The organism is Vampirovibrionales bacterium (assembly GCA_016712355.1).
Taxonomy (GTDB): Bacteria; Cyanobacteriota; Vampirovibrionia; order Vampirovibrionales; family Vampirovibrionaceae; genus JADJRF01.
In genome coordinates, this window is the sequence record JADJRF010000008.1 from 1 (window position 1) to 47,326 (window position 47,326).

The 47,326-nt window shown below is 51.8% G+C and carries 70 protein-coding genes, 1 tRNA gene and 2 pseudogenes; 19 read left to right on the forward strand and 54 right to left on the reverse strand.

Annotated features, from left to right (window positions below; translation table 11 throughout):
* Nucleotides 1-34: 34 nt before the first annotated feature.
* From IPK79_14070 to IPK79_14175, 22 genes and pseudogenes are all read right to left on the reverse strand, one after another.
* Nucleotides 35-394 carry a hypothetical protein gene (locus IPK79_14070; GenBank protein MBK8191560.1) on the reverse strand — a complete coding sequence of 120 codons (360 nt, stop codon included), beginning with the start codon at nt 392-394 and terminating at the stop codon, nt 35-37.
* 11 nt (nt 395-405) lie between these two features.
* Nucleotides 406-843, reverse strand: coding sequence for a hypothetical protein (locus IPK79_14075; protein ID MBK8191561.1), 438 nt, complete (start codon nt 841-843; stop codon nt 406-408).
* 1 nt (nt 844) lies between these two features.
* Nucleotides 845-1,363, reverse strand: coding sequence for a hypothetical protein (locus IPK79_14080; GenBank protein ID MBK8191562.1), 519 nt, complete (start codon nt 1,361-1,363; stop codon nt 845-847).
* Nucleotides 1,364-1,373: 10 nt separating this feature from the next.
* Nucleotides 1,374-3,683, reverse strand: a complete 2,310-nt coding sequence (locus IPK79_14085; protein MBK8191563.1) for a hypothetical protein — start codon at nt 3,681-3,683, stop codon at nt 1,374-1,376.
* A gap of 158 nt (nt 3,684-3,841) precedes the next feature.
* Complete coding sequence (locus IPK79_14090) at nt 3,842-4,201, reverse strand: hypothetical protein (GenBank protein ID MBK8191564.1); 360 nt, start codon at nt 4,199-4,201, stop codon at nt 3,842-3,844.
* Nucleotides 4,202-4,214: 13 nt separating this feature from the next.
* Nucleotides 4,215-4,688 (reverse strand): hypothetical protein, encoded by a 474-nt coding sequence (locus IPK79_14095; GenBank protein MBK8191565.1) that lies wholly within the window; start codon nt 4,686-4,688, stop codon nt 4,215-4,217.
* Between the two features lie 151 nt (nt 4,689-4,839).
* Nucleotides 4,840-5,259 (reverse strand): DUF1353 domain-containing protein, encoded by a 420-nt coding sequence (locus IPK79_14100; protein ID MBK8191566.1) that lies wholly within the window; start codon nt 5,257-5,259, stop codon nt 4,840-4,842.
* On the reverse strand, nt 5,256-5,750 hold the full coding sequence (locus IPK79_14105; protein MBK8191567.1) for a hypothetical protein: 495 nt from the start codon (nt 5,748-5,750) through the stop codon (nt 5,256-5,258). Before IPK79_14105 ends, IPK79_14100 begins: the two co-directional genes overlap by 4 nt.
* A 97-nt stretch (nt 5,751-5,847) precedes the next feature.
* Nucleotides 5,848-6,078 carry a hypothetical protein gene (locus IPK79_14110; protein ID MBK8191568.1) on the reverse strand — a complete coding sequence of 77 codons (231 nt, stop codon included), beginning with the start codon at nt 6,076-6,078 and terminating at the stop codon, nt 5,848-5,850.
* Nucleotides 6,079-6,201: 123 nt separating this feature from the next.
* On the reverse strand, nt 6,202-6,681 hold the full coding sequence (locus tag IPK79_14115) for a lysozyme (protein ID MBK8191569.1): 480 nt from the start codon (nt 6,679-6,681) through the stop codon (nt 6,202-6,204).
* 220 nt (nt 6,682-6,901) lie between these two features.
* On the reverse strand, nt 6,902-7,216 hold the full coding sequence (locus tag IPK79_14120) for a DUF1064 domain-containing protein (protein ID MBK8191570.1): 315 nt from the start codon (nt 7,214-7,216) through the stop codon (nt 6,902-6,904).
* Nucleotides 7,217-7,335: 119 nt separating this feature from the next.
* Nucleotides 7,336-7,713 carry a hypothetical protein gene (locus IPK79_14125; GenBank protein MBK8191571.1) on the reverse strand — a complete coding sequence of 126 codons (378 nt, stop codon included), beginning with the start codon at nt 7,711-7,713 and terminating at the stop codon, nt 7,336-7,338.
* Entirely contained in the window at nt 7,700-8,449 is a 750-nt protein-coding gene (locus IPK79_14130; GenBank protein ID MBK8191572.1) for a hypothetical protein, read from the reverse strand. The genes IPK79_14125 and IPK79_14130 overlap by 14 nt, the downstream gene beginning before the upstream one ends.
* A 10-nt stretch (nt 8,450-8,459) precedes the next feature.
* Nucleotides 8,460-8,708 carry a hypothetical protein gene (locus IPK79_14135; GenBank protein ID MBK8191573.1) on the reverse strand — a complete coding sequence of 83 codons (249 nt, stop codon included), beginning with the start codon at nt 8,706-8,708 and terminating at the stop codon, nt 8,460-8,462.
* A gap of 1,077 nt (nt 8,709-9,785) precedes the next feature.
* The gene (gene dnaB / locus IPK79_14140; GenBank protein MBK8191574.1) at nt 9,786-11,144 is read right to left on the reverse strand and encodes a replicative DNA helicase; all 1,359 of its coding nucleotides are present in this window, start codon (nt 11,142-11,144) and stop codon (nt 9,786-9,788) included.
* Nucleotides 11,144-12,067: a hypothetical protein gene (locus IPK79_14145; protein ID MBK8191575.1), complete on the reverse strand. Its 924-nt coding sequence runs from the start codon at nt 12,065-12,067 to the stop codon at nt 11,144-11,146. The genes dnaB and IPK79_14145 overlap by 1 nt, the downstream gene beginning before the upstream one ends.
* Nucleotides 12,052-12,381, reverse strand: coding sequence for a hypothetical protein (locus tag IPK79_14150; GenBank protein ID MBK8191576.1), 330 nt, complete (start codon nt 12,379-12,381; stop codon nt 12,052-12,054). The genes IPK79_14145 and IPK79_14150 overlap by 16 nt, the downstream gene beginning before the upstream one ends.
* Before the next feature lie 133 nt (nt 12,382-12,514).
* Nucleotides 12,515-13,073: pseudogene (locus tag IPK79_14155) on the reverse strand (DNA cytosine methyltransferase).
* A gap of 377 nt (nt 13,074-13,450) precedes the next feature.
* Complete coding sequence (locus IPK79_14160) at nt 13,451-13,783, reverse strand: hypothetical protein (GenBank protein ID MBK8191577.1); 333 nt, start codon at nt 13,781-13,783, stop codon at nt 13,451-13,453.
* A 5-nt stretch (nt 13,784-13,788) separates the two neighbouring features.
* Entirely contained in the window at nt 13,789-14,073 is a 285-nt protein-coding gene (locus IPK79_14165) for a hypothetical protein (protein MBK8191578.1), read from the reverse strand.
* Between the two features lies 1 nt (nt 14,074).
* Nucleotides 14,075-14,770, reverse strand: coding sequence for a hypothetical protein (locus tag IPK79_14170; protein ID MBK8191579.1), 696 nt, complete (start codon nt 14,768-14,770; stop codon nt 14,075-14,077).
* A gap of 388 nt (nt 14,771-15,158) precedes the next feature.
* On the reverse strand, nt 15,159-15,392 hold the full coding sequence (locus IPK79_14175) for a helix-turn-helix domain-containing protein (protein MBK8191580.1): 234 nt from the start codon (nt 15,390-15,392) through the stop codon (nt 15,159-15,161).
* Nucleotides 15,393-15,474: 82 nt separating this feature from the next.
* Here IPK79_14175 and IPK79_14180 point away from each other — a divergent pair, with 82 nt between their 5' ends.
* The 14 genes from IPK79_14180 to IPK79_14245 are packed head-to-tail and all read left to right on the forward strand — an operon-like array spanning nt 15,475 to nt 21,213.
* On the forward strand, nt 15,475-15,816 hold the full coding sequence (locus tag IPK79_14180; protein MBK8191581.1) for a hypothetical protein: 342 nt from the start codon (nt 15,475-15,477) through the stop codon (nt 15,814-15,816).
* Nucleotides 15,813-16,163, forward strand: coding sequence for a hypothetical protein (locus tag IPK79_14185; GenBank protein ID MBK8191582.1), 351 nt, complete (start codon nt 15,813-15,815; stop codon nt 16,161-16,163). The genes IPK79_14180 and IPK79_14185 overlap by 4 nt, the downstream gene beginning before the upstream one ends.
* A 60-nt stretch (nt 16,164-16,223) precedes the next feature.
* The gene (locus IPK79_14190; protein ID MBK8191583.1) at nt 16,224-16,403 is read left to right on the forward strand and encodes a hypothetical protein; all 180 of its coding nucleotides are present in this window, start codon (nt 16,224-16,226) and stop codon (nt 16,401-16,403) included.
* Nucleotides 16,400-17,401 carry an AAA family ATPase gene (locus IPK79_14195; GenBank protein ID MBK8191584.1) on the forward strand — a complete coding sequence of 334 codons (1,002 nt, stop codon included), beginning with the start codon at nt 16,400-16,402 and terminating at the stop codon, nt 17,399-17,401. The genes IPK79_14190 and IPK79_14195 overlap by 4 nt, the downstream gene beginning before the upstream one ends.
* A gap of 5 nt (nt 17,402-17,406) precedes the next feature.
* Nucleotides 17,407-18,840, forward strand: coding sequence for an AAA family ATPase (locus IPK79_14200; protein ID MBK8191585.1), 1,434 nt, complete (start codon nt 17,407-17,409; stop codon nt 18,838-18,840).
* Nucleotides 18,841-18,852: 12 nt separating this feature from the next.
* Nucleotides 18,853-19,215, forward strand: a complete 363-nt coding sequence (locus IPK79_14205) for a hypothetical protein (GenBank protein ID MBK8191586.1) — start codon at nt 18,853-18,855, stop codon at nt 19,213-19,215.
* Nucleotides 19,216-19,225: 10 nt separating this feature from the next.
* Complete coding sequence (locus IPK79_14210) at nt 19,226-19,450, forward strand: hypothetical protein (GenBank protein MBK8191587.1); 225 nt, start codon at nt 19,226-19,228, stop codon at nt 19,448-19,450.
* Complete coding sequence (locus IPK79_14215) at nt 19,447-19,626, forward strand: hypothetical protein (GenBank protein ID MBK8191588.1); 180 nt, start codon at nt 19,447-19,449, stop codon at nt 19,624-19,626. The genes IPK79_14210 and IPK79_14215 overlap by 4 nt, the downstream gene beginning before the upstream one ends.
* Entirely contained in the window at nt 19,619-19,777 is a 159-nt protein-coding gene (locus tag IPK79_14220) for a hypothetical protein (GenBank protein ID MBK8191589.1), read from the forward strand. The genes IPK79_14215 and IPK79_14220 overlap by 8 nt, the downstream gene beginning before the upstream one ends.
* 4 nt (nt 19,778-19,781) lie before the next feature.
* Nucleotides 19,782-20,003 carry a DUF1653 domain-containing protein gene (locus IPK79_14225; GenBank protein MBK8191590.1) on the forward strand — a complete coding sequence of 74 codons (222 nt, stop codon included), beginning with the start codon at nt 19,782-19,784 and terminating at the stop codon, nt 20,001-20,003.
* Complete coding sequence (locus tag IPK79_14230; protein MBK8191591.1) at nt 20,000-20,209, forward strand: hypothetical protein; 210 nt, start codon at nt 20,000-20,002, stop codon at nt 20,207-20,209. Before IPK79_14225 ends, IPK79_14230 begins: the two co-directional genes overlap by 4 nt.
* Nucleotides 20,206-20,664 (forward strand): hypothetical protein, encoded by a 459-nt coding sequence (locus tag IPK79_14235; protein ID MBK8191592.1) that lies wholly within the window; start codon nt 20,206-20,208, stop codon nt 20,662-20,664. The genes IPK79_14230 and IPK79_14235 overlap by 4 nt, the downstream gene beginning before the upstream one ends.
* On the forward strand, nt 20,643-21,017 hold the full coding sequence (locus IPK79_14240) for a hypothetical protein (protein ID MBK8191593.1): 375 nt from the start codon (nt 20,643-20,645) through the stop codon (nt 21,015-21,017). Before IPK79_14235 ends, IPK79_14240 begins: the two co-directional genes overlap by 22 nt.
* Before the next feature lie 19 nt (nt 21,018-21,036).
* Nucleotides 21,037-21,213 (forward strand): hypothetical protein, encoded by a 177-nt coding sequence (locus IPK79_14245; GenBank protein MBK8191594.1) that lies wholly within the window; start codon nt 21,037-21,039, stop codon nt 21,211-21,213.
* 534 nt (nt 21,214-21,747) lie between these two features.
* On the opposite strand, the gene IPK79_14250 is transcribed toward IPK79_14245, so the two are convergent.
* On the reverse strand, nt 21,748-22,260 hold the full coding sequence (locus IPK79_14250; protein MBK8191595.1) for an H-NS histone family protein: 513 nt from the start codon (nt 22,258-22,260) through the stop codon (nt 21,748-21,750).
* 42 nt (nt 22,261-22,302) lie between these two features.
* Nucleotides 22,303-22,578, reverse strand: a complete 276-nt coding sequence (locus IPK79_14255) for an H-NS histone family protein (protein ID MBK8191596.1) — start codon at nt 22,576-22,578, stop codon at nt 22,303-22,305.
* Between the two features lie 547 nt (nt 22,579-23,125).
* Between IPK79_14255 and IPK79_14260 the strand changes: the two genes are divergently transcribed.
* Nucleotides 23,126-23,199: transfer RNA gene (locus tag IPK79_14260), tRNA-Thr, on the forward strand.
* 84 nt (nt 23,200-23,283) lie between these two features.
* Here the strand turns inward: IPK79_14260 and IPK79_14265 are convergent.
* A complete protein-coding gene (locus IPK79_14265; GenBank protein MBK8191597.1) occupies nt 23,284-23,487 on the reverse strand; it encodes a hypothetical protein in 204 nt (67 codons plus the stop codon).
* 6 nt (nt 23,488-23,493) lie between these two features.
* On the opposite strand from IPK79_14265, the pseudogene IPK79_14270 reads away from it, so the two are divergent.
* The 4 genes and pseudogenes from IPK79_14270 (at nt 23,494) to IPK79_14285 (ending at nt 24,910) form a co-directional block, all read left to right on the forward strand.
* Nucleotides 23,494-23,928, forward strand: a pseudogene (locus tag IPK79_14270) (transposase).
* A complete protein-coding gene (gene dut, locus IPK79_14275; protein ID MBK8191598.1) occupies nt 23,916-24,434 on the forward strand; it encodes a dUTP diphosphatase in 519 nt (172 codons plus the stop codon). Before IPK79_14270 ends, dut begins: the two are co-directional and overlap by 13 nt.
* 3 nt (nt 24,435-24,437) lie before the next feature.
* Nucleotides 24,438-24,731, forward strand: coding sequence for a hypothetical protein (locus tag IPK79_14280; protein ID MBK8191599.1), 294 nt, complete (start codon nt 24,438-24,440; stop codon nt 24,729-24,731).
* Entirely contained in the window at nt 24,728-24,910 is a 183-nt protein-coding gene (locus IPK79_14285; GenBank protein MBK8191600.1) for a hypothetical protein, read from the forward strand. Before IPK79_14280 ends, IPK79_14285 begins: the two co-directional genes overlap by 4 nt.
* 55 nt (nt 24,911-24,965) lie before the next feature.
* Here IPK79_14285 and IPK79_14290 read toward each other — a convergent pair whose 3' ends face one another.
* From IPK79_14290 to IPK79_14430, 29 genes are all read right to left on the reverse strand, one after another.
* Nucleotides 24,966-26,534 (reverse strand): CAP domain-containing protein, encoded by a 1,569-nt coding sequence (locus tag IPK79_14290; GenBank protein MBK8191601.1) that lies wholly within the window; start codon nt 26,532-26,534, stop codon nt 24,966-24,968.
* Nucleotides 26,535-26,536: 2 nt separating this feature from the next.
* Nucleotides 26,537-28,129 carry an SBBP repeat-containing protein gene (locus IPK79_14295; protein MBK8191602.1) on the reverse strand — a complete coding sequence of 531 codons (1,593 nt, stop codon included), beginning with the start codon at nt 28,127-28,129 and terminating at the stop codon, nt 26,537-26,539.
* Nucleotides 28,126-29,898, reverse strand: coding sequence for a hypothetical protein (locus IPK79_14300; GenBank protein ID MBK8191603.1), 1,773 nt, complete (start codon nt 29,896-29,898; stop codon nt 28,126-28,128). Before IPK79_14300 ends, IPK79_14295 begins: the two co-directional genes overlap by 4 nt.
* 2 nt (nt 29,899-29,900) lie before the next feature.
* Nucleotides 29,901-30,350: a hypothetical protein gene (locus IPK79_14305; GenBank protein MBK8191604.1), complete on the reverse strand. Its 450-nt coding sequence runs from the start codon at nt 30,348-30,350 to the stop codon at nt 29,901-29,903.
* Nucleotides 30,347-30,589 (reverse strand): hypothetical protein, encoded by a 243-nt coding sequence (locus IPK79_14310; protein ID MBK8191605.1) that lies wholly within the window; start codon nt 30,587-30,589, stop codon nt 30,347-30,349. The genes IPK79_14305 and IPK79_14310 overlap by 4 nt, the downstream gene beginning before the upstream one ends.
* A 108-nt stretch (nt 30,590-30,697) precedes the next feature.
* On the reverse strand, nt 30,698-31,666 hold the full coding sequence (locus IPK79_14315) for a hypothetical protein (GenBank protein ID MBK8191606.1): 969 nt from the start codon (nt 31,664-31,666) through the stop codon (nt 30,698-30,700).
* Complete coding sequence (locus tag IPK79_14320) at nt 31,629-32,012, reverse strand: hypothetical protein (protein ID MBK8191607.1); 384 nt, start codon at nt 32,010-32,012, stop codon at nt 31,629-31,631. Before IPK79_14320 ends, IPK79_14315 begins: the two co-directional genes overlap by 38 nt.
* Entirely contained in the window at nt 32,005-32,223 is a 219-nt protein-coding gene (locus IPK79_14325; protein ID MBK8191608.1) for a hypothetical protein, read from the reverse strand. Before IPK79_14325 ends, IPK79_14320 begins: the two co-directional genes overlap by 8 nt.
* Nucleotides 32,224-32,262: 39 nt before the next feature.
* Entirely contained in the window at nt 32,263-32,478 is a 216-nt protein-coding gene (locus tag IPK79_14330; GenBank protein ID MBK8191609.1) for a hypothetical protein, read from the reverse strand.
* Between the two features lie 170 nt (nt 32,479-32,648).
* Nucleotides 32,649-32,894 (reverse strand): phage tail tape measure protein, encoded by a 246-nt coding sequence (locus tag IPK79_14335; GenBank protein ID MBK8191610.1) that lies wholly within the window; start codon nt 32,892-32,894, stop codon nt 32,649-32,651.
* A gap of 43 nt (nt 32,895-32,937) precedes the next feature.
* Nucleotides 32,938-33,174: a hypothetical protein gene (locus tag IPK79_14340; protein MBK8191611.1), complete on the reverse strand. Its 237-nt coding sequence runs from the start codon at nt 33,172-33,174 to the stop codon at nt 32,938-32,940.
* Nucleotides 33,156-33,404, reverse strand: a complete 249-nt coding sequence (locus tag IPK79_14345) for a hypothetical protein (GenBank protein MBK8191612.1) — start codon at nt 33,402-33,404, stop codon at nt 33,156-33,158. The genes IPK79_14340 and IPK79_14345 overlap by 19 nt, the downstream gene beginning before the upstream one ends.
* Nucleotides 33,405-33,543: 139 nt before the next feature.
* The gene (locus IPK79_14350; GenBank protein MBK8191613.1) at nt 33,544-33,804 is read right to left on the reverse strand and encodes a hypothetical protein; all 261 of its coding nucleotides are present in this window, start codon (nt 33,802-33,804) and stop codon (nt 33,544-33,546) included.
* A 214-nt stretch (nt 33,805-34,018) separates the two neighbouring features.
* Nucleotides 34,019-34,729: a hypothetical protein gene (locus IPK79_14355; protein ID MBK8191614.1), complete on the reverse strand. Its 711-nt coding sequence runs from the start codon at nt 34,727-34,729 to the stop codon at nt 34,019-34,021.
* A gap of 7 nt (nt 34,730-34,736) precedes the next feature.
* Nucleotides 34,737-35,030, reverse strand: coding sequence for a hypothetical protein (locus IPK79_14360; protein MBK8191615.1), 294 nt, complete (start codon nt 35,028-35,030; stop codon nt 34,737-34,739).
* A gap of 12 nt (nt 35,031-35,042) precedes the next feature.
* Entirely contained in the window at nt 35,043-35,450 is a 408-nt protein-coding gene (locus IPK79_14365) for a hypothetical protein (protein ID MBK8191616.1), read from the reverse strand.
* Nucleotides 35,450-36,097: a hypothetical protein gene (locus IPK79_14370; protein MBK8191617.1), complete on the reverse strand. Its 648-nt coding sequence runs from the start codon at nt 36,095-36,097 to the stop codon at nt 35,450-35,452. The genes IPK79_14365 and IPK79_14370 overlap by 1 nt, the downstream gene beginning before the upstream one ends.
* Nucleotides 36,090-36,419 carry a hypothetical protein gene (locus IPK79_14375; protein MBK8191618.1) on the reverse strand — a complete coding sequence of 110 codons (330 nt, stop codon included), beginning with the start codon at nt 36,417-36,419 and terminating at the stop codon, nt 36,090-36,092. The genes IPK79_14370 and IPK79_14375 overlap by 8 nt, the downstream gene beginning before the upstream one ends.
* A 92-nt stretch (nt 36,420-36,511) precedes the next feature.
* Nucleotides 36,512-36,877 carry a DUF2190 family protein gene (locus tag IPK79_14380; protein MBK8191619.1) on the reverse strand — a complete coding sequence of 122 codons (366 nt, stop codon included), beginning with the start codon at nt 36,875-36,877 and terminating at the stop codon, nt 36,512-36,514.
* A gap of 59 nt (nt 36,878-36,936) precedes the next feature.
* A complete protein-coding gene (locus IPK79_14385; protein ID MBK8191620.1) occupies nt 36,937-38,208 on the reverse strand; it encodes a hypothetical protein in 1,272 nt (423 codons plus the stop codon).
* A gap of 38 nt (nt 38,209-38,246) precedes the next feature.
* On the reverse strand, nt 38,247-38,945 hold the full coding sequence (locus IPK79_14390) for an HK97 family phage prohead protease (protein MBK8191621.1): 699 nt from the start codon (nt 38,943-38,945) through the stop codon (nt 38,247-38,249).
* Nucleotides 38,946-38,965: 20 nt separating this feature from the next.
* Entirely contained in the window at nt 38,966-40,462 is a 1,497-nt protein-coding gene (locus IPK79_14395) for a phage portal protein (protein ID MBK8191622.1), read from the reverse strand.
* Nucleotides 40,450-40,698 (reverse strand): hypothetical protein, encoded by a 249-nt coding sequence (locus tag IPK79_14400; GenBank protein MBK8191623.1) that lies wholly within the window; start codon nt 40,696-40,698, stop codon nt 40,450-40,452. The genes IPK79_14395 and IPK79_14400 overlap by 13 nt, the downstream gene beginning before the upstream one ends.
* 119 nt (nt 40,699-40,817) lie before the next feature.
* Nucleotides 40,818-41,594 (reverse strand): hypothetical protein, encoded by a 777-nt coding sequence (locus IPK79_14405; protein MBK8191624.1) that lies wholly within the window; start codon nt 41,592-41,594, stop codon nt 40,818-40,820.
* Nucleotides 41,595-41,651: 57 nt separating this feature from the next.
* A complete protein-coding gene (locus IPK79_14410) occupies nt 41,652-42,371 on the reverse strand; it encodes a ParB N-terminal domain-containing protein (GenBank protein MBK8191625.1) in 720 nt (239 codons plus the stop codon).
* A gap of 397 nt (nt 42,372-42,768) precedes the next feature.
* Nucleotides 42,769-43,140 carry an H-NS histone family protein gene (locus IPK79_14415; GenBank protein MBK8191626.1) on the reverse strand — a complete coding sequence of 124 codons (372 nt, stop codon included), beginning with the start codon at nt 43,138-43,140 and terminating at the stop codon, nt 42,769-42,771.
* 3 nt (nt 43,141-43,143) lie between these two features.
* Nucleotides 43,144-43,440: an H-NS histone family protein gene (locus IPK79_14420; protein ID MBK8191627.1), complete on the reverse strand. Its 297-nt coding sequence runs from the start codon at nt 43,438-43,440 to the stop codon at nt 43,144-43,146.
* A gap of 238 nt (nt 43,441-43,678) precedes the next feature.
* Nucleotides 43,679-45,004 carry a hypothetical protein gene (locus tag IPK79_14425; protein ID MBK8191628.1) on the reverse strand — a complete coding sequence of 442 codons (1,326 nt, stop codon included), beginning with the start codon at nt 45,002-45,004 and terminating at the stop codon, nt 43,679-43,681.
* Entirely contained in the window at nt 44,992-46,842 is a 1,851-nt protein-coding gene (locus tag IPK79_14430) for a phage terminase large subunit family protein (GenBank protein MBK8191629.1), read from the reverse strand. Before IPK79_14430 ends, IPK79_14425 begins: the two co-directional genes overlap by 13 nt.
* Nucleotides 46,843-47,326 lie beyond the last annotated feature (484 nt).

Here is a 47,326-nt window from a genome sequence, read left to right on the forward strand (position 1 = left end):
ATTTCTATATCTGCGGAGTACCTTTCATCATCGCTCAAAGCGTTCTAACGGGAATAATCACGGATCGATCAATATCAGTCCGTCCCAGATCAACCGCGCCCGTGGTGGAAGTGGATACGCGATGCGTCAAGATCACGGATGTTGCCCCTTCCGCAACACTATATTCCACGCCATAGGTCTGATCATAGCTAGTTCCCGTATCGTCAACCATCGTTCCAAGGTAGGTTGAATCGGTCACGATGGTTCCACCCACAATAGACGCGGTATGCGCAATAATGGTTTCCCCGGTACGCAACCAATCGTCATAGTGAAAGAATTGCCAGTCTGTACCGTCTGGGTCAATAGGATCGTTCTTAGAATTGACCGGCTTTTTCCCATCGTGCGTATAAGCCATGGCGTGATTTCCTAGAGATACAGCTCAAAATCTGGTGGAGTAATCAGGCTTGCGCCGTCCGAGTGACGGACATAGAGCCGGCAAGATTCCATGCAGACCACTTGCATGTATTCATCACCTTTCACCGGCTTTTCAGGTTCGGCCTTTTCAGTGGCCAGCACAATACCTTTTTCATCCCGTGCCGATCTTGCCGCGATTCTGCTATCGCTGATTTGTCGCTCGATCTCAGCGAAGTAAGCCTGCTTGTCGAATCCTCCAACCACCGACCGCTTGAACGCCCGCATGAATCGCCGGATAAAGACTTGTCCGAGAATATCATGCCTTGGCAATAGTGGAATTTGCGGAATCAAGGAAACTCTCACCGCACCGGCTATGTCGCCGCCGGATGTCATGAGGGTTCCGTCCGGCATTTCTGCCTCGAAACCATAGCGGTCTTGTAGGAGGATCATCCTACACTTCATCAAACGCCAGAGTGAGCGTCTCAGCAGTCAGCGCGCCGTTGGTAGCGGTAGACGCCACGCTAATCTGCAACTCGATGATGTCCCCTACATACGTGTTATCGTCCGCCGGGACGAATGGCCCCGTATCCGTTCCGTCTCCATCCAGCGGAGAGCCGGATGTATAGCCGAATAGACTGGAGCCACCGCTCATCGCCGTATTGTAGTGCGTTCCAAAGGTGGTTCCCAAGTTCTTAGCCGTACACGCGACGCCGGTCCCGAACCCGCTGCTACCGTCCGAATACCAACGCATATTGCTGATATTCGTATTCGGCGGCGCGTCCATATAAGCGCGTAGCTTTTTTACATAGCTGTAATTCGTTCCAGCGCCGGGCACCACCAGCGGATCATTCGCATCCACCGCCGTCGAACTCGTAGAAGCAACGGCCTTGAATCGCACCGTGCCTGAAGTTTTGTTAACGCCCGTGTCAGCGTCGGTAGTCAATTCGTGAATCTGAATCGTTGCGGCCATCGGTATATCCTCAATTTAAAACGGATCGATCTGAATTCGGTATGACAATGAATCTGTCTGTTTCGCTAATCACAATATATCGATCAGTTGGTGTAATGCTAATGACGCGCCCGGTAGGCATGATAATCGACGAAATCAATCCGATGATCGCATCGAGAAATACGCCGCTAGCCCTGCTTTTCTGTAAAATCCCATCCAGTGAAATAGCCGCGCTTCCAATAATTCCAACTATCGAATCTAGTGAAACCGTGCCAGTTTTCGCCGATTGAACCAATCCATCAATCGACACTGGTGCGGTTTTCGCGGACTGCACTAATCCATCGATGGAAATGATACCCGTTTTCGCGGATTGCAACAAAGCGCCAAGATTGACAGTGCTCACGCCGGTCACAGACAGCAGTGCGTCCAAGCTAGCCGTTGCCCCAGCGACCGGTACCGCTACCAGGGCATCCAGCGATAGCGTGCCGGTCTTGAGCGCCTGCAACAGCCCGTCCAGCGCCGTTGTGGCCAGCGCTTCCCCGGCACTCACGATGATCGCGTCTAGTGACAGTGTGCCGGTTTTAGCGCCCTGTAACAGCCCATCCAGCGCTGCAACGGCGGACGCACTACCCTGGATGAAAGCGTCCATCGAGGCAGTGACGGACGCCGGCTTTTGTATCAAGGCATCGATAGAAGCTGTACTCACCACGCCGGACTGCAAGAGCGCGTCCAGCACTACCGACGCCGAACTGCCACCGCTGATGATCGCGTCTAGGCTAGTGGACGTAATAGCGCCGGACTGCAAGAGCGCATCGAGTGATGCAGTCGCACTAAACGTCTTGGAGATAATCGCGTCAATGCCGGTCTGTGATAGATAACCGGTTTGTAACAGCGCGTCGATTAGCGCCGTTGTCGATTTTCCAGATTGCAGCAATCCATCAAGCGATGCAGTAACCGTTGAACTCCCACTGACAATTGCGTCTAGTCCAGACGTTGCGCTAAACGAACTTTGCAACAGAGCATCAACGCCAGAAGTGGCCGCAACGATAATGGCAATCGCCGCGTCAATAGAAACCGCGCCGGTTCTTACGGCCTGCAACAATCCATCCACTGAAACAGTGGCGGATTTATTAGTTGCATTAAGCAGCGCGTCTATTGAGATGCTGCCTGTTTTAATTGCGGAAATAATTGAGTCAATGCTCACGGTCCCGCTAAACGACTTTTGCAGCAATGCACCCAAGCTAGATGTTGCGGTTATTCCAGTTTTTTGAACAAGCGCATCGATTCCGGTTGTCGCTGTTACGGTTGTTGAGGTACTTCCTTTCACCTCAATCGCGATGATTGTCCACTTTTGCCCAGTTGGCGCGGACATGCCAACCGTTTTTGATCCCACCGCGCCGGCGTCTGGAAAATATGCGATAGCGACGCCGTATTGCGCACCGTCTCCGGGATAGTCTGTAAGCGCGGTTGGGGTGCCGCTAAAATTATTCGTGAACGTCTGAGTTCCTGAAACCGCATTCCAGTCTGAGACGATCACGACAATCGCCGAATTGGCCTGCGTTGTCGTGAGAGAAACAGACGGATTTCCGCTCGCTCCAGTCGCAACGTTGCTCGCGCCAACTCCATCTGATCCAGAAAACCGCACAATGTTTCCGCCGAAATATTCGCCTGATCCGCCTGAAGAAGAGAATGAAATTGTAATGGTCTCAGCGGACGGAGCAACATATGTCCACCCATAAGCGGGAGAGTAGTCGACTACTACGCTAGATCTTTGTAGCGTCGCGGAAGCGGCACCGTTTTCTGTGATCGATAGCGTTTTATAGGAGTTTGCGGATGACGCTACCGCGACTAGCACATCATTAGAATTGATCGCTACAGCACTCATTGCGGTTTTCGGTGTAGTAGTGCTATTGAATGCCGTAGCATATTGAGAGACAAACGTTGGCGCAGCCATTACCCCACCTCCACCGATAGGTTCTTTTGTGGACCATAATCCAGTAGGGTCTGGTGGAACTGTCTGTACAAGCGATTCAGACCACGGCGATGGTGGACATATTTCAAGCGGGTCTCCGCATTGATAACCGGTTGGCGGAATAGCCCTTGCCCGTGCGCTAATGACCTCGCCCGGCTGAACGGGAACATCGAGAACATATTGAGTGCCTGTGATGCCATTTGCGCTGACTCCATTTGCTTCAAGCTCAACCGTCGTTCCGGCTGTCCAGTTCTGGCTTGAATCCCACGCGAACGTGATATTCCGGGCGTCCGCGACACTCGCGCATAAAGTCAGAACGGCGGTCAGCAAGCAAGTCCAAATACGAGCCTTGTCTTTGATTCGCAGCATCACGAAATCCTTTATTAGACTTATACAGCCTTTTTGCCTTTTTCTCGCAAGCATCTAAGGATTTCCCGACCAAGGCGGCAACCTCGATATTCAACCTTGTTTTCCAAAGCCTCATGAGTTGGCGCTCTTGATCGGGAGACCATCTTGGAAAAGGCATCTTACGGGCCGGTGCGGATCAGGTTGATCGTCATGCCTGCCGGCGTCGTGGGAGTAGTCGGCGCGTAACCAGCGGTCGCTGTGACCCATCCAGACCAGGCCGACACTAGCGCGCCATTCACATTCTGAGCCGCCACTTCCACGGGATCGCCGGGATTCGCGGTCAAGGTCGTGGTCCAGCTTGGAGAGGTCAGGCTTGGGGAGAGAGTCTCTGCGCCGCCATTGACTCGGTACTTAGCCGAATAACTCGGCGTGTCAGACGGGTTCCAGGTTGGAGTATTCCAACCTAAGGTGAGCTGATACGTATCAGCGAAAGCGGCCGAAGCCGCTAGCATAAAAACAAGACCAACAATGCTTTTCATTTCATCGCCTCACTTAAAGCCATGAGAATATGGGCCATGGCATCCCAGAATCAACCCATGAACTGACAAGCCACAAAATAACTGCTAGCCCATTAACGAATGCAGCAACAATAATAGTTTTCAATATCCTATTCTGTGCAATCTCATCGTTTTGAATGTGATTCAAAACGGCAATCTGCATTTCATTGACTTTGCTTGTTACGTCGTTTCTTACCGCTGAAACGTCATCACCAATTTGATGTACCATGGATTCCAGCTTTTCGCTTTGTTTTGCGTTGTACTCGACTCTTGCCTTGAGTGCCGCTATATCAGCGTCATGAATACGTATGAGATTCGTCATTTCACGATTTGAAATGATCAGCTCATGGATTGCGCGGTCATCGCCTTCCATCACGGGATTCCCGGCACGTCTGGCAAACTCGACCCGACACACAACGCCCGCCAGCCTTGCACTTTTTCTAGATACGGCCCAACGGATCGCATCCATTCACCAATGCTGATCGCCCGGCACATGATCAGCTCAGCGGTTTGATACTTCGCGTGCTCAACCGCCACGGTTTGATCCGTAACTTGATCTACGAGCGGTTGGAAGCCCATACACCCGGCGAATAAACCGCATGTGGCCAGCAATAGGGTTCTCATTTTGCGCGCTCCTTCCGCTTTTTCGCATCGCGTCGGCGATTCCGCCACCAGGGCCACCAGCCGCCAAGGCGGACTCCGGAATAAAAAGTCCAGGCAAGCGCTTTAGAGAATCCCGCGTACTGCATCGCCCGATAGAAAACCTTGTCACACTGCTGGCGAGTCAGATATTTCCCAGCAACGCGGTTATCCTCATAGAGCTGATCATGTGGAGTTGCCGGCACATCGTAGTCGTGCTGATCGCCGAACAGAACCGAGAATGCTCGACCGAAGCTAGCGCCGTCGATTTCCAGCCATTTTTTGCAGCGGATGATTCCTTCCACTGGGTCAATAAACCGGAAATCCGCAGTCAGCCTTCGGTATCTCGGAGAAACATAAACCGTCATTAATTCATCTGGAAACCGATTTTTGTCGATCATTTCGGCATCTCGTTGCAGAAATCAGGGCGCGCATTATTCCAGCCCATGCACTCTGGCCCAGAATAGCTATATGGCGCGCTATCCACAAGCGGCGGCTGTGAGCACGTCCACTGCGCGGACTCTCGCGACCACTGCCACGATAGCAGCCCAGCGCTAAGGCCACCCAGCGCCAGACCGACAGGGCCAGCGGCTAGACCGCCCAGGGTCGCGCCAGTGCCGATCCAACCTCCCCAGCGGGCACCGCCAGCGACGGCTTGGCACGTCTCTACATCGCCAGCGTCTCTATAGCCCAACGCGATACCTTCTAGCGCGAACTTGGCGACCACGACGCCTGGAAATCCCATGGGATTCATCTCAACAGCACCAGGGACAGACTGCAATATAGCCACGGATACCCCGGTATCCACGACATGCGGGGTAATCCACGTAACGCCGTCATCGGCGAGACAAGGTGCCGCAACAGCGCAAGCAGCGAGAATGAATGCTTTCATGGCGCTCCCAATAGTCTGCCAATGATTGCAAACAGGGACAGTCCGATTGGCACTGAGAATATCAGCGCCATCGAGACGACGAAGAGAATGGCGTCTTTCATTTTGTCAGGTGCTTAACGGCCCACATGACCGCCTCTTCCGTTTTCGTCTTGGCAAGAGAGAGTTCACGGGATTGACCGATGCTCTCAATCAGCTCATGCAATTCAAGCCCCTTATCTTTGATTGCCTGCATCAGGTTCTTTTCGTCATCACTCAGCACCCGGTAGGCATGGCGCATGACGTTGTTGACGGTACGATCATCACTTTTGCTATCGACAAAATCAGACATGTTGTTACCTCTTGATAATTTGATCAACAACCGAAAGCCACCACTCGGAAACCGCCACTTGTTCCCAATAGGCGGATTGGTATCGCGCGTCGGCCATGGCTAAGAGCATGTAGAGATAGTACCTCATGGCTGGAATCCATCGCGCTCGAACAAGCGACGTTCCGCCAGCCGGCGGCGCTTCAGGCCGGCTAGTGATACTTTTTTTCCGGTCTTTTGGTCCGTGGCCTTGTCCCATCGCTCGAACTGCTGTGCGGCGGCGGCGTACCAATGTTGGTTCAGCAGGCGTAGGAGAGTGGAGCCTTTGAGCGCGCCTAGCCCGACATTGAAAGCAAAGCACACCAGGGCATCGAACATCGATTGAGTGATAGGCGCTGTCACCAATGAGTTGACGGCGGCGGCGAACCGTTCCAGGTCGCTACGTAGCAGATCATCGGATTGAGCCACCGTGAGCGGCTTCGAGAATCGCTCTCTAGGCAGGATTCGATGGCCCCAACCAATCGTGGGATGCCCGGCAAAGTCACAGTACGGCACCGAGGCCATGCCGCCTTGCGGTCCCTGCTCGAATTCGTGGAGCAGGTCCAGGGCGGCTTGGGATGGGGTCATCGTGTCAGTCTCTATCAAGAGCGGCCTCCTTATAGCATTTCTCACAAAGCGGTTGTGGGTTTCCAGGATCGCCCTTAACTGTCCACCGCTCACGAGGAACGAATATACCGCAAAAACAGCACCGCTTGATCATCAGAATCTCACTTATTGTTGTCATCATACACCTATTTCGATCATTTTATGTGTATTACACAGGTCAGCAGCCGGTTGGGCGGCGCGCTCATATGTCCTCGAACACCCATCCCGCTCCTTTCTTTCGAGAGGGTCTAGTGATGGCAATAATCCGAAATGGGAACTGTTCAGCGGCGACGCGGGTCTTGGCGCGGGCATCGTCTCGCCAGTAGCCTTTGACTTCATGCAGTTCGATTTCTCCGCTGGCCAGCATCACCACGAAATCCGGCGTGTAGCTCACGCCCTTGGCGATTCTGAGCGTGATTCCCTCGAAGCGATACCAAAGCACCTCGCCCAAGCAACGGCGGGTTTCTAGGAGCTTTTCATATTCCGCTTCCGTGGCGTTGCGGACCCCGGCTTTCATGCGTCCCAGGGCGAGAGTATCGGGTTTCTTGGGTTGCGCTGGCGGATTGGCCGGAGTGAGGCGAAAGGGGATTTAGCCGGCATTGATTCTAATCCTCCTCACTTTAGGCCATGTGTACATCAAGCCGCGCTCCAATCCACAGATGCAACGTGTTCCCCATCATCCTTTGCGTTGAAATGCTTGGATGGATGATCGCCATGAACGAATTCCAGTAAGCAAAGATTGGCTACATCAACCAGTAATTCAAGGTTGCCAATATCTTGATATTCGCGCAATCGCTTGCTTGCTGATTCAATGCGATTGTATTGCGGCCTATTCGGATCGGCCATGCTGGCATACCTGAATCGCCCAACCAGCAGCCGATTACGCATGAGTCGCTCAAATTCTATCGACCATTCCGAACAACGCAAGGATTCTAGCGATTCCCGCTTGGTTCCATGATGATCAGCGTGAATTCCAGCCGTCAAACGTGCCCGCATGTATTCAGTATTCGTCATCGATCCATCCACCATCCCGCGCCAGCCGGATCAATTCTTTCCCAAGCCTTGCGGCTTCATCGGGCGTGATTTCCATATCTCGGCTCCCCTCGATCTTGATGAGATCGCCTTTGGTACTTAGCACGCCCTCCGCGAATACATCCGCGCCGCGCGCTCCGTAGATGCGGGTGACTTGGATTTTGTGGTCATGGCCAGCAACACACCATTCAGCCAGTCGCTTAACGGTATCGGCCGCCGTATGTCCGTCCCACTTTGGACCTTTGTTGACTGTGGCAATGCCTTTTCCATCTAGCAGAGTCCACATGCTTACCGGTAGGTGATATGAAATATCTCCGTTAGGAAGGTGCATTCCCGCGACAAACCAGCCGTCAAACATTGTTCCGTCTTCGTGATTGTTCGCTCTCCATGAGATATCTGGGTTGCTACGCATCAGCGCCGCGAAGAGGTGGCAACGATGATCATACAGTTCATCAAAGGTATGATAGCCGTCAGATACCTTTCCGGCGTCGCATTCAATCGTTATTTTGCCCATTTCATTCTCATGAGTAGCTGCTTGGATTTTGTGGTCATGGCTTGTGGTCGATCCGTCCCGCCACCCTGAAAAAAAGGCATCGATAACTAGGTGCGGGATAATCCCCTTTGGATCGACGATACCTGAATCAACCATCGGGCCTCGGAGAGATTCCCAGCAGTTGATGGCTTTCTTTAACAATTCGGGGATGTTTTCTTTAGTCATCGGTTTCAACCTATTTTCCTAATAGCTTGCGCAATTCATCCCGCGCTTTTTTCATGATTTCGCTTTGTGACTCATTATTGAGCGGCTCTAATTGCTCATGATTGAAGATATGCAGCAATCCAGCGGGCGTATCGAAATCGAATACATACCGCTGTTGACCGTTGCGCGTCTGGAAAGCGGCTCGGATCGTGCCGTTGGCTTGATAGCTCCCGCCCACCTTACGGACCCGATCGCCGAACTTGAACACGTCTGGTTTCATGACTTCCCCTCGATAGTCTCCCGATAAACCATGGCCCATGCTTCAATACCAGATTCGACCTGGAAGAAATGTGGCCTAGGTTCTAGCAAACTGCATATATCGGCTATTTCTGGAAATAGAGCCGCCTGCAAAGGCCATATAGCCCGCCACTCTCTTCGGTCAACCCGATAAAACAATACCGGACGCAATTTCGAGGTGGATGCTTGCTCGACTGTCTGTCTCCACCATGCCGGAATAGCTGGTGTTTTCGCGCGCTTCACTTCGACAGACCAACCGTCCAACCCTTCCAGGTCCGAATCACCATCATGCTGTCGCACACGACGCTTTGCGTTGACGCCAAGTAGGTCTCGAAGAATCCCGGCAATTTCGCACTCGCCAGCCCGGCCTTTGCGTCGGCTTTTGCGCCCGATCTGAACCGGGCTAACGGTTGTCGCGCCCGACTTCATGGTTTCCCCTCGAACGGTAAATTATGCGATTCTAGGCGTTTTACTGACGTACCCTTGGTACCCCTAGCGCCTACTTCCGTAGCGTTGCTTCCTGAGCCGATTTGGCGGCTTAAATCGCCAACCGTGGCCCGTAGGCTAGACAGGTCTCCGCCCAGGACCGCGTAGAGGTTCTTTGGGAGCCGGTTGGAGGGGCGCGGCGGGCGCTTTCGGTGGCTGGGCTTAGTAGGCATTCACCACCTCGCTCCAAATCGCCACCACATCCCCATGCTCTTTGCATCGATACGCATTTTTGGCTGATGCAGAGTCAATGACAGCCCGCTTGCAGCGCGGACAGACCAAGATTGGATCGCGGCGAACTGAATAAACTGGCGGATAGCTATGTGCGAATTGAGTTTCCATCATTGCTTCTCGCAGTATCTCAGGTTTAAAAGACACGGGCCATCCTGGAAAACCACTAATCCGTATTCTTCAGATTGCATTCTCGCAACAAAGCCTTTCTTTCCGACGCAACGTGCTTGCTTGCATTGTTTCGAGTAAGCGGCAGGCGGCGGCATGAAAAGTACCTGGTCGCCATACTTGAATCGCTTGTCAGGTTGTAGGGGTTGGTAGTTATGGAATGCGTGGTTCATGGCTAAAGATCAATTCCTCGATTGTTTCTTTTTGTTGGTGCCGGCATATCCCATGACGGCAATCCTCCAGCCATGGATTCAAAGCGGGCGAATTGGCCAAGGAATCGCAACGGGATAATCCCCAAAACACCACTGCGCTGTTTACGAATCAGCAATTCAGCGCAATTCTTGTCTGGTGAATCGGGGTTGTATATCTCATCCCGGTAAAGCATGGCGACCACATCAGCGGATTGTTCCCACTCTCCAGAGTCCCGCAAATCGGAAAGCATCGGGCGCTTGTCTGTTCGTTCTTCGAGTTTCCGAGAGAGTTGCACAAGCGCAATAACTGGGCAAGCTAGTTCTTTCGCTAATCCCTTGAGCGCTCTTGCCACCGCCGATTGCGCGTTCTGGCGATTCTCTCCGCCGGCTTCCACCAGTCCAGCATGATCGACGACCACCAGATCGATATTCCCCTCGCGCCGTTTCAGTCGACGTGCTTTCGAGAGAATATCGGAAAGCAGCGGGGAGCCGGTTTCGTCGAACCAAAGTTTAGCGGATGATAATTGCGTGACGGCTGATGTCAATCTCGACCAATGATCATCGTCAAGCTTTCCGGTTTGCAATGCGCCAAGATCGATATTCCCGACATTCGCCACTAGCCTTTCAACCTGTTCAGCGTTCGGCATCTCGGCGGTAAAATAAGCGGCTTTCCCGCCATCGCCAACCACGCGCGCCGCAATCTGCAATCCGAGGACGCTTTTACCCATCGCTGGCCTGCCAGCCACTAGATACAGCTTTCCCGGTTTCAATCCGCAAGTCTTTGCGTCGAGATCAGCAAGGCCGGTTGGCGCGCCTTTCGGCGCTATTCCTTCAAATCGCTGATCTATTTCATTGACAACCTCCGGGAGCAAAGTCTTAATCGGAACTAATCCCGATTCAAATCCAGCCGCGTCGGCGACAGCATCAATCGCGGCCTTGAGTTGCGCAATCGCTTTTTCCGCGTCATCACGCATCGCCCACGATTGCAAATCAGTTCCAAGCTGAATCAATTCACGACGACGCGCCCTATCTCGAACAATTCGCGCATAGGCCAGAACATTCGCGGCGCTGGGCGTATCTCTTGCGGCGGTCCCGATATATGCCCAATCGCCTTCCTGCAAAGTCCCTTTCGATTCCATCCACTCGGCAATCGTGAGAACGTCAATCGGCTGTCCTGCCGCATCCATCGCCGTCATTGCCGAGAAAATCCGGCGATGCGCTTCTTTAGAAAAGTCGCCAGCGGAAACGATTGCCGAGACTTCGGAGAACGCAATCGGAGAAACCAAGATTCCGCCAATAACTGAGATTTCGGCTTCAATGCTGGCCAGAAGTTGATTTTCCATTAGCGCCCCTCCATGACTTTCAAGATATTGGCTTGCTCAAGCAGCCAGTCAAATGACGCGGCCCATGGATGAGCATAGCCTTTTTTTGCCGGTGCGCCACCGGTCATGAGCGAATCTTTCAGAACATGATCGATCAGCCGTTCCCATCGATCAAAATCACCGTCGATTTTTTTGAATAGAAAATTCTTGGCTGCTTCGATCCGATTATCTGGCCAATGCCGCAATTCAGCAAGCCGATGCAATCCATGGCCAGGGCATTTCCGATTCCAGATTTCCCGCATTCGTTCGACGGCTTGAATGTCGGAGGGCGAGAACGTCATCGGTTCGTCAACCATGAGAACGGCGGTGGCGGTGGCGGAACCGTCGCGCGCGACAGTTACCACCTCCTCCTCCAATCTTCCAAGATCAGGAGCAGGAGCAGGAGCAGGAGCAGGAGCAGGAGCAGGAGCAGGAGCAGGAGAAGGGGCATTGCTTTTAGCATTGCTCTTAGGAATGCTCGTAGCATTGCTCGTAGCATTGCTCGTAGCATTTCTTGGCGGAGGCTCTATGTCGTTTTTCCTTTCCCATCTTGCACTTGCGGCTTTTCTTGCCTTGTCTGATCGGTCTGGAGCATGAACCACGTATCCGTTGTGCTCTTCCCAGTCATGAAGTTCGTAGACGCCGTTCTGAGAGTCCAAAAATGCCAGCTCGACGAGCTTTGTGGTCAGCGCCCCCGGTGCCCCGGTCCATCTTGCAGCGATTTCTATAGCCCTGGAGTTCATGCCGACGAGCTTCCCGGTTGGCTTGTTGATTGCTGAAAAACACCATAATCGCTGTAATGATTCAACTCCCTGATACCCTAAATCTTCTTTAAGAACTACTGTTTTCCAATGATCCCAAAAACTTACTGAAAGCCTAATATCAGAATTCATTCCATCCACCATTCGCGGTTAGCTTCTCTTTCCGAGAGTTCAAATGCGTGTAAATACGGCGCAAGTTCAGGGACAGCATGATTAGGGACGATTCCACAATCCACGAGATAACCGCAATTGACGAGCCGCTGAATGGATTTTTCAGGCCATCTCCCCGGAAGAGAGCGGATCATGTTTGAGAATTGACGGTTGTTTAGGAGGGTTATCAAGGCGACGAGATCAATCTTTGTAAGCCGCTTATCATGCGCGGCTGATTCCATGATGAGCGCATTGAGCGCCAGCCGCTCGTTGACCTCTTTCCAGAATCGCCGATCTTCGAGTTTCACGACATTGCTAGTCTTAGCATTCATGACTGCCCACCAATTCGCATTGCGCGATTGAAGGCGTCTTGAAATTCTGAGAATGAGGCTTGAGGATTGTTTCTGAACCAGCACCACAACGCGAGCATTGATAGGGGATTCATGATTGGCCTCCCCATTGCGCCGCCATGGCATCTGCAATTCCTTTGTAAGTCCTGCTTCTATTCTTCCATCGTTCGGACGATGGCGGCATTTTCCATATTTTATTTTCTCGCCCATCTACAACATTCGAGGGGTGCAGCTTCGGCAATCCTTTCAGCCACAGGCAGGTTGCCTTTGTTTCTCCGTGGCCATGTTGCCAAGGCTGAATCACCTGATCCGGCTTTCTGATTCGGCTGGATATGATACTGACCGGGTTTTCAAGAGCGATGCGCGGGATGGGCGCGGAAAGCAGCAGGCGCACGAAGTCCAGCGCCTCGGCCTGTTCCTTCAGCTTGTCCTTGAACCATCGGGCGCCGCTGACGGCAAGATGAGTGCATGGCGGATGGGCAATCATCATGTCCCATCCGCCATGGAGGATAGCTAGAACGTCGCCATGAATATGCCCTTTGGGTTCCCCTCGCTATCGAGAATAGGTCACATGACCAAGGCATCATGCCCAACGCAAGAAAGGCATCACGCACGGTCGCAGTGAATTCACAAGCAATCAGGATTTTCATTGATGGCGCTCCCACGTTAAAAAACTGGAAGCAGGAAAATCAGATATGTTATAATATAACATTGGTCAAATTCCTATCTGGTTAGGATATTGGCAAGACGTGCCGGGCTGGCTGCGTCAACAGCCTCCCCGGTGCGCACATGATAGCATCATTGCCGTATTAATCCCAATATTCCGCGCTAGCGGCATGATCAGCAACCAGCGCTACAAGCGCCCTTTCAGTACCAGACAGATTTTTCCATACGTCGATAATTCCAGTTGGTACGTGATTCCTCCAGTCGTTGCACTTTGTTTTGTGCTCAAATGTATCGTCGTCTATATTGTTTAATGCCTGAGTATTGAATTCTCTAACAATATAGAGTGCTGTCCTGGGATTCATTATTGTGTTTCTCCTTTCTTAACCAACTTAATAGATGGAGGATTATAAAAATAGCGATAGCATCCATCATCTTCTATGATAATCCAATAATCGCTACTCTTATTTGGGACATGATCGATAATTCCATCGACGCAATAACCTCCACCCAATTCAATTTCAACGTAATCCCCTGCCTCGATTCTCTTATCTCCAGGCGTATAGCTTTCCTGTATCTTTGCGATAGCTGCATTCAAACAGGCCGCTAATCCGCTACAATTTTCTGGCGTCTCTTGAATTCCAGTGACTTCAAGAAGTAGCGCGGCGGATGATTCATGGGTGTAATGTTCAAGCATTGTTTTCACTCATCTGGAGTTGGGCAAAATACGCTATAAAGAACGTCTTTTTTAGACAAATCTTCTTCAATTATATGTAAGCACAATTGGCTTAAATATAGAACTCTTTTTATTAGCTTTGATTGGTATCTTTTCAGCTTCTCAATTTCTTTGTCTCTTTCTAGCGCCACATTTTCAACCGCTTTATTCAAACATTTCCGCAATCCTTCACAGTCTTCCGGCTTCTCGACAATCCTTGTCATGGAGAGAAGGAGGTGAGCGGCGCTTTCATTCGTGTAATACTCAGCCATTTTATTTCCTACCTTCTTGTCGTTTAAAGAATTCCGCGTAAGACGGAATGGGCATTGGACGATTCTCGGATTGCAATCTTTCCATTAGTTTTTTCTCTCTTAATGAGAGAATCTCTCGTATAAATTGCTCGTTTTTTTGTACTTTTCTATATAGAGTTTTAGTACATTTTTCTACTTTAATATTCCTAAGAGGTTCTCCACTAACATCAATGTTATCAAGGTCTGTAGGCTCTTGGCCTTTTATCCACCATAAAGTCGCTTTATTACTGATTGGTGCTGGTCTCCATCTCGTATCTGAAAATAACATATCCTTGTTTTTCATGCATCTTAGCCGCCTAACCGTGGATTGCAAATTCTTTCCAAGAGCTTCCGCATAAAATAGCGACGATTTACCAGGATTATTAGAAATAATTGGAGTCACTTCATGAATAAATTGATCAAATTTTTCAGCAGAAAGAATCGCTATTTGTTCATTAACAGTAATTGGATTTTTCTTTTTATACAGCGATTCATCTATAATAAAATAACGCCAATCGTTATTAGCGTATTGATATTTTCCTATAACTCCAATCTTTATTAACTCATAAAGCGCATATCTAACTGGATATGTGCTTATCCCGCATGATTTCTCTATATTTCCTCTGTTGCAATTAGGATTGTCGCGTAGATAGTCTATGATGATTTCAGAAGTAGTCATAACGGCGCGTCCAAGTTTCCGGTTAAATCAAGCATCAACTGGTAATCACGATCATGCACTGAATGCCAGTAGCCGCTGCTGTAATAAGGCTGTTGTTTGTAATTCCGCAGCAAGCCATCTTTATACTTTCGTCGGTCATTCGATTCTTCCTCATCATGCAGTCGGATGGTTCAGCCCGCCCGGTCTTGAACACCGGCGCGGGCTTTTTTGGTGTATGGGATTGCCCGGATTCCCCGCCGGGCACGGGAGGGCCAATGAAACCCCCTGTCCGATTATTCGCCGTCTATGCTCGACATGGACATCGGCATCAGTCCATCGGCCCCAGCCGGTGAGCGTGGGCATCCGGGAAAAGGGACCCGGTGCTTGGACGCGGCTGTTTGGGGTGGGCCTACCGGGATTGCTCCCCGTGATGCAGTATGGCTGCCCATGGCAAATCTGGGCGAAGTTCAGGCGCGGTCATTTCCCGCCCGCTAGCGGCCTCCATCTTGACCGCCAGATCGGCGCTCATGCGACGAGTGCCGTACTTGCATTGACGCAAGTAGGCGAGGTTCGTGCCAGCCGCGCGAGCGACATCCTCAACTCGTGCGGTCCCGTGCTTATCGAAAAATTGTTCTAGGTTCATTTGGCTATGCTAGCAATAGCTGCAAAAACGGTCAACCGAAAAATTACAGCAATTGCTCTTGCATGTGTGCAGCAATAGCTATATGATTCATCCAACCCGCCGCCCTGGACATCAGCAACGACAGGTCGTCTGGCCATTCTTCCTTTGGTGGTTCCCGCCGGTGATGGATTCGACTCCCGCCGGCGGGATTTTTAAGGAGAACGACATGAACACAATTTTTGAGGATCGCACGGCACGCCAGCGGATCGCGGCGGAAATGATTGTCGCCAAGATAGAGAGAAATCTCGCATTGCGCCGTTTGCAGGATCAAGCCATTCAACTCGCGGATCGTCGCCGATTTGCCCGAGCCATGATCAGAAACGGCGTTATATTCATCGCCGCCGCCGTATCGATCTTCGCCCTGATTTGGTGGTTCGGACTATGAGCACGTCGCCGGCGAATATGCACGATTGGGAGTTCGAGCGCGAGAGCGCGCGCGATGCGGAGATTAAGCAGGCTATCGCTGAACGGATTCGCGAACTTGAGCAATCCAGCGGGCACAGCGAAGACGCCCAAGAATTTATGGGCGACGTGCTATCAGCCATCGATGATTCCGGAATCTTGAGCGAGAAATTCCACTGCTATTTATTCAAGTTGTGGCAGACGCGCAACGCACAAGACGAAGAAGAAAAGAAGAAAATGGCGCGGGCAGCACAAGTTCTGGCTAACACCATTGCGCCGATTATGAGGGACATCGTGTCGTCGGACATCCACAAAGAATTCGGCGCATGAAAAAACCGCTAGGAGTTGTAGCTCCTAGCGGCTGAAAACTCAACAATGAGGAAAGACGATATGCAGACGAAGATTATACGCATCCACGCGCCACGGCGCAACCCGCGCCATCCGGTGCGTGGTTACAGCCAGCCAGCACTGGACGCCTTGACGCTTAAGGCGCTGGCGGAACTCGTGGTGGATGTGATGGAAGAACGTGGCGCGATTCCGCCCCGCCAGCCTTTGGAGGTGAAGCCATGAGCAAGTTTGTCAAGGCCGAACGCAAGACCGCCAAACTTCGGGCTGCACTCTGCGGAACCAGCGGCAGCGGTAAGACGTACTCTGCGCTGTTGCTGGCGCGTGGACTTGCCGGAGAACGCGGGAAAATCGCGGTCATCGATACCGAGCGCGGGAGCGCCAGCCTGTATAGCGATGTGACCGATTTCGATGTCGCTGAACTAGCACCCCCGTTCAATCCGCGCCGCTATCGTGAACTGATCGCCGAAGCCTCGCGCAGTTATGACGTGCTTGTGATTGATAGCCTGAGCCATGCCTGGGCTGGCGAGGGTGGTGTGCTGGAAATGCACGACAAGGCAACCCAAGCAGGACGTGGCGGCAACAGCTATACCGCGTGGCGAGACGTGACCCCAGAGCACAACGCGCTCGTGGATGCCATTCTAGCCGCGCCCTGCCATGTCATTCTGACCATGCGAAGCAAGACCGCATACGAACTTCAGGAAAACGAAAAGGGTAAAAAGACCCCGGTCAAGATCGGCCTAGCACCGATTCAGCGGGAAGGGATGGAGTACGAGTTTACCCTGGTGTGGGACTTGTCGGTGGAAAAGCATATCGCCACAACTAGCAAGGATCGCACGAGGATTTGGGACGGACGGCATGATGTCATCGGCGTCAAGCATGGCGCGGAATTAAAGGCATGGCTTGAATCCGGCAAGGTTGCGCCACCAGCACGTCCAGTACCAGAGCAGGTTCCCATCGAACCGCCACCGCCCGTGCAAGCGAAAGACTTCCAGGCCGATATCGATTCGTTCGATGACGAAGGAAAGATGAAGAAATGGCTTGTGGATACTGCGCAAGACTACGGGTGGACAAAAGAAACCCCGGTTTACATCTCCGTCAAAGCCGCATGTTCCGAACGCGCTATCGTCATCGCCAAGAATAGGGCAGTAAAGCAACAGACGGAATCTCAAAATTCCGATGAATTCGAGGCCGCTCTCGGCCCGGTGCAGGACGTGGAGTAGATGCCATGAAAAACATCGAAATCAAGAATATCGGCCCCATTGCATCGGTCACGATCCAGGTCCCGGAAGCGGGCGGCGTGGTGGTGCTCACCGGGCGCAATGGCAGCGGCAAGAGTCACGCCCTGGAGGCCGTCAGCGCCGCGACCACGGGCAAGGGGAAGCCACCGCTTAAAGATATGGCGAAGAGCGGCATGGTCAGCGTCCCCGGCGTCACGATGACCGTAGGCCGGTCGGTGCGGCGCCAAGGGGAGCTCCAGGTCGAGACACTGGAAGGCCGTCTATCCATCGCCGACCTCGTTGACCCCGGATTTGTGGACCCCGAGCGCGCCGACGCCAAGCGCATCAAGGCGCTGGTGGGCTTGTCGAAAGCCGACATCAGCAAGGGCGACCTGCACGGGTTTCCAGAGAATCTGACCAAAGATCTGAGTCTGGATGATCCGGTTTCGGCCATGGCTGAGTTGCGGAAGCGGCTGAACATCGGCGCGAATGAGTACGAGAAGTTCAGCGCGAAGGACGAAGCAGCGGCGACAGCCATCATCGAATCGCTGGCCGGCGACCTGAATACGCCCATCGATCCGGCGGCGACGCAAGAGCGAGTCACGGCGGCGATTCGGGCGCTGGACGCCCTACAAAAACAGGCTGAACTAGCGGAAGCGGCCAAGGTTCGGATTGCAGCGGCGCGGGAGCGGATTGGACACCTCTCCGGGTTGCCGTCTCTTGATCTTGATAAGGCGCTGCAAGAAGCCACGCGGATCGGACAGGAAACCGCACAAAAGAAAGCGCTTGCCGTGGAACTGAAAGCCAAGTACGAAGCGGCGGTCGCTGACTATAAAGAGAGCGTTTTTCATCGCGATGCGGCAATGGATCGTTTTGAAGACGCGCAAGCGCAAGCCAAACTCCGCGACGAACTGGAACGGCAAATCCAGGAAGCGCATGTCGAGCCGCCATCCGTCGCTGCACTCGCAGACGCCTCCGCTGAACTGGAAGCCGCCAAGGCATCGCAAGTTCAGGCCGCTCAACAACAGGTCATGATGCAACAGCGGGAGCGCGCGGATGCTTTGATCTTGACCGCCCAAGAGTATGCCGACGAGGCCAAGGAACTGCGGGAGAAGGCCAAGCAGACCGACGAGGTGCTCTCGGAGATCGTCTCCGAGATTCCGGCTTGTCCGCTGCGAGTCATCGACGGGCGGCTGGTGACAGATACGAAGCGTGGTGCCACCTTCTATTCAGACCTGTCAGCCGGCGAACGGTGGCGGATCGCCTTGGACATCGCCATTCAAGCGGTGGGCACCGGTGGCCTGCTGGTCATCCCCCAAGAAGCTTGGGAGGGTCTGGACCCGCAGAATCGGGACGCGATTGCGAAACAGGCGAAAGCGGCGCGTGTTGTTATTTTGACGGCCGAATGTTCTGACTCAGAATTGTCAGCGGAAATGGCTTGAGTGGAGACTAAAATGCGAAAAGTCATGGTTTCAGAAGAAAAATGGTGCAATGAGCACAAGCGACTCGAACGAATCGATCTATACGAGGCGTGGTTTCATCAGTTTGGAAACGATGGATGCGGCGAGAACAACTCGGTGACTGTTGCGATTGTCGAGCGGATTATCGACGGGAAAGTTGACATGGTGTTTCCGGGCAATATCCGGTTTGTTGATCAGCCACAACAGCAAGAGAAATGGCCAGAAGAAAGAACGGCAGTAGTCGCATTGCTCAGGGAGATATGCCAAGATCACGGCGACAATGATTGGCCTGACAATCTGCATCTTTATGATGTCATTGACAAGCACTTGCTGAGGCATATTGAGCGCAGCGCATAGGAGAACAATCATGTACGAACTCATCAAGCACTTTCCAAACAAGCAACCAGCGATATTGCTGGAAACCACATGTGAATCCATGGCGCGGATGCGATTAAATAAATCCGCAGCGCTATTGAAAAAGAATGAATCGCTTGAACTCAAGCATGACGGCGAACTGATCGAATATCGACAAGCGCCTCGTTATGGGCACATTAACAATTTCGACGATGCATCGGTTGGAGCAATGCCATGAAATTTCGTTACTATATTACCGACTTGACGGAAGGAACTGTTCTTGGAACCAATAGTCGTCAAGTCGCTGATCATTTCTCGGAATGTGATGATTATTTCGTCATCGATGCGCAAGAAGGACTATTGCTGCAAGACGATGAAGAGTTGGAAATTAACGAGGTGAAATACGATGAATAAATCAACAATCTGGCCGGAAGTCATGGCGCGTATGAGCACTGCGGCTATTAAAGCGACGCGGCCACGAATCAGCGTTGATTGGATAAAAGCGATACTGCTAGTAGCTGGTGCTGCGGTGTTGTCTGTAGCGATTATTTTGATGAATTGGTGAAAAAATGATTGATATTCCTGAAATTGGAAGCGAATGGATTCATAAAAATGGAAATCATTATGTTGTACTCGCCATTGCTAATGAGTCAGCAACACGAGAAGATGATTATCCAATTATGGTAATTTACTTCAACATGAAGACAAAAGAGGTATGGTCAAGGCCGCTTTCTAGATGGCATGGCAGTATGACCATATACAAATGCCCATGCTACGAGGCTAAGAAATGAGCTGGTTTAAATTCGTGACAGGAGACCGCGTTCGCAAGATCGGCGGAAGCTATCAAGCGGACGGAGAAATAAAGGCCGCATTTCTCGCTGATGATGGGTCGGCTCGGTATGTATTTCGATTCGACAATCCTCCTGGGTTGCTGCATATTTTCAATGAAAATCAGTTGGAGATAATATTGCCTGATTTCTTGCCTAATTTTAAATGAACATCAAAAGCCTAACACCAAAACAACGCAAAACTCTGGAAGGTCTTGCAAAACTAGGCCGTCCAGCTAAACGACTTGAGATTGCGCAATCTGGAGGAATCGATGGTACTCAGGCCGCTCATGCGCTAAGCCGGCTTGAAGCGTATGGATTTTGTGAAAATGATGACGAATATCAATGGACGATTACCGATGCTGGAAAATCGATATTGCTAAGCCTGGAAATCGAAGATCGGGAAGCTAATCAGCCAACGGTCGTCGATTCAGATAAAGAATCAACTCCAAGTCTAGAAGACGAAATCAAGGCATTGCGAGGAAAAATTCGATATACGCCTGACTTTTCAACGGCTGATGCTGCTTTCGTCTGCAAAGCACTCAGTGAGGAACTAGCTGATATGCCTTCTATATCTATGATTCTTGCCAAGATGGCGAGATATTGGGATGGGATGAAAACATGATTATATACAGAGTTCAAGACAGTTCAGGGCGCGGGCCGTGGAAGCCTGGATTCTCTCACCAATGGGTCATAGATAGACCGGATCATTCTAATTTGATTCCTTATTTTCAGGAATTTCCTGACTTTGATCCGGTAAAGGAAAGGCTTCATGGGGAAAGTTTGGGATGCGGATGTTTGTCTGTTCCTCAATTAAAACGTTGGTTTACAAAGAATGAAATGTTAATTCTTAGCTTTCATGGTTATCGCGCCGTTGGAGTTTGCGCTGATCGCCTAATTAGAAAAAGTGATATTCAGTGCATATTTGCTGTGATGGGAATGATTAAGGATAAATCGTACAGGATTAACCTTTATTGAAGATTAGGACCATTTGACAATGGCAGACACGACACGCGAACACATGCTTGAATCCATCATCGTTGATCTTTGCGAAGCGGAACTGACATGGTATGAAATACAGGAACGTACTGGACTCAGCGAAGAGCGCGCTAAAGAAATGGCTAAAGTGATTGCCGATGTGTTTAAACGGTATTTCGAGCGGAATGGCTACTAATTCCTAAATCATCAGAAATCATCAACAGCCTTATCTTCCCAACTGGCGAATACATCAGGTGATATTGCGAGGTCGAAAAGATATGCCGTAGCAAGATTTGCGGCGAATGGCACAAGCTGTCCAAGTGGTTCGAGGATGGCCTTTCGCCTAGTGAGGCAGTTGAGAAGTATTTGGAGAGGAAATGATAATGATGATAAACCGTTTTAAAATTAAAATAGGATGGCATCAATGCACTGCCATTTCTGGAACAAAGGACAAAGGATATATATGCTGCACAAGGCATAATTGGCATTTTGGTAAACATATTGATTATTCTGGAAGAGAAATAAAGGGGAGAAGGATTGGATTTCATAAGTGGACAAATCATATATTTTATGATTAAGCTCCTCCGCATCGAAGCCCCTCACTTTGTCGCTGGGTGTGAGTGGATCAAGTGCGGCGATACCTGGAAAGTCAACCCAAAGGCTTGCGCGCCAATCCTTAAATGGATTAGGAGGAATAAAAACCCCGCCTAGGCGGGGTTGATATTCGGTCTCAGAACCCTGTATCTTCGGGGACCGGATCAACAACCACCGGCTTGTCGATCAGGAAGTCTTCCAGATTCGCTCCCGATTCGAGCTTTTCAGTCAGCCATGTCGGCTTCTTGCCACGGCCAGCCCAAGTATTTTCCGGCTTAGCAGGATCACGATATTTTGGCGTCGAAGGATTTTCCATCTTGGCCTTGCCTGCCGCTACGGGAACCGGCGACAGCGCAGCCAGTTCGGCCTTATCGCGTTCGATCCGCTCTTTCAGCTCTTGCAGGCGCTCTTCGCGATTCTGTTCGAGCATGGCCATCACTTCGGCCCGATAGGTGTCGAGCTTATCGGCGATGTATTGCAGGTCGCTGAACGACAGCCGGTCCAGGTGCGGAAGGATAAGGCGGGTTGCGATGGGTAGCTCATCGGCCAGCGCATCGATTTTTTCGCACAATTCATCGGTCGCTTCCTGTTCGGCCGACGCTAGCCCTTCGGATTCATCGGAAACCACATTTTCAGCATCATTCAACATTGTCAGTTCTCGCTCTTTGTTGTTTGGAAAGATCAAGCCACGTCAGGAATCGAACTTCGATGTGTGAGCCTGATCCAAAGGCCCCCTCCGGTCAATTTGGGGGTCGGCAGGGTTGCGGTATTTCGGCGTGCCGGGTGCGCGCCGCCTCTTCGCATCGAACGCCAGAACTCCGGAAGCCGTCATGCCCAGCGTCTCCGCTTTGGCCTCGAACTCGTCGCGCAACTTACTGATTTCTCCATCTTTGAGTTGCTTGATGCGCTCTCCACATTGTTCGGATAGCGCTTTCAGTTCGGGAATAGTCAATTCATTAATTTCCATTCGTTGCTCCTAAAGTCTCTTTGATAAAAGCCATTGCTTCATGGCTAATCGCATTATAGTATTGAATTTTGAATCGGCGCAATATAAAATAGAATTGCTCTTTCGGTATTGACGCTTGCTTGATCGGCTATAGACGTGATCGTCGGCATTCCAGGTCCATCGGCCCAATCGGCTAGGCGTATTGGATAGAGCATCGGGAAGACCCACAGCAGGCGCAGTGGTCAGGAACATATCGGATTCAAATGCTACATCGGTTAGCGAGAGCTTGCCTGTGATGGCTCGTGAAAGTGAGATAGTCCAAGGTTCGAGTCCTTGGCTTTTCTGGTTTTATCGTATTAAGCTTGGAACGCATCATGAACACAAACGACGAACGGCTATGCCGTGATGAAGCTATTGAGATGCTTGATAAGCTGATCGAGCACCACTCGCTACGATATAAGAGCAGGTTTTCAGTAAGCGATCATCTAGCGGCCGTCGAAACCCTGAAAGCTATGCGCGACCACCTGGACCGCTGCTACGAGATACGAAGCTGCGATTGATTTCCAACGCCCCATTAGTTCATTCTGGTAGAGCGCCTGTTTTGTACTCAGGATGTCGCGGGTTCGATTCCTGCATGGGGCTTCAATTTTTATAATTAACTAGGATAACATGATGGCTGCTAAAGCATTCGAAGGCAACAATCTTTCTGAAGAAATCAAAGAGCAATTAGTTAAAGCAGCAATGGCTGTCACGCCAATTGACCGTGGCCATCTTCGGCGTGCCTTCGGGTATCCGCGACCAGCGGACCTCGCCGGTCTTGCGATTCACCCGCTCGCCCAGGTCTACCCGACCATGCAGCAAGCGCGCTTGCTGGCGGGCGAACAGGGCCGTATTCCACGCGAACCGCGCATTGCCGAACTCAACCGCCAATTGTTTTCGCTGGTGTGTATCGAGGACTTGCAGGTGCGGAACATGTCCAAGTCGGCGGCAGGCACGGCAGATGCCCCGGGAAGAAACGTTCGGGCCAAGTCGGGCCTGAATAAGTCCATTCTCGATCAGGGCTGGTTCGAGTTCCGCCGCCAACTGGATTACAAGCTGGCATGGAATGGCGGACACCTCATCGTCGTTCCGCCGCGCAACACCAGCCGAACTTGCCCTTGTTGCGGCCATGTCTCGGCGGACAATCGCCGCACCCAATCCCGCTTTGCCTGTGTGGCCTGCGGTTTCGAGGAAAACGCCGATGTGGTCGGCGCGATAAATGTACTAAGGGCTGGACACGCCCGGTTAGCCTGTGAAGTGAGCGGTGCGGTAAGGCCGCCAGCAGCAGGAACCCGCCGAAGCGACTCAGTGGTGGCTCAATGCCGCGCCTGAGCGCCGTAGGAATCTCCGGCCTTCAGGCCGGGGAGGATGTCAATTCACTTTACTACCACGAAATCCAAACTCGAATTCTAGACTCGCGACTTGGCACTGAATTCCCGCTGCCGACCTATGCAACGCCCGGATCGGCTGGACTTGATTTGCGGGCGATGATTGATGAGCCGATAACTATTTGGCCAAATGAAACAAGGCTTATCAAAACCGGCCTGTCAATCTACATCAGCAATCCAGGGCTAGCTGCGTACATTCTGCCGCGTTCCGGACTCGGCCATAAGAACGGCATCGTGCTTGGAAACTTGGTCGGACTGATCGATAGCGATTATCAGGGCGAACTGCTGGTCTCGTGCTGGAATAGAAGCGACGATCAATTCAAGATCAATGTCGGAGATCGTATCGCCCAACTGATTATCGCACCGGTGGTGCGGGCACAATTCAAAATCGTCGATCAGTTCGTGGTCAGCGAGCGCGGTGAGTTGGGGTTTGGGTCGAGTGGAGAATAAGACATGCAATTGATAGAAGAAGTAAAAGCAGAGCTTGAAAGAGCAATAAATAAATTTCCAACATGGCCTACCGATCCGCTCCATGCTCTAGCCGTTCTTGGCGAAGAATACGGAGAACTCAACAAGGCCATGCTTCAACTTGTATACGAGCCGCATAAGACAACTGCGGAGGATGTTCGCATGGAAGCGATTCAAACCGCTGCGATGTCGATCCGGCTAGCGATGAGCTTGGATTCTTACCAATACAAGGGGTGCGATCAACATAAACAATCGCATATCGAGAATGACAAGCGATGAGCAAAAACGCTGGATGGTACGCGGAGTTGCACCGCTGGGAAGAAGGATTATTTCCTGGCGCGGCATTTTGGGATGGTGAAAAATGGAGTAACAGCCTACCCATCTGCGAATGGGCAGGCCCGTTTGATACGATGGAAGACGCCGATAAGTGGGCGTGGGATAACGATCCTGATCTTTAGCGCAACAATTCCTCAATCGCCTTACCGCGCCCGCCCTTGACCGTGGCGAGCGCGTCTACACGAACTGCGCCCAAGAAAAACGCTTTTTGCAATCTCTCGGAAGCCTGCGAAACCCGACTACAGTCGGCTTAGTCCGGTCGAATCCGGTGAACTTGACAAGCACCTCATCGCCGATTTCAAACGCCGCAATGTTGCAAGGCGGGTAGACGATCAAGACGTTGGTCAGCGTGTTCGCAGAATTCAAGTCAAAAGCATCTTTCTCGGATTGCAGCTTGCGGCATTCAGCAGCATTAAGCGTCACTGAGCATGTGCCGGCGTTGGTATTCAGCGCCGTAATCACTCCGTAGCGACAATAGGGCTTCCACTTATATTTACCCGGCTCCAGCGCGAGATGGTAGAACACGGCGGGCGGGCTGATCGAGTCCGTCAGCCGCAGCTTGCCGTGTGGCGCGAAATTGCTTCCAGCGGGCGCGATGTTGAGCGAGCGCTCATCGTAAATGACCACTCGCTCTGATGTGGTTCCGGCGTCAATCGTGGCGGATGTCTGCTGGTACGCATCGATGTAGAAGCCTGGCACCTCCATCGTGGCGACTTCTTTACCGACCGCCAACCCCAGGGTGTAGGTCGCGCACCAGCAATCGATGCTAAGCGCCGCCAAGGCCGCCTTACGCGCCGTGATTTCCGTGATCCTGGCGACCCTGGCAATCTTTTCCGCCATCAGCTTCTCATAGTCTTTCTGCGCGGCCTGTTCCTTCAACTTCGCTTCCGCGAACTTTTTAACCACGTCTTGCAACCCGTTCGGCACGTCCGGGTCGGTATGCGGCGCTTCGATCTTGTCCAGCTTGGCTTGTTCCTCCTCCCCGGCTTTCTTCGCCGGATCGGGCGGAAACGTATAGGTCGTCACCGGCGGCGGGTCCGGGTCAGGCTGGACGATCAGTACGCACCAGAGATGGGTTGCGGGATTTTTCGGCGCGTACTTGTAGGCGACGCCCGCCGCCGTGGCGGTGGATGACAGCAGGGCGTTCACATAGGCCGTTGTGCGCTTCCAGCCGGCCAGTGTGGCACTAGGGCTAGTGGTCCCGTACTTGAGTAGCTCTTCGACGCTAAGGGCGCTGTAGCCCACGTACAGCACCCGCTCAGCAGGTGTCGATTGGTTGTAGCCGATGTGTCCTGTCTCGCCCGTCGCGGCTTGGTTACTTAGGTGGACCCGGCACACGCCGTCTAGGTCGGAATCGCGGGTGAGCGGGTCAAGAGAATGATCTGCGCGGTAGGCATTGATTAGGTCAAAGAGTGGCGATTCTTGCGCACGATCCGGGTCAACCCATGGAAGCCCGGTTTCCGGGTCATTTTCCGGGTCTGGCGTCAAGGATGGAGCGGTGCTGTTTTCTTTCGAAATAAGGTCGTTTTTCCACTGCTCGATCACGGCGTTATAAGCCGCTTCCGCAATCGCCGAATCGTCTTTCAGCAAGTTAAGCGTGTTGATGGTTTTAAGGAGAAGTGCGGCATAAGCGGATTCTTGCTCTTGTAGTTTTGAAAGCTCTTTATCATATTTTGCAGTGTCATACAACGGGCGAATCTTATAGAGTCCTCCGCCGGTTTCAGACAAGATGATCGCTTTCCCCATGACTACGCCTCTTCTACCTTCATCCATGCGCGTCTTGTCGTAATCTCGTAATCAATAGCACCCACAGTCCATGATAGCACTCCGTCAAATACCGTGTCATTCGGATGCAAATTAGGATTAATATCACACTCCGCAAAATGCTTGAGTTCTTTGTCGAATCCAGTTCGATAGACGCCAGTCAGTGTAACAGATTGCGGTGAGAATGAAACAGGAATCAGCCTCCCGCGCACTTTGATTTGTCCCGTTCTCGGCATCCTATCAGAATCAATGTCCCACATGAGCGCTTGCAGGAATTCGCCCATGGTTTCGATGCCGTTTGAATCGCGCAAACCGACGTAAATAGCCAATCGCCCATCATTCGCTTTTCTCTCGTATAGATCAGCGAGTATGGCCGTTGAAGCATTAGGAATAACAACATCAATCCAGGTGGATTGCCCCAAGCGGCGTTGGCATTGAATGATGGAAAAAGGATACTCGATCAGTGTGCCGCCCGTTATATAGAGACGATAGATGATATTGGAGTCTGGAGTTGCGCTTAAAGATGGAGCTAGTGGCTTTGATGTGGTGTTAGGAATCCCTAGAGCAAGCCCTAGAGCGAGGCTTGGCGCTTGCACAGAGACCTGAATCGTGGGGACGCCAAGCCCGTATTCCAGAGCTAGTCCTGGCGGCTCGACAATGACCGCTGGCGGCGGCGCTAATAGCGCCAGCGCATAGCAATTTTCCGTATGATTCGCGGACCACGACAAACTGCCTGACGAATCAAACACCCATAACGTTTTGCTGCTATTGACGGGTCCAGCGACGTAAATATTCCCGGATTGATCGAGCTTTAATGCGCGAACATCAAGAATAGACGTAATCGGGAATCCTCCCGTTGTTATTTCTGTTCCGCTAGAATTGTATTTCTTGACATACCCGAATCCGCAAACGTAGATATATCCATCAGCGCCGACCGTAATAGCCCGGTCTGTTTCAAAATTATCAACCGACCATTGCAAAGTGCCTGAGCTATTGTATTTGCGCATCGTATAACTTCCATTCGATGCGCCGCACGTATAAACATTTCCTGAATCATCAACAGCAATGCCGTTGACGGTGGCCCCGTGATTCGCGGTCCACTGTTGAGTGCCTGAGCTATTATATTTTCGTGTCGTAATGCTGCTGGACACGCTGCCGCCCGTGTACACATTTCCAGCCGAATCCATGGCCACGGCAAACACATAATCGCCGTGATCAGCAGACCAAGACAACGTACCCGATGAGTTATATTTCCGAGTGGTCTTGCTGTCAATTCCAGTTGCGCGCCCGCCACCGATACAAACATCCGTGGAATTCGCGGCGACCGCATAAATAGTGGTTCCGTGGTCCTTGTTCCACTGCAATGTGCCGTTTAAGTATTGTCTAAGTCCTCCATCACCACCAGATGCCGTGCCGACGCCAGCACTGTATAAAAAGCTGTTTATGGAGTCTGTGGAGAGTCCGTATATAGCGGCGCTACGTGAAATAGAATCAATCGACGATCCAGCAAAGCTATAGCGCCGGATATTGATGTTGGTTGCGGTGGCAATGCCGGCGGTATAGACGTAACTCGTCATTCGGATACCTCCATGATCGACGATGATTTGTCGATAAATATGGTAATCTCGTTGACCGTAAACGTTTCTCCGTTCCCTAGGTCGGCAATGTCATTAGGTCGCAAGTAAATATCCACGTCGCAACGAATACGCCGTTCTCCGTTTCTGTCATTCCTATAAGCGGCGTTCTTAATAGCGATGGTATTGTAATTATAAACGGTCGCTGATTCTCCGTAGAGCGTGATACTGGCGTTTTTGCCCCCACGATCCACCGAAGCGCCGCTTAAATCAACTGCAATCCATGGATCGATCTGTTCAATTCCGTCATTAAATCGGACGCCGCGCCAGATCGTGATGGAATGACCGATTTGATCCAGAATCGCGGTGAGCGACTCTGCATCCGGTATCTCGCAAACGTAAGTCGCCGATGTGGTTGTTTCAGAGATACGCAGCTGTATGGACTTCAGTTTAATGGAAATTGACGCATCATCGTCAAAGACTAGACGATGAATGACAGGGACCGGCAATCCAACATAATAGCGAGTAATCGTCGGAATCCCTAGCGACAATCCTAACGCTAGTCCTGGAGGACTCACATAGACCATTCCTGATATAGTCGGAGTGCCTAGATGAATAGGCAGTCTTAATGCCGGAGTCTGGACTTCTCGAACCGATAGACACAACGCGCCAAGCGCATTACCCGCAACGTCTGAAGTATTCGTGCCAAACGTGGTTGCTTGCCAATCAATCGCATAGCCCACAATACCAAACACCGTGCGAGTCGCCGGCCCGGAACTTCCGCCAGACGGGACCACGCGAACGCCATAAATCGTATCATCCGAGTCAATGGAAATTGCCGAAAGCGTGTAATTCCCGAATCCTGAATCCTTGGTAATGAAGTTTAGACTGGAATCGTATTCGTAGAAGACATAATACGTTCCGCTTAAGCTCACGGGCGTCATAGAGACCGCAAAGTGTCCGCTCGATAGTTCGACAATCCCCGTGCCTTGGCTGTTATAGCTACTATCGTTGACCGGTCCTATTGCGCCAGCGACAAAACTACCACTGGCGTTGTATTTACGAACTGCCTGTACTACTCCGGTATTCCAGAAAAATCCAGCGATGAACACATTCCCGGATGAATCCACAGCAATGCCGCGAATCGCCGAATTAAACTCATTGCAGGCACTCCAAACGATACTACCGTCCGATGCGTCTATTTTAACAAGGATGTTTTCAGTATAGGGGAATGCCGTTCCGCCAACATAAATATAACCGCCACGATAGACTATCGGGCGAGGATACGGATTATCGAGGTGAGGCGATGAATACCCGGTATCTGTTGACCATTGCAATGCACCTGATGAATTGTATTTTCTGAGATTGTAATAGCCAGTTGCGCCGGGCGTCGTTCTGACAGCGCCGCTCGAATTCACAGCATCGCCATAGACATAAATATTCTCGGAATCATCAATCGCAATACCGAAACACGCCGCGCCGTGATTCGCATACCATAACAAATCGCCGTCTTGATTGAACTTGCGCGTAGTCATCGCATATTCAGAATATGCGGATAGGCTCTCGGTATCGGTATAATATTTGAGGTCAGATGCGCAATACTGACTGCCATCATCGCCCAGCACAATTCCCCATACGTTTGAGGTATTGCGACCGAAATAGACTCGATTCCCGTGCAAGTAGGGATTGCCGGATGAGTCTATTTTCTGTCCGAGAGGATAATCAAGACTAAAGGCTCCCTCGCAGCCAATTGCTAATAGCGGCTTCGCCATGATTAGGGCTTATAGATGAGCTTATTGATGGCGTTCCAATTAATCGACCAGTCCGTGCTGACTGAGATCACGTCCGTATCATCGGAGTTGGGGAGCATTCTAAAAACAACCGGATTCGTCACGCCTCCGAAAGTCCCAACCGCGACACAAATAACATGTCGGAATGTAGCGGTTAGCGATGTCCAGGTTAAATCATCGTAATCGATATTTGAATTCGTGACCACGGGCGTCGTAAGTTGCTTTCCGCCAACCGTATAACCTCCAGTAGTAGTCAACTCATTATAGCTTGGGTCTGTGCTGTCATTCGCGCCGTTGTCCCATTGCGTGTGCGCTGAATTGAATGTATAGCCAGAAGTGACTAGACGAATACGGAGTTCCGAGGTGTCCAGATCAAGTCCGCCCGTGTTAATGAGTTTCCATGAGTGATCGTACCAGTACATTGCGGCAGTCATGATGTTCCGTCCAGTTTAGCGATGACGCGAGCGCTGATATTGAGCTTATTTTTATTGACGGCGGTCGCAAGAATGACTTTGAAGATACCAGCTTCGCAAGAGAGAGAAACCTGGCTGTAGTGGCTGATGAGGTATTTGAGTTTTTGAAGAATATCCAGCGATGGATTGACGACATCAATCGTGAGTGTTTGATCGGATTCTGAAAAACCGGTATCGTACACAGAGACCGCGCCGTCCAAGGTGTCAACGACGCTGCCCCCGGCGACTCGCTGAATATGGGTTATTCACCTTTACATCATGTAATAGTATGATCCCGTTTGGATCATACGTTATAGCGGCAATTGAAATCATACTGACCCCAACAGGAATTGTTCGGCATCAGAATTAACGCGAACACGAATGTATTTCATAATCTGGAACCAGATTGCTTCTAGGTGAGGTTCCAAGCCGGCGGCTTCGACAGTAATCAGCGCGTCGCCTCGTTCTATTCTCCGAGTCTCTGCTTGAATCTTTTCAATCGTGGCTTTCGTGAGTTGCTTTTGCAGTTCAAGCGCTGCTTCGCGTCGCTTGTTCTCAAGATCGATTTGTTCTGTTATTTGCAGCTTTGTGTATGTATCGGCACTGCCTAATGATCCGAATAGCGAACCTAACAAGTCGCCGGTCCCGCTAATCGTTTCATTAATGCTCGAAAACGCGGCTTCGACTTGCTTAGTTTGCGCTTCCAGGTTAGCTACATTCAGAGTAACAAACGCCTCGATGTTCTTGATTCTTTCGTTACTGGCTATTTCCTCCATTTTAATGCGGAAGCTATCGGCTTCTTTCGTCGCCTTTTCTACTTTCTTCGCATTATCTTCGGCGGCGGTAGAGACGGCGGCAAAAGCGCCAGTGGCTTTTACGGTCTTACCGTCAATACTACTGTACGAAGTGACTAGCGCGCCATTTGCGGCGACGACGCCTTCAATATTCGTGCGATATTGTTCTACCTTGACGTTATCAGGCAGTTTTAATTCCGGCAATCCTTCCAGTGTGCCGATATATTTTTTTGTCGAATCATTGGCGTCTTTTGTTTTATCGTCAATCTTGTTCAGTTGCGCTAGGATGCCATCCCATGAACTAACCGGGACCGGCTTTGCGAGGAAGTTGACAAGATCGGTATATTCTTTATCGGCGTCTCGAATGCTTTGTTCGTATCGCGCGATTTCAGAGATAGCGCCGTCAAATTGATCGACGGGAACTTTGACCGGCTCATTCGTCGGCGGTTCTTTTCTAGCGCAAAAATTAATACCCATCGGTAAGGTCAGAGATTTGAGTTCCAATCGTTGCGCCTTCATATCCGGCAAAAAAATCAATCGCAAGAATATCATTTAGTTTGTCGCCAAGACCGGATTCTTTTGTTGCTACAAACGATAACGTACCGACCGCAGCGGCCAGGCCAGCAGGGCCAGCCAAAGCGGCAGCGGCCAGCAATGCCTCTGCTTTAATTGCGGCCATGCCAGCCGTAACCGTAGGCCATAACCCATTAAATACGGCAAGCCCGCCAGATAATGCAGAAAACCCGATATTAGCAGCGAGCGCATACCCGCCAATTTCGCCAATTAGCGCTATCTTGCCAATATCAATTTCTGAAATAAACTTAATTAACGATCCAAGGCTTTCAAACAAACGGGCCTAAAGATTTAACAGCATCACTAGAGTAAGCGGTAGTGCGAGTCAATAAATCAACAATGGTCTGTATTGCGCCTTGTAACCCTTGTGTTGTTTCAAGACCTTTTAGATTAAATAAATCGCTAATTGAATTAAATAGAATTTGTAGCGAATCGGCAAACTCTCCAAAGTCTACGCCAGATAAAACCTCTGGGAGATTTTTTGGCAACAGAAGAAAATAACTCGGCTATATTGCCTAAGTTATTCTTTAACCAAACAGCGGCGCAAAAGTATCGTTATCAACTGAGGTTATAAACGATTTCGCTAGCTCGCCAAGTGCCTCCTCAATAGCGCCAAATTCATCTAAAAGAGGATCGCCAATCTTAATAAGCGCAACAGTAAATGCCTGAGCAAGATTGGATGTCGCATCTTTCATCTTGTCGAACGCGGCTTGGGTTGCGCCGCTCTCATTCGACATTTCCAACAAATTAGCCTTGAACTTGTCGGCATTGCTCCGGCAAGAATCATGACAGCGTTTACAGCTTCTGTACTTCCGAATAAAGTTTTTAACTTATCCGCTGAGAGTCCAGTTTTTCCTTAACTTGATCCAATACGCCAGCGAATCCAAGCGATTTTAATCCGGCCTCGTTGAAATTAATCCCCAAATCGTCGGCAAGTTTTCTTTGCCTGTTCTCCAGGCGCTAGGATTGCGCTAATTGTTGCCTTGAGTGCGGTAAATCCTTCCGCTGTGTTAATTCCGGCGCTGGTTAGCGTAGCAATCGCCGCGCCTAGCTGTTCAACAGCAACGCCGCCATTAGCAGCAACGCCGGTGACGCCGCCAATGCTTGCGCTAAGTTCTGGAATAGTTGTCTTTCCAAGCCGAACGGTAGTAAAGAATATATCGCTATATTTTCAGCTTGATCGATGCCTTGCCCATACGCATTTAGCGTCCGACCAAGAAATTGCAGTGAATCGTTTTATTAACCGCCACCGCTAGCTTTTCAGCAAGCGCAACGGCTTTTAATGAATCTTGATAGGATATACCTTGAGAAATCGCGTTATACGTTGCTTTTGTTACTTGATCGAGACTTTGCGTGCTATCAGCAGCATAAGCTAAAATTTGAGTTCTAAATTCTTGTAGATTTCCTATTGGCTCTTTGACTAGAGCTGTAATTTCCAATGCCTCATCGAACTTATCTGCTTCATTAATTGCAAAGCCCAATACGCAGTAGCAACGGCAATAACCGAAGCCTCAAAAGCCAAATCGCTTTGCTTGGCGAAGCCGGGGCGCGGTAATCTGTGCCCCGCCCCCTCAAGTGCGGCCAGTTTGTTAGATACGCTTTGCGTAGTATCCGATACTTGATCGACGCCACGAAAAATAAGCTCGACAACGCTTTGCAGGTCAGCCATTATTTTATCGCTCTTGCCTTATCTTCATAATACATTCCCCATAGCTCGCACTCTACCGTTGTCAATTGTCCTTGCGGAAATAAATCAGGGCGACACTCAAAGAGAAATCGCCCTTTCATATCGCAAAGCTGCAAAGCCATCACGACATCGGGGATTCCGTAGAGCGCGGCACTTTTCCCAAATCTGGCCCAAGCCCGGTAAGCTCAAGGATTTTATTGGTAAGCTGATACCCGACAACCGGGTATAGAGCAAATAGCCGAATAGCGTCTTCGCGCGCAATCTTCGGATCGACGCTCCCGAAGACCAAATGATCGAACCGCTTGGAAAGGTCTTCGGGAGGTTCCCCATCGGCCCCGAAGAGCTTTTTCAGCGCGTCGGCTTTGTCTGGAGTGTGCCGCACTAGCCAGCGCCTCGACAGTCGCCGCATAGAGCCTTGCACGGCCCTGTGCGTCGTTTGCCGTGGCAATCTCCACGCCCGTCAATCCGCGCACCGTCCATATCGGCTTGGCGTCTTCAGGGAACCAGTGGGCCAGATCATCGACCGAAACTTCCGCCGTCCGTGGCGATAGTTGCGATGCACAAGACCGGAATCGCTCAAGATCGAAGCTCATATCTTAGAGTCCAGTAAAGTCTACGCTGGCCTGTTCCGGAGATACCGTGAAAGACCCTTGCGGGGAACTCTTCACGCCGAACGTGCGCGCCACGCCAAGTACGCCTTGGGTCAACTGATACGCGGAACCAGAGCGCGACGGCTTAAACCGGAAGATCAGCTTTTGCCCGACCTTGCTCAGAATGCCGTCCGTGACGCCGGATTGCAGCGCGGCGGTAAAGCTGGCTTGGCCCAAACTGGACGATACAGAACCCACGTTCCCATCATAATAAGATTCGGAATTTGTGGTATTGGAAGTCTCCGCCGGCACCCAATCGCGAGAGTTAGCGATTTCCGCAAAAACAGGGGTCGCCACTCGAACGCGTACCGACTTCGCCACGGACCCGGTATGAATCAGCGGGAGCGCGGCGGCGAATGTGAGTCTACCGCGCAAGTAATCCACAGAATACACGGGATAGTCATAACGCTCTTGATGAGTGCCGACGACTTGATAGATTTCATCAGCGGTAATCGGCGCTGCGGTAATCGAGGTTAAGCGCACTTGAGCCACCTCGATTGAGCCGACCGGAATAAATGGAGGACCACCGGAAGCGCCGCGCGTCTCGGAATGCGCAGTCGTTGCCGTTCCGGCGACAACAGCATAAGCGCCGCTGGAGTTCACCGTGATGCTGTTGATGATATGCGTGTTCGTCGAAGACCCGCGTGTGCAAGTCAAATCAGTATCAGCGGCAACGGTAATCTGCCCAGTGGTCGCACCTCGCGCCCGTCATGCCGGGAGCCATCAAAACGACAGCAGCGGCATCAACCATGTCATTAGTAGTACTGACTGCTGGAATAACCGCGCCGCCATTAATGACGCCGTACGGACCAATCACCGGCTCATAGCCGCTCGCTTGACTCCACGGCGTAGACGTTGCGGTGAAAATAGCATGGTCGCCAGAATCTGTTAGCGCGGCGAATGCCTGCTGACTAGCGGCGCTCTCGTATTCAATCGTTTGAGTGGTCAAAATGGCCATGATGTTTCTCCATCAATAAGGGCTACCGGCGATATGCCGATAAGTCAAATCAAACCGAGCAACAGCGCCTATTAGTACACTGCCAGTTTCAGAAAAAAGAGTTGCTCCGCCGGTATACGTCAAATCTTCAGCCAACCCGCCCAGCGTCGGATCGGTGCCAAGTGCCGTTGAAATCAAATAAGCAAGAAGTGAATTAGCAGCCGTGGTTCGGCTGGCGTCTTCGTCGTAACGATTAATCGCCTCGACAGTTAAGCTGGCGACCACTAAAACATCATCATAGTCGCGACTTAAAACCGTTTCCTCTCCCTCGATCAGCGCATAAAAAGGCGTTTCGTCGTAATCCTGTGGATAGGGATTACGGGTTGCTTTCAATCGAGTTGCTAGCGCGGCTATTGCGAGTTCACGTTTGGCGGTTGCCATTAGTCTTCACCCGTGCCATCACCAGCGGGAGGCGGATTTTTTTGAATCAGCCAACTTGTCTCTGCGTCGATCGCTTTCTGCAAATATTCGCTCAACTCTGTCCCTAAGTCGGTAGTGACCGATTCAAACATCTGCCCTGGACCTGGGCCATATAGCACGGTATAAGGTAACCGGCTATTCGGATTAATGGCGTTCTTCATACCTTGAGAGCGCAATACCTCATTCCTAACTGCAATGAGGTATCCGCCGCTATTCTTTGCGGGAACCCAGAATCCGCTTAATATTTTGACGGGTGTCTTTTTGACTTTAACGACAATCGGATCAGACGGCCTACCAGCACGAAATGGAAATAGAGACGTTAAAAAATTCTCCATTCGTGTTCCAGTTTTCTTGCTCGATAAAATAGCCCTAAGCTGATTCGAGTTAGCGCGATTGTTAAATAGTTGTGCCGGCCCATCCAATTTGCTCTTGATCTTGCTAGACGACAAATTAACTTGCTTTGCTATTTCCTGAGAAAATCTCGTTCTTGCGCGTGAAGCCGTTTTATTCAACCCGCGATAGAGCGCCTTGGTTGCGCCGTTCTTGATATAAGCAAGGCGCTCACGTACTTCATTCAGTTGCTGTTCGTTGACTTCAACTTCAATCATCGCCAGCCCTTACGATAATCCGAGAAAAATAGCCATCATCGGAGTCACGTTTCAGCACGATATATCGATCCGATCCTATGGTAATCACGTCATTTCGACGCGGTATGTTTCCAGCAAGATCAGCGATTGCAATCGTAATGATCGTCTGCTTCTCAATAGCTGACGTGGCTTCGGTTAGTGGATTCACTACGTCTTTATCGACGATAGCGACCACGGTTAATTCATCATCCGTGGAATCAACCGTATAAGTCGCCGCATCTCCAAAGAACGACTTGATCAGTGGAACAGCAGTCCCGTTCATCAAGTCGCTAAAATCCGACATGGGTTACTCCCAACCGAAGATCGAATAAAGCTCAGTCGCCAGAGCTTCAGACCCATTGTTGAGATACGCCCATGCCGTGATATTGCCGCGCATCACGCCAGCACTCCCATAGGACCGCCGATCAGCCTGACTTTGCAAGTCGTGGATGCGGCGGTAGCGGTTTCCCAAACCGTGCCGATGGTATGCTTTCCGCCAGTGGCAACACCAGAAGCGAACGCGGCTTTAAGCTGCGAGCCGGTAGTGCGATAGAACACGCGATTTCCATTCGTCTTTGCGCCAGTCGCAACAGCAGCCAGCGGAAATACACCTTCCAGCGCAATCGCGATTTTCTGGCCTGCACCGGTGGCTGAATTCAGCGCAACCCCAACCATGCGATTGATAACTAGCAACTGGCCATTAGCGACAGCGCCGCTCGTCGTGTAGTTGAAAACTTCGCCTTCAGAAAGACTTTGAGCCATGACTGTATCCTCAAACTGATTAATCAGCCGCCCAATCATGGGCGGCGTGACTGAATGGATTAGTTGCCGCGATACTTGTGAACAGCGCGGAAATCGAGCGCGGACACGCCGAAGTCAACGCCCACCAAATAGCTAGTGCCTTGACCATCCCACTCTTCGTTTTCCCGCATGTACGGTTCGGCCATGCCATTCAGGAAAGCGACCTCAAACGTGTCGAAGATGTTCGGATCAGCCAGCAGATACCACGCTGCGGTGCCGTAAGTCTGTCCATCGAGCCGGGCATCCGTGATGACCTCGTAGCGACCGCTGAACGGATTTGGCGGCAAGGTTGCCCCAGTGCCAGCCGGGTCGTAAGTCGCGGCCATGAGCACGCGCGCGGTGTGCTCAAGCGCCTTCGGGACCATCAGGAACCGTGGCTGGATATTCAGCACCGCGCTAGTGTTCGGGTCGGTCTGCTTAGCCATGGCCACGGCAGCGGTATTCAGCGTCGCGACAGTGGGAGCGGTGGATGCAGCCACATAGTTCTTATGGCTTGACGTGTCGAAAAGCGCCGTAGAGTCCTGATTCAGAGTCGGACCGGTGCCATTCAGCAGCGCATAAGTGATGTCGCCAACCTTCCGATTGCCGGCGCGGCCCATGGCGCGGGGAATAGCCGACAGGGCACGCAGATCGTCGTTGATGATCAGCTTGCGAGTGATGCGGTATTTCTTCGCATAGCTCACCAGCTTGATCGTTTCCTTACGATCCGTGAACTTGCCGTAAGTGATGTCTCCATCTTCCGGGACTTCATCCAAGCCGGTGAAGCCGGAAAGGCCGCTAATCTCTGCGGTCTTGAAATCCGGCAAGGTGCCGCGCCGCGTCCAGGTCTGCCACGTTTCGGGAGCCTCTTCCCACCCTTTCAGCAGCGACTTGTTAGCGACATTAGCAAGGATATTGGTGAAGTCGGACGTGGTTTGCCCAGCAGCGCGATACGTCAACGCGCGAAAGGCTACGGCGTCATCGTCCATCGCTTGTGTGTTGATGCCGTGCATCCGGCAATAATCGCCAGCGAGCACGATCAACCGCTTGCCCACGAATCCACCAGCCCGCGCGCCGTCAATCGACTTGCGGTCGGTCAGGACGCCGGCTTTCACAAGCATCGCTTCGGTAAATCCGTTGCGGAATTTCTCAGTCTGATCTTCGCCCATGCGGACACCAGCACCCAACGGTCGCGGCTGATAAGCAGGGGAGGCGGCGGGTTGAGCGCGACTGGCAACGCCAAAAACTTGCACGCCATCAGGCACGGTTCCTTGGTTGGAAGCCGGTTCCGCTTCGCCGCCCAGCGTCTCCATCACAATCTTGCGAGTTTGATCGGCGCTCCATCCTTCATTCAGCGCTTGCGCTCGAATGCCGTCATACACCGAATCACGGGGACAATTGGATTAGCAAAGATGCCATCGATTTCTTTCAGTCGATTGCGCTCATCCAGAACTGCTTTAGCGCGTATGGCATCGATTTGACGAATCGGCACAACCGGATCAGTGCCAGCGCCATGATTATCAGTAGTCCCGACTTCGACAGCCGGCGTTTGAGTTTCATCAGCCATTGCATTAACTCCACTTAAAGACCGATTAATTCCAACGGATGCGTCCGCCGGCACCGTTACGACACTTGATTCAAGTAGCGTCCATCCAGTCACGCGGATGTCGTTACTATTTGCTTGTTCTTCAAATTTGTTGACTTGATAGCCAATAGAGATATTCTTTAAAAACCCGTCACGCACATCATTAAATACTTCAATGGCTTTCTTGTTATTTGAAAACCGCAAGACGCCACGCAATTTTCCATCCTTGATTTTAATTCGCTCCACCACGCCGATTGGCTCATCGGTATTGTGATTCCATAGCAGCGGCAATCCATCGCCGGCCCGACTCAAATCAACGGCGTCTGAATCGTGAACAAGAATCTCTCGGCCAAAGAATCGATCAACTGGCGATTCGCTGGATAGCGACGCGGGAACGGTTCGGCTTTCGAGATTGGCTTCCCGCAAATCTAGCGTTGCAAACCGCTCAAAGCGGCCATCTTGCAACGCGCTTAGGTCTCTTGTACTCATGCCGCTTGATCCTGTACTGGAGCCTCTTGTGGCGTTTGCTGTTTCGGCTGCGAATCCAGCGGCGGGCGCACGTCCAGCGGGTCGGCCATAAGCTGCGCGTCAACCGTTGCTGGGTCTCCGCCCAAGTCTCTAATAACCTGCTGTCTGCTTCTAAAGCCGGCCTCGACCATGGCTTGAAATGCTTCGATTTCTTTCTTTGGATCGATCCACGGGATTTGCGGCGGGCGGATTTCAGGACGATAGAGACTCATCTCATCAACGCCGGCCGGTACGCGCAACAGACCGGAAAGCCGAGACGCATCAATAAATCGACGCCAGACCGGCAAATAGAATTTCTCGCGAAGGTAGTCAAAGATACGGCGATAATGCGCAACCGTCTCAACCAGTTCTTGCCGTTGCGCGGAATACGTGCCGTTGTAGTTCTTGGCGATACTGGAAAATCTCGTGCCGGTCCCGGACGCAATGGCCCGCAGTTGTGAATTGCGGAATAGCTCAAGATTCGGATTCGGGCGTTTCGAGTCGATAACGCCGACATCCTCACCCGGCTGTAATCCGTCGAAGATTAAACCAGGTTCCATTGAAAATGAACGGCTCCCGGTTTGGCTCTCTTCGCCAGTCGTAGTGACGGTATCCGATAGCGCCGAATCGCGCTTGATGAAAGCAGTGAGTGCGGCGGCAACTCGCGCGGCAATTCGCTCGCTCTCTTCGTAATCTTTCAGATCATCCAGCCGGGTCAGCACGCCATGGAAAATAGATACACCGCGCGTTTGGTGTAGCCGTTTCACCAATTTAAGGTGCACCACGTTTTCGGCGCGAAGAAAAACCGTATCGAATCTTGAGCCGGGAAGAATCAGTGAGCCGGGATGCTGCTTGAGAACGTAATAGCCAATCGCGCGACCCCAGCCGTCTTTTTGCACGCCGTGAACGATCAGCCGAGATGCGTCGGTTAGATCGAAGGGCACAAAATCAGATTCGAGCCATTCCAGCGCATAAGGGATTCGGCTGGTGTACGGCGCAACGGGCTTATTGACGTGTTGAGCAAATACCTCTCCATCCCGAAGAAAAGAGCGACAGACAATCCGCTCCATTTCGCTGCCTGGAAGTTCGCCGGTCACTTCTGGGTATTGCCAAAACTCTTCCCACAACTCGGCAAGCTGCTTATTGAGGTCCGTCGCCGGATCGCGAGTGCGCGCATTTCTGGCCATCGGCTCGATACCTGCGCCCGCGCCGATGATGTTCGTTACCAGATCGTCAAGGATGCCAATCGCTAGATCGTGGTTTTCGTCCAGCCACCGGCCATACTCGCGCAAGTTGCCCTTGGCGCGGTCCATGACAGCATCCGCGCTTGCCGAGTTGCCGCGCCTTGGATGCTGAGAGGTAGCGGTGGCGGCGTCGTAGTAGCGTTTTGCGCTGGCCAGCCGTCCGAGTGCCAGCATCCGGGAAGCCGCCCAGGAAGGCGCAACGTAGGCAATCAGGCGGGTTAGCGCGTCCATGTCGCCACCGCGTAGGGTTGCCCAGTCGTCGCGCCCGTGGCTTCAGCGATAGCCGCTTGGAGCTGGCCTATGTAGGCTTTGAGGCGGGGGAGTTCTGCGGGGGAGAACGATAGGCGCTTGTCACCGGTCGCAATTGTGACCGCGCGCTTGCCGATGGCGAGTTCCTGCATCGCGGTTTGAGCGTCACTCAACCACGTTTGCAGAGTTGCTACAGGGATACCGGTAAAGATGGACATTCCATGCTTACAACACAAAAAAATGGAATGTCAAGCATTAAAAAACCCGCTACGAGAGCGGGCTGCATGGACGGTGCTGCAAGTTTAACTGTGAGGATTTCTCACATTTAAAAGCAGCCCTACTTCTTGGGATTTTTTACCGCGTTTCGGCGATTAGCCGCCTCTTTAGCCAAAAATGCAAGCGGTATCCGGGTCTTCCTGCCGCCGTAATTGTAGACCTGCTCAATAACCACAAGATAAGCATCCCTTGACACCTGCGCGGTCATCATCCCAGAATGGGCCTTGACCCTAGAAATAAATATATCCTTGTCAAATCCATCAACCCTGCAAACTGACGATAAAGCCTGCACGAATGCAAAATGTCTTGCGAACCTTACGCCATGCTCCGCGCAAGAAATCGCCAAAAACGCGACATCATAGGCGTGTTTTTCGTCGGAAACCTTATAAGTTCCAGCCTTAAACCTGTTGTTCTGGTTGCCATTTGCGGTTGTTTGTCCTGCCAGCATGGCGATGGCGCATTGAATAGGTATCCCGGTCAATTCAAGATAATTCTTGACCTTGATATAGTGTTCGCTGCCAACTCGGCAATAGCTGGCCAGATAGTCTTGTAAGGTCCAAGGCCGCGTAGCGACTTCGAGTTCTTGGATCGTCTCTCCCTGATCTTCGGCAACCACGTACTTGCAGGGAATTCCAAGTTTTCTGGCAACGTGGAATCGATGATGCCCAGCCTTGATCTTCAGCTTTCCGCTGCCGTTTTTAACAACGTGCATCGGGTACGGATCAAGCCAGCCATAGGCCAGCATGGACCGCTCAAGCGCCGTGGTCTTGCCAATGTCCCGGTTGAAGTCAAACAATTCAAACCGGTCGTAGTTAGTAGTTTCCTGAATGTTTGCCATGATACAATTACCTCTTAACGGTTTTTTTCGATCCACTTTATGACCCCATCCAGGGCGCTATCCCGGTTGGGGTCTTCTTTCTTGATGCGCTTTAGTTGTTCGATAGCCATGACTCCGTATCTTGGGGCATCGTAAACCTCGCCGTTCACAACAACATGCCGCTTGGCGGTTTGCGGCGTTTTGGTGCCGCCCCCTATTTGCCGTGTAGGTTCTTTTCGCCTTCGTTGCCTTGTCTCTCTGCACCTCTTCCGGTTCGTTGGCCAGTATCGCCGCCGTCGATACCGCTATCCGCCCCTCCTCGACAGCCTCAATCAGTTCTGGCACGCCTTTCTCCAAGACTTTCGTCGCGTGATCCACGCTCTTTCCAGACACTCCAAACTCCTTACCGGCCGCATCGCGGGCGTCGCTCTTCGAGCCCTCCGGTAAATTTACCGGAGGGCTATGCTGGTTGACCCCGCTTTCCATCCGCTCCTTCGCCTGCCGGTCGTAGTAGGAACGGAATCGGGCAGCGACCATGGAAAGCTGCGACGGGGTGAGGTGCCGACGGTGGACGTTGAGCGACTTCACGTAGCCCACCGGATCATCCGGATTTACCTCGACCGTTTTCGGCGCAACTCCGGCGATCTCGCAAGCCTTCCAGCGCCGCCGGCCATCCAGTATCTTGCCCTCGTATAGTTCAATCGGTATCTGTTGCCCGTTTTTTGCGATGTCTTCCGCCAAGGATGAAAGAGACCCTTTCTCCATGGGGAGGATGTTGGCAATCTCATGAAATTCCATGACCACCTCTTGGCGGTAACACGCGAGGCGGCCCATCATCTGAAACCTCAATAACCCATGTTCCCCTCATATCTCCTCCTATCTTTTTGGCGCCAGGTATGCGCCCTGCAATGAGCAGTTGCTGGACTCGCGTCCTGCATACGCCTAACCTTCGGCTCGCTTCCTTCGTATCTATCAGCATCGCTGTTTATCCTATCTCAAGTGATTGGATTGTGCAAGCATAAAACAAATAAGAGTATCAGTCAAAACTTAAAAGCAAGGCATTAAAAAACCCGCAATGGGGCGGGTCTGGATATGCGACGTGTCGATCAAAAACCCGGATCGTCCGGCGAACCCAGCGTGGTCGGCTGATCGATCAAGAAATCCTCCAAGCTGGCACCGGCTTCCAGCTTTTCCTTCAACCAACCGGGTTGCTTGCCTTCCCGGCCCAGGTGCATTCGGGCTTCGCTGGGTCTTGATACTTCGGCTTTGACGGGTTGGCCATCTTCACCGGTGCCGGACACAGCGCGGCGAGTTCGGCTTCAGTTGCCGCCGTTCTGGCCTTGTCGGCTTCGACTTGGGCTTTCAGTTCCGCGATGCGCTCTTCGCGCTTCTGTTCCAGCATCGCCTGGACCTCTCGGCCATATTCATCGATGGAATCGGCGATATACCGAAGATCGCCGAAGTTCATATAGTCCAACGGCGGCAGAACGATATGGCGCCGATGATCGATGGATTGCGGCGCTGGACCCATAATGTCATTTTCCCCATATTCGCGTGCTTGAATCATTGCTTACCCCTCCACCGGAATCAAACAGGCTTCACGCCCCACCACATCCACCCACGCTGGCGCTTTACCGCGCCCGGTCCAGGTCTGTTCTGGATTTCCAGGATTGCGAAACTTCGCGGGCCGCGAAGACTTAACCCGCTTTTTCTTCTCTTCCGTCTTCGCGGGCGGCTTCATCGCTAGCAGTTCGGCGCGGCGAGCATCGAGCTTTGCAAGCTCTTCATCGAGACGCTTCAATAGCTCGGCCTCGATTTCTTTTGCCTGAACCAGTAGTTCATCAGTTGTTGCCATCGTCAAATCCATTACATTACCTTTCTGTAAGCGCCGAATATAGCGCGATTACAATATAGGAAATCGGATTAATCTTTGCAATACCCGCGATTGCAATAAAAGTGATTATTCTCTTTTCCGCGCTTTCCGGCTTGCTCCCTGGACATAATCCCTGTAGCCAAGGCGCGGGCGATACCCGTTGCAGTCTCACCGAAACGCTCTAGCCGATGGTAGAGCGCTCCAGGGCTAATGTGATGGGATCGTGCAAGGTCTATGAATCGCCATCGATGTTGCTGGTATTCGATGAATCGCGCCATCGTTCGGCCTCGACAATGATGGTTCGGCAGTTTTCGTCAAACTCCACAACATCCGACATCGGCCCGTGCTGGCCCCATGTCTTGACCGCCTTCCACCCGGTTTCCGTCAAAAGTTCTTGCAACTGGAAAGGGGTGTAATGCCGTTGATGAAACGGTGCGGTTTCCGGCGAATAGGGCACCACATTTTCGTTGGGGACGCTGATCAGCAGCCGGTCAGCGGGTAGCGACTGAAGGAGCGGCTTCGGGTCGTGAAGGTGCTCGATCAGCTCGAAAGCAACCGCCCAGTTGGCTGCGTATCCGGTCCTATATCTTTCATGAAGACACCGCCCATCCAGCTCTTCCTGAGAGTAGTATATTTTCTTGTGGTCATAATGTGATTCAGCGTAGTCAATACTCTCTCGGCTATGTTCAAGAGCGATGATAGTATCAACAGCAGGCTGTTGCGCCATGATAAGGCTGCCGTAGCCGATACCAGACCCGCAATCAATGACCACGCCGTGCACCTTGCTGGCTGCAAAAGCATAGCGGTATCGATGATCCGGCTGTATCTCTTCCAGCGTCTCGGCCACTTGCCGCTCTCCGGATAGGAGCGCCGTGGTTTCTTCGGTCCCGCCTTGGCCAGTCATCGCCCGGAAGCGGGCGCGATTTGCTGGAATCACCAGCGGATTGTCTTTGTACCCGTAGACGAACCCGCGCTGATTGATGCCCAGAAAACCGGATTGTTCTGGAGCCATGCACACAAGGCCAGCGCGCTCCATCACGCCTACCCAGTAGGCCACGTTGACGTGGCCATCTTCGACCGCGCCGTTTTTGTGGTCGGCATAATCCGCGCCGAATACCCGCAGTTCCTTGACACCGATGAAAGCCGCGTAGACCACGATATAGGCAAGCGAGTTGTGCCACCAATTCGAGTGTTGCGGCTGGATGTTCTTTCGCAACCAGTCCCAAATTTCGTTCAACGGATACCGATAGACGTGATTTGGCCAGCCGTCCGAGTTGTCGCTTGTGATGATCGGCTTGTTGTGCTTCCAAAGGCTAGCGCCGTAACGCGGGAACTTATCCGCTTCGCCTTGAATGTGGTCCATCACAAACAACAAATCGTGGTTAAAGACATTGACGCCACGGTTCAATGTCCAAATCTCATCACAGGTTGTCACTGCTTCAGATAAGTCATGCTGAAGCCATGCGCCTGCATAAACGTCGCGCGACTGCCCTAAAGCAACCAGCGCAACGGTTTTAGGGGTGTTTCCGGTCGGATGATGCCATTTCATCTTATCCATGGAGTGCCTGTTTGTCTGCGGATGAATGAACTGTTGCCAGTGCGGATTGTGGCTTTGGGAGCAGGAGCGGAATGAATAGGCCGAGAATGATCGATCGCGGTCCAATCAATAGGTCTTGCCAGTAAAGCAGCCAGCGCCAAAACGCGAATATCAAGCGCTTCATTCCTTCTGTTTGCAGGCAGAAACCATTCTCGAATGGGCCGGCCCTTAATATACTTCGTTCTGACTTGTTCAGCAGTCAGCATTTCAAAATAGTGTTTATCATAATCTAGAGGGAAATGGCAATAGCCCGGACCCGCCTCCTTAATCTTGAGCCGTGCATACCATGCGTCTTTTCCTGAATCAGCGCCAACATGCCAAACATTCGCATTGTATTTTTTACTCTTTGCGGCTTTTGGCGTCCAGATTGGCTTCGCTCCAGGCATTCCCTTTGTTGGGTAGATATGCCGACCAATCCGTGCGCCGCAAAATGCGTAGACCTGTGCGGTATGATGCCCGCCAGAATCCACACAACCAGCCATGACGCGCAGTCTTCGGCCCGTTTCGGTCTGGTAGATGCCTAGCAAGAATTCATCGAGGTCATTCCATACTTCATTTTTGGCTGGATCGCCATGGAATACCCGATATTCAATGCCCCACGATTCTGGCGCTTCATCACGTGATGATGCTCGCCACCCGACAATCTCAGCCTCCAGTCGGTCCCCTTGCACGTCCACGCCAGCAGTCAAATACAGGATTCTTTCTGGTATTTGATCCTTGCCGTAATGCTCGCGACGCCCCATCAGTGAGTCAGGGTCGGCCTTTTCAGCGTCTTCCTCCCACGATTCTCCCAAGCTGGTATTGACCCAAGTCTTGAGCAATTGCGGGTCTTGCTTTGCAAATAGAAACTCTCTAGCAATATCGGCCCATTTTCGCCATGGGCTATAGAGTTCGTTGATATGGAACCCGGCGACGCCGTTAAAAGGCATTTCAGCTCGCCATTCTCCCATTGCCAGCATTCGCGGCTTGTGACTTTCCTCGATTTCGACAGCGCATTCCGGGCACACCATGATCGCTCGATCAGGCTCACCGGGAGGCCATCGGCAGTTCTCCCACTTGAATATGTGGAATGTTCCGCAATGCGGGCAAGGCACGTAAAAATGGCGTTGGTCGCTATTCTCATACGCCATATCGATACGAGAAGCGCCCTTAATCGTTGGCGTTGAGGTCAGGACAATGCGACGATTCCAAAATGTAGCGGTGCGCTTGATCGCTAAATTAACAGGGTCGCCTTCACTGCCGGCACTCGCTGGGTATCGGTCTACTTCATCGCACAATACGATGCGAATCGGTCGGCTGGCGAGGCCAGCGGGAGAATTCGACCCGGCAAGCGTGAGGTGCCCGCCAGCGAATCGTTTGTGCAGGATGGAGTTGCCAGAATCGCGGGAGCGTGGATCGGCTATCTTATCCTTGAGCGCTGGAGTGTCTCGAATCATCGGCGCAAGGCGGTCTTTCGAGAACGCCTCTGCCATGTGCTCCGTAGGTTGGAGCATGAGAATAGGCGCGGGGTCTTGATCGACATGAAAGCCGATAATCGCTTTCAGAATCGCAGTTTTCCCGATTTGCGCGCTGCTTTTGACGACGACGGTATGGATTCCTCTCTCGGATACCGCGTCCATAATGCCTTTTTGGTATGGGGCGCGATCCGTGGAGAACTGTCCCGGTTCGGCGCTATCCTCAGCACTCAGTTGGAGATATTGATTCGCCCACTCGCTGACCGTCAGTTTCGGTGGCGGTTTGATCGCTTTGAGCGCCGATTTCGAGGTCCGATTTAAGGCAATTTCCCATGTCATTGTCATAGTAGAGTTCTTCTAGCGCGGTATGGATTGCGTCTGTGAGTAGCGTTTCGACCTCAATAAACGACTTTCCGGCCACCAGTGGCGCGTATTTGTAGGGGATCGCAATCATCTTAGCCCGGAAAGCCGAAATCATTCCAATCCAAGATGCTTCTACCTTCTCGGAGGGGATTAAGTGGCCTTCGAGTTGTGCTTTCTCCAAGGCAAGAATATCGGCCTCCAGCTTTACCTTTCGCGTCCGCTCCGTATCGTAGTCGGTAGGGGGTTCATCTGATTTTTGGCGAGCATCCAGCCAAGAAATAACAGCCGCCGTCTCGTATTGATTGCCCTCCCTGCCCAGTCTTTTAAGCAGGATCGGCATACCCTGTTTTGCCCACTGAGTCAGCGTTTCTTCAGTGGTTCCGAGAATATCCGCAAGCTGTCGCTTGTTGACTATCATCTAAAAGGTCCGTTTTGTTGTGCTGTCGCTACAGAAATTTCGGGCTCC

Bases quoted from the DNA above. Each gene is read 5' to 3' on its own strand.
- IPK79_14070 (MBK8191560.1), bottom strand. From the start codon at position 394: ATGGCTTATACGCACGATGGGAAAAAGCCGGTCAATTCTAAGAACGAT.
- IPK79_14075 (MBK8191561.1), bottom strand. From the start codon at position 843: ATGATCCTCCTACAAGACCGCTATGGTTTCGAGGCAGAAATGCCGGAC.
- IPK79_14080 (MBK8191562.1), bottom strand. From the start codon at position 1,363: ATGGCCGCAACGATTCAGATTCACGAATTGACTACCGACGCTGACACG.
- IPK79_14085 (MBK8191563.1), bottom strand. From the start codon at position 3,683: ATGCTGCGAATCAAAGACAAGGCTCGTATTTGGACTTGCTTGCTGACC.
- IPK79_14090 (MBK8191564.1), bottom strand. From the start codon at position 4,201: ATGAAAAGCATTGTTGGTCTTGTTTTTATGCTAGCGGCTTCGGCCGCT.
- IPK79_14095 (MBK8191565.1), bottom strand. From the start codon at position 4,688: ATGGATGCGATCCGTTGGGCCGTATCTAGAAAAAGTGCAAGGCTGGCG.
- IPK79_14100 (MBK8191566.1), bottom strand. From the start codon at position 5,259: ATGATCGACAAAAATCGGTTTCCAGATGAATTAATGACGGTTTATGTT.
- IPK79_14105 (MBK8191567.1), bottom strand. From the start codon at position 5,750: ATGAAAGCATTCATTCTCGCTGCTTGCGCTGTTGCGGCACCTTGTCTC.
- IPK79_14110 (MBK8191568.1), bottom strand. From the start codon at position 6,078: ATGTCTGATTTTGTCGATAGCAAAAGTGATGATCGTACCGTCAACAAC.
- IPK79_14115 (MBK8191569.1), bottom strand. From the start codon at position 6,681: ATGACCCCATCCCAAGCCGCCCTGGACCTGCTCCACGAATTCGAGCAG.
- IPK79_14120 (MBK8191570.1), bottom strand. From the start codon at position 7,216: ATGAAAGCCGGGGTCCGCAACGCCACGGAAGCGGAATATGAAAAGCTC.
- IPK79_14125 (MBK8191571.1), bottom strand. From the start codon at position 7,713: ATGACGAATACTGAATACATGCGGGCACGTTTGACGGCTGGAATTCAC.
- IPK79_14130 (MBK8191572.1), bottom strand. From the start codon at position 8,449: ATGACTAAAGAAAACATCCCCGAATTGTTAAAGAAAGCCATCAACTGC.
- IPK79_14135 (MBK8191573.1), bottom strand. From the start codon at position 8,708: ATGAAACCAGACGTGTTCAAGTTCGGCGATCGGGTCCGTAAGGTGGGC.
- dnaB (MBK8191574.1), bottom strand. From the start codon at position 11,144: ATGGAAAATCAACTTCTGGCCAGCATTGAAGCCGAAATCTCAGTTATT.
- IPK79_14145 (MBK8191575.1), bottom strand. From the start codon at position 12,067: ATGGTGGATGGAATGAATTCTGATATTAGGCTTTCAGTAAGTTTTTGG.
- IPK79_14160 (MBK8191577.1), bottom strand. From the start codon at position 13,783: ATGCTTGAACATTACACCCATGAATCATCCGCCGCGCTACTTCTTGAA.
- IPK79_14165 (MBK8191578.1), bottom strand. From the start codon at position 14,073: ATGGCTGAGTATTACACGAATGAAAGCGCCGCTCACCTCCTTCTCTCC.
- IPK79_14170 (MBK8191579.1), bottom strand. From the start codon at position 14,770: ATGACTACTTCTGAAATCATCATAGACTATCTACGCGACAATCCTAAT.
- IPK79_14175 (MBK8191580.1), bottom strand. From the start codon at position 15,392: ATGAACCTAGAACAATTTTTCGATAAGCACGGGACCGCACGAGTTGAG.
- IPK79_14180 (MBK8191581.1), top strand. From the start codon at position 15,475: ATGATTCATCCAACCCGCCGCCCTGGACATCAGCAACGACAGGTCGTC.
- IPK79_14185 (MBK8191582.1), top strand. From the start codon at position 15,813: ATGAGCACGTCGCCGGCGAATATGCACGATTGGGAGTTCGAGCGCGAG.
- IPK79_14190 (MBK8191583.1), top strand. From the start codon at position 16,224: ATGCAGACGAAGATTATACGCATCCACGCGCCACGGCGCAACCCGCGC.
- IPK79_14195 (MBK8191584.1), top strand. From the start codon at position 16,400: ATGAGCAAGTTTGTCAAGGCCGAACGCAAGACCGCCAAACTTCGGGCT.
- IPK79_14200 (MBK8191585.1), top strand. From the start codon at position 17,407: ATGAAAAACATCGAAATCAAGAATATCGGCCCCATTGCATCGGTCACG.
- IPK79_14205 (MBK8191586.1), top strand. From the start codon at position 18,853: ATGCGAAAAGTCATGGTTTCAGAAGAAAAATGGTGCAATGAGCACAAG.
- IPK79_14210 (MBK8191587.1), top strand. From the start codon at position 19,226: ATGTACGAACTCATCAAGCACTTTCCAAACAAGCAACCAGCGATATTG.
- IPK79_14215 (MBK8191588.1), top strand. From the start codon at position 19,447: ATGAAATTTCGTTACTATATTACCGACTTGACGGAAGGAACTGTTCTT.
- IPK79_14220 (MBK8191589.1), top strand. From the start codon at position 19,619: ATGAATAAATCAACAATCTGGCCGGAAGTCATGGCGCGTATGAGCACT.
- IPK79_14225 (MBK8191590.1), top strand. From the start codon at position 19,782: ATGATTGATATTCCTGAAATTGGAAGCGAATGGATTCATAAAAATGGA.
- IPK79_14230 (MBK8191591.1), top strand. From the start codon at position 20,000: ATGAGCTGGTTTAAATTCGTGACAGGAGACCGCGTTCGCAAGATCGGC.
- IPK79_14235 (MBK8191592.1), top strand. From the start codon at position 20,206: ATGAACATCAAAAGCCTAACACCAAAACAACGCAAAACTCTGGAAGGT.
- IPK79_14245 (MBK8191594.1), top strand. From the start codon at position 21,037: ATGGCAGACACGACACGCGAACACATGCTTGAATCCATCATCGTTGAT.
- IPK79_14250 (MBK8191595.1), bottom strand. From the start codon at position 22,260: ATGTTGAATGATGCTGAAAATGTGGTTTCCGATGAATCCGAAGGGCTA.
- IPK79_14255 (MBK8191596.1), bottom strand. From the start codon at position 22,578: ATGGAAATTAATGAATTGACTATTCCCGAACTGAAAGCGCTATCCGAA.
- dut (MBK8191598.1), top strand. From the start codon at position 23,916: ATGCCGCGCCTGAGCGCCGTAGGAATCTCCGGCCTTCAGGCCGGGGAG.
- IPK79_14280 (MBK8191599.1), top strand. From the start codon at position 24,438: ATGCAATTGATAGAAGAAGTAAAAGCAGAGCTTGAAAGAGCAATAAAT.
- IPK79_14285 (MBK8191600.1), top strand. From the start codon at position 24,728: ATGAGCAAAAACGCTGGATGGTACGCGGAGTTGCACCGCTGGGAAGAA.
- IPK79_14290 (MBK8191601.1), bottom strand. From the start codon at position 26,534: ATGGGGAAAGCGATCATCTTGTCTGAAACCGGCGGAGGACTCTATAAG.
- IPK79_14295 (MBK8191602.1), bottom strand. From the start codon at position 28,129: ATGACGAGTTACGTCTATACCGCCGGCATTGCCACCGCAACCAACATC.
- IPK79_14300 (MBK8191603.1), bottom strand. From the start codon at position 29,898: ATGGCGAAGCCGCTATTAGCAATTGGCTGCGAGGGAGCCTTTAGTCTT.
- IPK79_14305 (MBK8191604.1), bottom strand. From the start codon at position 30,350: ATGACTGCCGCAATGTACTGGTACGATCACTCATGGAAACTCATTAAC.
- IPK79_14345 (MBK8191612.1), bottom strand. From the start codon at position 33,404: ATGGCTGACCTGCAAAGCGTTGTCGAGCTTATTTTTCGTGGCGTCGAT.
- IPK79_14360 (MBK8191615.1), bottom strand. From the start codon at position 35,030: ATGGCCATTTTGACCACTCAAACGATTGAATACGAGAGCGCCGCTAGT.
- IPK79_14365 (MBK8191616.1), bottom strand. From the start codon at position 35,450: ATGGCAACCGCCAAACGTGAACTCGCAATAGCCGCGCTAGCAACTCGA.
- IPK79_14370 (MBK8191617.1), bottom strand. From the start codon at position 36,097: ATGATTGAAGTTGAAGTCAACGAACAGCAACTGAATGAAGTACGTGAG.
- IPK79_14375 (MBK8191618.1), bottom strand. From the start codon at position 36,419: ATGTCGGATTTTAGCGACTTGATGAACGGGACTGCTGTTCCACTGATC.
- IPK79_14380 (MBK8191619.1), bottom strand. From the start codon at position 36,877: ATGGCTCAAAGTCTTTCTGAAGGCGAAGTTTTCAACTACACGACGAGC.
- IPK79_14385 (MBK8191620.1), bottom strand. From the start codon at position 38,208: ATGGAGACGCTGGGCGGCGAAGCGGAACCGGCTTCCAACCAAGGAACC.
- IPK79_14395 (MBK8191622.1), bottom strand. From the start codon at position 40,462: ATGGACGCGCTAACCCGCCTGATTGCCTACGTTGCGCCTTCCTGGGCG.
- IPK79_14400 (MBK8191623.1), bottom strand. From the start codon at position 40,698: ATGTCCATCTTTACCGGTATCCCTGTAGCAACTCTGCAAACGTGGTTG.
- IPK79_14405 (MBK8191624.1), bottom strand. From the start codon at position 41,594: ATGGCAAACATTCAGGAAACTACTAACTACGACCGGTTTGAATTGTTT.
- IPK79_14410 (MBK8191625.1), bottom strand. From the start codon at position 42,371: ATGGAATTTCATGAGATTGCCAACATCCTCCCCATGGAGAAAGGGTCT.
- IPK79_14415 (MBK8191626.1), bottom strand. From the start codon at position 43,140: ATGATTCAAGCACGCGAATATGGGGAAAATGACATTATGGGTCCAGCG.
- IPK79_14420 (MBK8191627.1), bottom strand. From the start codon at position 43,440: ATGGATTTGACGATGGCAACAACTGATGAACTACTGGTTCAGGCAAAA.
- IPK79_14425 (MBK8191628.1), bottom strand. From the start codon at position 45,004: ATGGATAAGATGAAATGGCATCATCCGACCGGAAACACCCCTAAAACC.
- IPK79_14430 (MBK8191629.1), bottom strand. From the start codon at position 46,842: ATGACAATGACATGGGAAATTGCCTTAAATCGGACCTCGAAATCGGCG.